At 52.4% G+C, this 57,671-nt stretch carries 46 protein-coding genes (1 of these 46 only partly in view); 15 read left to right on the forward strand and 31 right to left on the reverse strand.

Annotated elements, in window-relative coordinates; genetic code table 11:
* The 7 genes from H8K47_RS07235 to H8K47_RS07265 form a co-directional block, all read left to right on the forward strand.
* A protein-coding gene (locus H8K47_RS07235) for an NAD kinase (protein WP_186880739.1) crosses the window boundary here: on the forward strand, positions 1-364 show its final stretch. Its footprint begins 530 nt before the window's first position; 364 of the gene's 894 nt are visible here — the last part of the coding sequence; the start codon falls outside the window, past its left edge; its stop codon occupies positions 362-364.
* A 201-nt stretch (positions 365-565) separates the two neighbouring features.
* A complete protein-coding gene (gene recN / locus H8K47_RS07240; protein ID WP_186880740.1) occupies positions 566-2,212 on the forward strand; it encodes a DNA repair protein RecN in 1,647 nt (548 codons plus the stop codon).
* 103 nt (positions 2,213-2,315) lie between these two features.
* Complete coding sequence (hemH, locus tag H8K47_RS07245) at positions 2,316-3,422, forward strand: ferrochelatase (protein ID WP_186880741.1); 1,107 nt, start codon at positions 2,316-2,318, stop codon at positions 3,420-3,422.
* The gene (locus H8K47_RS07250) at positions 3,419-4,282 is read left to right on the forward strand and encodes a symmetrical bis(5'-nucleosyl)-tetraphosphatase (protein WP_186880742.1); all 864 of its coding nucleotides are present in this window, start codon (positions 3,419-3,421) and stop codon (positions 4,280-4,282) included. The genes hemH and H8K47_RS07250 overlap by 4 nt, the downstream gene beginning before the upstream one ends.
* Before the next feature lie 50 nt (positions 4,283-4,332).
* Positions 4,333-4,944 carry an acyl carrier protein phosphodiesterase gene (locus H8K47_RS07255; RefSeq protein WP_186880743.1) on the forward strand — a complete coding sequence of 204 codons (612 nt, stop codon included), beginning with the start codon at positions 4,333-4,335 and terminating at the stop codon, positions 4,942-4,944.
* Positions 4,945-5,239: 295 nt separating this feature from the next.
* Positions 5,240-7,972, forward strand: coding sequence for a DUF1631 family protein (locus tag H8K47_RS07260; RefSeq protein ID WP_186880744.1), 2,733 nt, complete (start codon positions 5,240-5,242; stop codon positions 7,970-7,972).
* The gene (locus H8K47_RS07265) at positions 7,969-8,679 is read left to right on the forward strand and encodes a hypothetical protein (RefSeq protein ID WP_186880745.1); all 711 of its coding nucleotides are present in this window, start codon (positions 7,969-7,971) and stop codon (positions 8,677-8,679) included. The genes H8K47_RS07260 and H8K47_RS07265 overlap by 4 nt, the downstream gene beginning before the upstream one ends.
* Before the next feature lie 25 nt (positions 8,680-8,704).
* Here the strand turns inward: H8K47_RS07265 and H8K47_RS07270 are convergent, their stop codons facing one another.
* From H8K47_RS07270 to H8K47_RS07295, 6 genes are all read right to left on the reverse strand, one after another.
* Positions 8,705-9,445 carry a lysophospholipid acyltransferase family protein gene (locus H8K47_RS07270; RefSeq protein WP_186880746.1) on the reverse strand — a complete coding sequence of 247 codons (741 nt, stop codon included), beginning with the start codon at positions 9,443-9,445 and terminating at the stop codon, positions 8,705-8,707.
* Positions 9,446-9,723: 278 nt separating this feature from the next.
* On the reverse strand, positions 9,724-11,013 hold the full coding sequence (locus H8K47_RS07275) for a dihydroorotase (RefSeq protein ID WP_186880747.1): 1,290 nt from the start codon (positions 11,011-11,013) through the stop codon (positions 9,724-9,726).
* 10 nt (positions 11,014-11,023) lie between these two features.
* Entirely contained in the window at positions 11,024-11,998 is a 975-nt protein-coding gene (locus H8K47_RS07280; protein WP_162020382.1) for an aspartate carbamoyltransferase catalytic subunit, read from the reverse strand.
* Positions 11,991-12,509, reverse strand: a complete 519-nt coding sequence (gene pyrR, locus H8K47_RS07285) for a bifunctional pyr operon transcriptional regulator/uracil phosphoribosyltransferase PyrR (protein WP_186880748.1) — start codon at positions 12,507-12,509, stop codon at positions 11,991-11,993. The genes H8K47_RS07280 and pyrR overlap by 8 nt, the downstream gene beginning before the upstream one ends.
* Positions 12,506-12,901, reverse strand: coding sequence for a Holliday junction resolvase RuvX (gene ruvX, locus H8K47_RS07290; protein ID WP_186880749.1), 396 nt, complete (start codon positions 12,899-12,901; stop codon positions 12,506-12,508). The genes pyrR and ruvX overlap by 4 nt, the downstream gene beginning before the upstream one ends.
* Positions 12,901-13,596 (reverse strand): YqgE/AlgH family protein, encoded by a 696-nt coding sequence (locus H8K47_RS07295; protein WP_408057844.1) that lies wholly within the window; start codon positions 13,594-13,596, stop codon positions 12,901-12,903. The genes ruvX and H8K47_RS07295 overlap by 1 nt, the downstream gene beginning before the upstream one ends.
* A gap of 113 nt (positions 13,597-13,709) precedes the next feature.
* Here H8K47_RS07295 and H8K47_RS07300 point away from each other — a divergent pair, with 113 nt between their 5' ends.
* Positions 13,710-15,194, forward strand: a complete 1,485-nt coding sequence (locus tag H8K47_RS07300) for a cryptochrome/photolyase family protein (protein ID WP_408057845.1) — start codon at positions 13,710-13,712, stop codon at positions 15,192-15,194.
* Between the two features lie 71 nt (positions 15,195-15,265).
* On the opposite strand, the gene H8K47_RS07305 is transcribed toward H8K47_RS07300, so the two are convergent.
* The 6 genes from H8K47_RS07305 to H8K47_RS07330 all read right to left on the reverse strand — a co-directional run bounded on the left by H8K47_RS07305 (position 15,266) and on the right by H8K47_RS07330 (position 26,185).
* Positions 15,266-21,967 (reverse strand): Hpt domain-containing protein, encoded by a 6,702-nt coding sequence (locus H8K47_RS07305; RefSeq protein ID WP_186880751.1) that lies wholly within the window; start codon positions 21,965-21,967, stop codon positions 15,266-15,268.
* Between the two features lie 86 nt (positions 21,968-22,053).
* Positions 22,054-24,390, reverse strand: coding sequence for a methyl-accepting chemotaxis protein (locus H8K47_RS07310; RefSeq protein ID WP_186880752.1), 2,337 nt, complete (start codon positions 24,388-24,390; stop codon positions 22,054-22,056).
* Between the two features lie 88 nt (positions 24,391-24,478).
* Positions 24,479-25,060: a chemotaxis protein CheW gene (locus H8K47_RS07315; protein WP_230405078.1), complete on the reverse strand. Its 582-nt coding sequence runs from the start codon at positions 25,058-25,060 to the stop codon at positions 24,479-24,481.
* Positions 25,061-25,108: 48 nt separating this feature from the next.
* Positions 25,109-25,474, reverse strand: coding sequence for a response regulator transcription factor (locus H8K47_RS07320; protein ID WP_162020375.1), 366 nt, complete (start codon positions 25,472-25,474; stop codon positions 25,109-25,111).
* Positions 25,475-25,501: 27 nt separating this feature from the next.
* Positions 25,502-25,903 carry a response regulator gene (locus tag H8K47_RS07325; RefSeq protein ID WP_162020374.1) on the reverse strand — a complete coding sequence of 134 codons (402 nt, stop codon included), beginning with the start codon at positions 25,901-25,903 and terminating at the stop codon, positions 25,502-25,504.
* A gap of 129 nt (positions 25,904-26,032) precedes the next feature.
* Positions 26,033-26,185 carry a rubredoxin gene (locus tag H8K47_RS07330; protein ID WP_162020595.1) on the reverse strand — a complete coding sequence of 51 codons (153 nt, stop codon included), beginning with the start codon at positions 26,183-26,185 and terminating at the stop codon, positions 26,033-26,035.
* Positions 26,186-26,349: 164 nt separating this feature from the next.
* On the opposite strand from H8K47_RS07330, the gene thiD reads away from it, so the two are divergent.
* Positions 26,350-27,180: a bifunctional hydroxymethylpyrimidine kinase/phosphomethylpyrimidine kinase gene (gene thiD, locus H8K47_RS07335; RefSeq protein ID WP_186880753.1), complete on the forward strand. Its 831-nt coding sequence runs from the start codon at positions 26,350-26,352 to the stop codon at positions 27,178-27,180.
* Between the two features lie 30 nt (positions 27,181-27,210).
* Positions 27,211-28,491, forward strand: a complete 1,281-nt coding sequence (gene hemL, locus H8K47_RS07340) for a glutamate-1-semialdehyde 2,1-aminomutase (protein ID WP_186880754.1) — start codon at positions 27,211-27,213, stop codon at positions 28,489-28,491.
* A gap of 66 nt (positions 28,492-28,557) precedes the next feature.
* Here hemL and H8K47_RS07345 read toward each other — a convergent pair whose 3' ends face one another.
* Positions 28,558-29,832, reverse strand: a complete 1,275-nt coding sequence (locus H8K47_RS07345; RefSeq protein ID WP_186880755.1) for an amidohydrolase family protein — start codon at positions 29,830-29,832, stop codon at positions 28,558-28,560.
* Between the two features lie 135 nt (positions 29,833-29,967).
* On the opposite strand from H8K47_RS07345, the gene H8K47_RS07350 reads away from it, so the two are divergent.
* The gene (locus tag H8K47_RS07350; protein WP_186880756.1) at positions 29,968-30,975 is read left to right on the forward strand and encodes a LacI family DNA-binding transcriptional regulator; all 1,008 of its coding nucleotides are present in this window, start codon (positions 29,968-29,970) and stop codon (positions 30,973-30,975) included.
* A 6-nt stretch (positions 30,976-30,981) separates the two neighbouring features.
* Here the strand turns inward: H8K47_RS07350 and H8K47_RS07355 are convergent, their stop codons facing one another.
* The 8 genes from H8K47_RS07355 to H8K47_RS07390 all read right to left on the reverse strand — a co-directional run bounded on the left by H8K47_RS07355 (position 30,982) and on the right by H8K47_RS07390 (position 41,899).
* Positions 30,982-31,530, reverse strand: a complete 549-nt coding sequence (locus H8K47_RS07355) for a YggT family protein (protein WP_186880757.1) — start codon at positions 31,528-31,530, stop codon at positions 30,982-30,984.
* A gap of 91 nt (positions 31,531-31,621) precedes the next feature.
* Positions 31,622-32,494 carry a hypothetical protein gene (locus H8K47_RS07360; RefSeq protein WP_186880758.1) on the reverse strand — a complete coding sequence of 291 codons (873 nt, stop codon included), beginning with the start codon at positions 32,492-32,494 and terminating at the stop codon, positions 31,622-31,624.
* A gap of 420 nt (positions 32,495-32,914) precedes the next feature.
* Complete coding sequence (locus H8K47_RS07365) at positions 32,915-34,078, reverse strand: ribonucleotide-diphosphate reductase subunit beta (protein ID WP_186880759.1); 1,164 nt, start codon at positions 34,076-34,078, stop codon at positions 32,915-32,917.
* Between the two features lie 133 nt (positions 34,079-34,211).
* Positions 34,212-37,127 carry a ribonucleoside-diphosphate reductase subunit alpha gene (locus tag H8K47_RS07370; RefSeq protein WP_186880760.1) on the reverse strand — a complete coding sequence of 972 codons (2,916 nt, stop codon included), beginning with the start codon at positions 37,125-37,127 and terminating at the stop codon, positions 34,212-34,214.
* Between the two features lie 467 nt (positions 37,128-37,594).
* Positions 37,595-39,016 carry a sigma-54-dependent transcriptional regulator gene (locus H8K47_RS07375; RefSeq protein ID WP_186880877.1) on the reverse strand — a complete coding sequence of 474 codons (1,422 nt, stop codon included), beginning with the start codon at positions 39,014-39,016 and terminating at the stop codon, positions 37,595-37,597.
* A gap of 23 nt (positions 39,017-39,039) precedes the next feature.
* Positions 39,040-40,815, reverse strand: a complete 1,776-nt coding sequence (locus H8K47_RS07380) for a sensor histidine kinase (RefSeq protein ID WP_186880761.1) — start codon at positions 40,813-40,815, stop codon at positions 39,040-39,042.
* Between the two features lie 8 nt (positions 40,816-40,823).
* A complete protein-coding gene (locus H8K47_RS07385; RefSeq protein ID WP_186880762.1) occupies positions 40,824-41,093 on the reverse strand; it encodes a PP0621 family protein in 270 nt (89 codons plus the stop codon).
* Positions 41,090-41,899, reverse strand: coding sequence for a cytochrome C assembly family protein (locus H8K47_RS07390; RefSeq protein ID WP_186880878.1), 810 nt, complete (start codon positions 41,897-41,899; stop codon positions 41,090-41,092). Before H8K47_RS07390 ends, H8K47_RS07385 begins: the two co-directional genes overlap by 4 nt.
* 273 nt (positions 41,900-42,172) lie before the next feature.
* On the opposite strand from H8K47_RS07390, the gene H8K47_RS07395 reads away from it, so the two are divergent.
* A complete protein-coding gene (locus H8K47_RS07395) occupies positions 42,173-44,335 on the forward strand; it encodes a S46 family peptidase (RefSeq protein WP_186880763.1) in 2,163 nt (720 codons plus the stop codon).
* Positions 44,336-44,455: 120 nt separating this feature from the next.
* Here H8K47_RS07395 and H8K47_RS07400 read toward each other — a convergent pair whose 3' ends face one another.
* From H8K47_RS07400 to H8K47_RS07420, 5 genes are all read right to left on the reverse strand, one after another.
* Positions 44,456-45,793: a sigma-54-dependent transcriptional regulator gene (locus H8K47_RS07400; protein WP_329604152.1), complete on the reverse strand. Its 1,338-nt coding sequence runs from the start codon at positions 45,791-45,793 to the stop codon at positions 44,456-44,458.
* 11 nt (positions 45,794-45,804) lie between these two features.
* Complete coding sequence (locus tag H8K47_RS07405) at positions 45,805-47,622, reverse strand: sensor histidine kinase (protein ID WP_186880764.1); 1,818 nt, start codon at positions 47,620-47,622, stop codon at positions 45,805-45,807.
* A gap of 58 nt (positions 47,623-47,680) precedes the next feature.
* Positions 47,681-48,481, reverse strand: a complete 801-nt coding sequence (locus tag H8K47_RS07410) for an ABC transporter ATP-binding protein (protein WP_186880765.1) — start codon at positions 48,479-48,481, stop codon at positions 47,681-47,683.
* Position 48,482: 1 nt separating this feature from the next.
* Positions 48,483-49,301 (reverse strand): ABC transporter permease, encoded by an 819-nt coding sequence (locus tag H8K47_RS07415; protein WP_186880766.1) that lies wholly within the window; start codon positions 49,299-49,301, stop codon positions 48,483-48,485.
* Positions 49,302-49,372: 71 nt separating this feature from the next.
* Positions 49,373-50,344 carry an ABC transporter substrate-binding protein gene (locus tag H8K47_RS07420; protein ID WP_186880767.1) on the reverse strand — a complete coding sequence of 324 codons (972 nt, stop codon included), beginning with the start codon at positions 50,342-50,344 and terminating at the stop codon, positions 49,373-49,375.
* A gap of 25 nt (positions 50,345-50,369) precedes the next feature.
* Between H8K47_RS07420 and H8K47_RS07425 the strand changes: the two genes are divergently transcribed.
* A complete protein-coding gene (locus H8K47_RS07425) occupies positions 50,370-50,540 on the forward strand; it encodes a hypothetical protein (RefSeq protein ID WP_186880768.1) in 171 nt (56 codons plus the stop codon).
* On the opposite strand, the gene H8K47_RS07430 is transcribed toward H8K47_RS07425, so the two are convergent.
* Positions 50,530-51,678, reverse strand: a complete 1,149-nt coding sequence (locus H8K47_RS07430; protein ID WP_230410166.1) for an ABC transporter substrate-binding protein — start codon at positions 51,676-51,678, stop codon at positions 50,530-50,532. The genes H8K47_RS07425 and H8K47_RS07430 overlap by 11 nt on opposite strands.
* 560 nt (positions 51,679-52,238) lie before the next feature.
* Between H8K47_RS07430 and ffh the strand changes: the two genes are divergently transcribed.
* On the forward strand, positions 52,239-53,606 hold the full coding sequence (ffh, locus tag H8K47_RS07435) for a signal recognition particle protein (RefSeq protein WP_186880770.1): 1,368 nt from the start codon (positions 52,239-52,241) through the stop codon (positions 53,604-53,606).
* Between the two features lie 108 nt (positions 53,607-53,714).
* Here ffh and H8K47_RS18710 read toward each other — a convergent pair whose 3' ends face one another.
* Positions 53,715-53,975, reverse strand: coding sequence for a hypothetical protein (locus H8K47_RS18710; RefSeq protein WP_408057850.1), 261 nt, complete (start codon positions 53,973-53,975; stop codon positions 53,715-53,717).
* A 7-nt stretch (positions 53,976-53,982) separates the two neighbouring features.
* On the opposite strand from H8K47_RS18710, the gene H8K47_RS18715 reads away from it, so the two are divergent.
* Positions 53,983-54,204: an SWIB/MDM2 domain-containing protein gene (locus tag H8K47_RS18715; RefSeq protein ID WP_408057851.1), complete on the forward strand. Its 222-nt coding sequence runs from the start codon at positions 53,983-53,985 to the stop codon at positions 54,202-54,204.
* A gap of 156 nt (positions 54,205-54,360) precedes the next feature.
* Here the strand turns inward: H8K47_RS18715 and H8K47_RS07445 are convergent, their stop codons facing one another.
* From H8K47_RS07445 to H8K47_RS07455, 3 genes are all read right to left on the reverse strand, one after another.
* Positions 54,361-55,038 carry a hypothetical protein gene (locus H8K47_RS07445; RefSeq protein ID WP_186880772.1) on the reverse strand — a complete coding sequence of 226 codons (678 nt, stop codon included), beginning with the start codon at positions 55,036-55,038 and terminating at the stop codon, positions 54,361-54,363.
* A gap of 35 nt (positions 55,039-55,073) precedes the next feature.
* Positions 55,074-55,634 (reverse strand): lytic transglycosylase domain-containing protein, encoded by a 561-nt coding sequence (locus tag H8K47_RS07450; protein WP_230405097.1) that lies wholly within the window; start codon positions 55,632-55,634, stop codon positions 55,074-55,076.
* A gap of 154 nt (positions 55,635-55,788) precedes the next feature.
* Positions 55,789-57,516 (reverse strand): proline--tRNA ligase, encoded by a 1,728-nt coding sequence (locus tag H8K47_RS07455; protein ID WP_186880774.1) that lies wholly within the window; start codon positions 57,514-57,516, stop codon positions 55,789-55,791.
* Positions 57,517-57,671 lie beyond the last annotated feature (155 nt).

The raw sequence follows: 57,671 nt of genomic DNA on the forward strand, positions 1-57,671 counted from the left end.
CGGTCTGATCATCTCTACCCCGACCGGATCGACAGCCTACGCCCTGTCAGCCGGTGGGCCGCTGTTACATCCCAGTCTGCAAGGGATAGTCATGGTGCCGATCGCGCCACATGCGCTATCGAACCGCCCTATCGTACTGCCAGACAGCAGCGAAATCGTGATCGAAATCGCTGCCGGGCGCGATATCAGCGTAAACTTTGATATGCAAACCTTTGCCAGTTTGCAGCATGGCGATAAAATTATCGTCAGACGCTCGGCGCATAACGTGACCTTCCTGCATCCTCAGGACTGGAACTACTATCATACCTTGCGTGAAAAACTGCACTGGAACGAATACCCGACGGTATCCGGTGCACTCAACTGAAGCTGCGGTCTGCTCACGGCATTCATACGGTAACAAGACTCACCTATAATGGCGATCATTACAGCAATGTGCGCACCGATTAAGGCACGTATTCAGTGCTGCGAGCGATCTCAGCGCGACCTGATGCTGCTGTATTTCAAACGCAATTTCAGACCCAATTTCAGATCAACCTACAGTAACCATCATTGATAAGCGAATGCTATGCTGCGTACCTTAGCCATCCGGAATTTCGTGATCGTCGACCATCTGGAACTGGAGTTTTCCCATGGCTTCAGCGTCCTGACCGGTGAGACCGGCGCCGGTAAGTCGATACTGATCGATGCCCTGAGCCTGAGCCTGGGCGGTCGTGGCGATGCCAGCATGGTCAGAGAGGGTGCTGCCAAGGCGGACATCAGTGCAGAATTTTCCACCCATGCCGTCAGTCAGCAATGGCTAGCGCAACATGAGTTTGCAGATGCAAATGGTCAGCTGATTTTACGCCGCACCATCGATAATGCAGGTCGCTCCAAAGCATGGATTAATGGTATCACCGCGACGGCCACACAATTGCGTGAACTCGGCGAACTGCTGATAGACATACATGGTCAGCATGCGCATCAGGCCTTGCTGCGCAATGAAGTACAACGCGATTTGCTCGATAGCCAGGGTGGCCTGCAAGGTTTAGTGGCAGAGGTTGCACGCCTGTTTCAGCACTGGCGCAGCATCGCCCGGCAACGCGAAGAATTTGAAACCAATGCCAGAAACGTCTTGCTCGAACGGGAAAGACTGGAGTGGCAAGTCGGGGAACTTAGCAAACTGCAGCTCAGGGCGGGAGAATGGGAACAAATCAGCCAGGAACACAGCAAACTTGCGCATGCGGTCAGCCTGCTCGACGGCGCGCAACAGGCAGCTGGAGCCATCTCTGATGCCGATCACGCGATACTGTCCCAGCTCACCTCCATTCAACAGCGTTTGCTGAAATTGCTGGCCTATGACAGCGCCTTAAAACCGGTGACGGATGCACTGGACACGGCCTGCATCCATTTACAGGAAACCAGCTATGCGCTGAATGACTATCTGAATCGCACCGAACTGGACCCGGTTCGTCTGCGTGAAGTCGAGCAAAGAGTGGAAGTGATACACAGCACAGCCCGACGCTTCCACGTGGCGCCGGAAAAGCTGCATCTGGAACTGGATACTCTGTCAGAACAATTGCATCAGCTGTCCGATGCCAGTGATCTGGCGACACTGCGCCAGCAAGAAGACAAAGCACAACTAGCCTATCTGGAATTGGCCAAAAAACTCAGTCATGCACGGCGCGATATCGCGACTCAACTCGGACAAGCCGTCACCACCGCGATGCAGGATCTGAGTATGCGCGGCGGCAGTTTTTCGATTGCCTTGCAGCCTTGCGAACCGGCATCTTATGGATTGGAACAAACGGAATTTTTAGTCGCTGGCCACACCGGCGTACAGGCGCGTCCGCTGGCCAAGGTCGCGTCCGGCGGCGAACTGGCGCGGATATCGCTGGCGATTTCTGTGATTACGTCCTGCGCCACCGCAACGCCCACCCTGATTTTTGATGAAGTCGACAGCGGCATCGGTGGTGCTGTGGCCGAAGTGGTCGGTCGCTTGCTGAAACGTCTGGGCCAGGAAAGACAGGTGCTGTGCGTCACCCATTTGCCACAGGTGGCGAGTCAGGCCAATCAACATTTTCAGGTCAGCAAACAGCAGGCCGGTGGTAAAACGATGTCCAGCATCATGGCGCTGGACAGCAAGCAGCGCGTCGAAGAAATTGCGCGTATGCTCGGAGGCCTGGAAATCACGGCCACCACGCGCAAACATGCGCGCGAGCTGCTTGCCTCCTGATATGCGAAGCAGCAAAAACAAGACACAAACTGCAGCCTGGCTGAGTTTCTAAGCTCAGTTCTACTGATGCCATTTAACCGAAAACCTTATTTTATTCACTGCTATGCGCTTTTATCCTGAACCCGACTACTCTCATGGCAAGATCGGTAAAACAGCTGTGGTACTGCTTAACCTCGGCACACCGGATGCGCCGGAACGTTCAGCAGTGCGCCGTTATCTGAAACAGTTTTTATGGGACAGACGCGTAGTGGAAGTACCACGTCCGGTATGGTGGCTGATATTGAATGGCATCATCCTGCCTTTCCGTTCCGGACAATCTGCCAAAAAATATGCCTCCATCTGGACCAAGGATGGCTCACCGCTGAAAGTACATACCGAAAAACAGGCAGTGCTGCTCAAAGGTTATCTGGGTGAGCGTGGCCATGAAGTCCATGTCACTTACGCCATGCGTTACGGCTCGCCGTCTATTCCGTCGGTGCTGAACAAGCTGAAAGCAGAAGGCTATGAACGGATACTGATACTGTCCGGTTATCCGCAATATTCTGCCACCACGACTGCATCCAACTTTGACGCGGTGTTCCAGCACTATCAACAAGTACGCAATGTGCCAGAATTACGTCTGGTCAAAAATTACCATGATCACGACGCGTATATCGAAGCCTTACGCCAGTCTGTGCTTAAACACTGGCAAACCCATGGCCGACCTGAAAAACTGGTGATGAGCTTTCACGGTTTGCCGAAGGCATTTCTGTTACGCGGCGATCCTTATCACTGCGAATGCTATAAAACCGCCAGACTACTGGCAGAGAAACTGGGACTCAGTAAAGACCAGTATCTGGTGACGTTCCAGTCCCGCCTGGGCCGCGCAGAGTGGCTGCAGCCTTATACCTCGAATGCGGTGAAAGAATTAGCGCAACAAGACACAAAACGGATCGACGTGATTTGCCCCGGTTTTATCGCAGACTGCCTGGAAACGCTGGAGGAAATTGCGATGGAAGTCAGGGAAGACTTCTTACATGCGGGTGGCAAGGAATTCAATTACATCCCTTGTTTGAATGAATCACCATCCTGGCTACGTGCGCTGGCAGAAATCGCCGAGCAGCATTTGATCGGCTGGCCAACGATGATGACCGTCAGTCTGCGCGACGAGCAAAAACAGCAGGCCCTGATCAGCCGTTCAGAAGCCAAACGTATCGGAGCTCCTTTGTGAATACGGTCACAGCCACACATTCCGTCAGCGCAGCAACCTACTTTATCGGCGATATTCAGGGCTGTGCGGATCAGTTGCGTGAACTGCTGGAACACACTGAGAAGCAGACCCCAGACGCACGCTATCTGTTTGCTGGCGATCTGGTCAACCGAGGCCCCAAGTCGCTGGATAGCTTGCGCCTGATACGTGAGCTGCAACTGGCGGGCCGGGCCGAATCAGTGCTAGGTAATCACGATCTGCACTTGCTCGCGGTGGCACACGGTATCCGCCAACCCCATCCGTCCGATACCTTGCAGGATATCCTGCACGCAGAAGACCGCGAGATATTGCTCGACTGGCTGCGTCAGCGTCCACTGGCACATCTGGAACAAGGGCATTTGCTGATCCATGCAGGTTTATTCCCAGACTGGAGCATCGCGCAGGCACAGAGTCTGGGTGCTGAGGTCAGTCATATACTGCAATCTGATCACTGGCTGGATTTTCTGGCGGTCATGTATGGCAATCAGCCTGATCACTGGAGTGAAGATTTGCAAGGTGCAGAGCGCTGGCGTTGCATCATCAACGCCATGACACGTATGCGCTACTGCCGTCAGGACGGCAGTATGGATTTTGCCATCAAGGAAGGCAAACGCGCAGCGCCGGATCACTATCAGGCATGGTTTGATTTGCCACGCCAGTCAGCAGATCAATGTGTGGTATTCGGCCATTGGTCTACCCTGGGTTTGATTGTAGAACCCAATCTGATCAGCCTGGACACCGGTTGCGTCTGGGGCGGTCAGCTCACTGCTGTCCGCCTGCACGACCACCATGTGATCCAGATAGAATGCCCTCAGCAACAGAAACCGGGTAAAAACAGCTAAAGCCAGACTTGCCCGGACTCAGATGGCAAGCCTGCCTGGCGAAAGTTTTCATGAATTTTCTGGCACATATTTTTCTGGCTCAACATAGCCAGGCCGCCATGTTAGGTGGAATTTTGGGAGATTTTGTTCCCATCCGGCATAGCTATGTTTTTCCTGATGAAATGAATCTGGAAATCAAAATCCATCGCCTGATTGACAGCTACACTGACGGCCATCCGGCTGTGCTGGCAGCGAAAAGCGTGTTTCCTGCCACCAGCCGGCGCTATGCAGGCATTCTTCTCGATATATATTTCGATTTTCTGCTCTCCGCCCATTGGAGCAATTTCAGCACTTTGCCGCGCAAGGACCTGATCGCCAGCTTCTACCAAGGCATCAATCATTACCAGGCCATACTGCCACCCAAACTGCGTGACATCAGCGATCATATGGTGGCACATGACTGGCTGGGCGGCTATGCACATTGGGATGGCGTCAGCTGGGCGGTGCAAAGAACCGCCAGACGGTTGTCGCGCAATGGGGATGCACTGATCGCTGGTTTACCTGTACTCAGGGAAGCGCATGATTATTTCGACCAACAATTCCTGCTGTTTTTCCCTCAGTTACAACAGTACACAGAAATCAGCCGTGCCGAAATCCAGCGCCACTATCCGGACCGGATATGAGCATTGATTGACTGCACCTTTGACAGAATGACCACCTTGTGAGCCCGCTTAAATAAGCTGGAGGTGTTACTACTGGTAAGGCTAAAGTAGTTTATGTGAAACATGTTTTCATTTCAGTAACACTTGTCAACAATATTGAATTCCTGTCGTAAACAAACACAGCCGTACGCATCGACCTTATACTATACCAATATTTTTTTTACAATATTTCACAGAGCCTATTTTTACTCCTTAGTCCAGGCGGGAGTCCGAATAAGCCGAACGGAAAATTCATGTTCTGACGTGAAGGAAAGTAATGGATCCGAACGAGCTTTTGCCTGCTGCCCGCGAGCAGTTTCAGGCAGCTTTTTTGCAAGCGGTGAAGGACTGCCTGCCCACTTTGCAAGAAAATATTTTTAAATTAGCAGAGGCCGCCCGCTCTTCATCCGAGCAGGCGAATCTGTTACACGCCTACACCATTAGCCGCAAAGCCGATGCCTTATTAGCGCAACTGGAAAGCTGCCTGGACGCGCTGCTGACACGCAGTTTTCAGACTACCTATAACACCTTTCGGCCCAGTTCCTTGCTAAGTATCGAAAGCAGTGGTTTGTCATTGCTAGATTCGAGTGTATTAGAAAATGAGTTGATGCTGAATGAGACTACCGCGAACTTTCGTACTGAAGCTGAGGATCAGATCCGGGATCTGAATATTCGTATTGCACTGATTTTTGGCCAGGAAACCATCAAGGAGAGAGAAAACCCTTTCCGCCCCTATATTCTGACTCGCTGTATCGCCAATGCCCTGAATGAACTAAAGTTACAGCCCGATCTGTCGCGCATCATGCATGAACAACTGGCCTATGTACTACGGCGCTATATTCAGGGCATCTACGAAAAAATCAATCAAATGCTGGCCGCACACGGGATCGCGGCTGAACTGCAATTCAAAATCAGAAAAACAGGAGCCCCCCAACCTGCCCCTGTCTTCCCGGGTACCAATACAATCAACAGTCCAGCAGCACCGTATTCATCTGGGCAAGGGAATGAACAATTTTCTGCTCAATATGCTGCGCAATATGCAGGTATACAAGCTGCACACCACAGCCATACAGAGAGCATGAGCGCCATGCATGGCCAAGCTGAAGATTTCAGGCCACCCGCGATGGATTTACCTGCACCCGGCAGGCTGGAGCAATTGCTGGCCAAGGTCAGAGGCGTAGCCGCCAGCGGAGCACCGCAAACGCAGTCGCTCAATAACAATCTCTACAATTCCGCAACCACGCCTACGGCGATGAATACGACCGCCTCACTCGCGCAGGCTGCAATGGGTCAGATGCCAGCAAAAAGCACAGCCAGCATGAATCCAGGCTGGCTGAGTAAGCAAGGCTCTATCGGCAAAGCGATACGTCAGCTATTTGCACCTGCGCCCCCACATCCAGCACAGGCTGACGCAGTGCAGACTCCAGATGCACTGCGATTCCATTCCGCATCGCATCCGGCAGACGGCGCAGAGCTGTTGCCAGCAGGCTCAGGAATGGCAAATTATCCGGATGGCGAATTCAGCGCTGCTGCGCCCACCAGTTCTGCAGAGGCAACAACATCACAAGCAAGCTGGCAAGAAAATCTGCCACCGGCACCAGTCTCCGGCATCGTGCAGTCTGTCCATTATCTGCAAAAGGCATTTCAGACGCCGGTTGAACACATGTTCAACCAATACGGTGAGATCCGTAATCTGATCCTCGAACAGCGCTCCTCGCTCAATGAAATGACGCAGGACGTCGACGAACAGATGACCATCGATGTGGTTGCCATGCTGTTCGAATTCATCCTGAGCGACCACACCGTACCGGCTGAAATCCGCGCCCAGCTTGGACGTCTGCAATTTTTGGTGCTGAAAGTTGCCCTACGTGACCCTAGCCTGCTAACACAAAAAGGCCATCCTGCCCGCATGCTGATCAACCGGGTGGGCTCCATCTCACTTGGCTTGAAACAGATAGACCCAACTGGCGCAGATATCGCCGATGAAATCTGCCGCATCGTCGAAACCTTGCTGGATGATGATAGCGAAAGCGCGTTGTTATTCACCCGCATGTTAGATGAACTCGATGCCTTCATCGCCAAAAAACTACGCGAAAGCGACGAACATATCGCCATCACTGTCAACACGGTAGAGGACGTACAGCACCGTGCATTGCGTCTGTTACACATCAGCGCACAGTTACACGAGGCCCTGCATGCTTTGAATATGGATGCCTACCTTGAACAATTTCTCGAAACCAGCTGGGTACAGGCGATAGAATTTGCTGAACGTAATGATGAGAAACGCGGCATACGCTATCGCCTCACAGTACCGGATCTGTTGTGGAGTATTTTGCCCAAGCTGGAGCAGGAAGATAAAACCCAGTTATTTGCGTTACTCCCTTTGATTTTGAACACCCTGCGTGAGGGCTTGGGTCATATTGCTTTCGCTCCGGCGGAATTACAGCAGTTAATGGACTGGCTGGTCGATGCCCACACCCGCGCATTGCGGGCTGCGCCTGGCCCCGACAATGAGCGACTCTACACACTGCCCGCACTGCATGAATTATTTTCGGGCTTCACCTGTCAGACGGAGGCCTCGAAGCATATCGATGCGGAACTGGCAGCCAGCGAAACACAAAAAATTCTGGAACAGGCTATACAGGATCTGGATATACAGGTGCAGTTACTGGATAAGGAAGTGGATACTGCATTGCTGGCCAGTCTGCCTGAGGCAGATAGTGTACTGAACAATGACACGATACGTGAGCGGCTGCGCTGTGGCGTTAGCCTGGAGGTGAATCTGGGGATTAAGCCGACTTCTGGCAAACTGAACTGGGTCGATCCCGAGCAAAACCATCTGGTGTTGAGTCTGGCAGGTACGCCAGAACCCTCAGTCGTCAGTGTACGCATGTTCCGGCGTATGATCGCCCATGGCAGAGTACGTTTCCTGGAAGCCGAACCCCTGTTTGAACGTGCGGTACAAGCCTTGCTGACCAATGCCGATATGCTCGACACCCCTGTCGCATGATGAAACTGATGTGGTATGAGAACACGGCGCCGCTGAGTACCCGCAACTGGCAACAACGACTCGGTACAGCGATCGCTGCCGCAGGCATTTGCTATTTGCTGCTGACCGCACTGCAAATCAGCCCCGGCATTCTGCCGCTGAGTCAGAAACACGCAGAGCTGCAGGTATGGGTATGGGTACGCGAAGTAGCGAAAGTGCATCGCGAAACAAGCGTCCAGTCATCGCCCAGGGCAGCAGCAACCAGCAGTCTCGACGAACCGCATCAACCGGGTGGCATTGGTATGCAGCAGCACCGGAATACGCTGCCTGCGCAGAGTGGTGCTGACAGCCATCATCCCGAAGTGGACCCACAGAGTATTCCGGATGCGTCACCAAGCGTTCAGCAGCAAACGCTTTCTGACACGGACATCTATGCGGCACCACGCAGCCAATTATTGAATCCGGATAGTCTGCGCGTTGCCGTGCGTGATGCCAGAACCGATATACAGAAAATGGCACAGGCCTCCGGTCACTCGCTGCAACCCCGGCCACTGAGCAACAGCGAACGTACACAACAACAATTGCAGCAAGCCACACTTCCACCTTGCACGGGGCAGGATGCACTGAAATTTGCACCTGCTAAAGCGGGCGGCATTTCCTTTACAGGCTTAGCGGCATTGCCGTTTGTCGCAAAAGCCGCACTCAGCGGCAAGTGTCGTTTCAATTAAGCGAATTTCAGCGTAAAACCAAAACTCAAACCGTTTCCGCTATATGTAAAGCCTGTTGTGCTGCCGTTCTGGCTTGTAGCGCGATGTCACGACGATGTGCATCGCGGGTAGGTATGGCTGGCAAACGTATCAGCTCAGCACGCATTTTTGGCGCTTTCAGAATTTCACGCATACTGTCAACGAAAGTCATGTCGCCGATAAAATTCGCTGCCGGATGGAACTCTCCTTGCATGTCCACATAACGAATCACGAAAGGCTGTACCGGTACCTGCGCTTCAATAGCGGCTTCAAACAGATTGGCATGAAAAGGTAACACTGTGCCCTGCGCGGCGGTCGTACCCTCGGGGAAAAAAGCGATGCGTTTGCCCGCCTGGATCTGGTGAACCAAGCCCTCGTAAATACGACGCACTTCGCGTTGTTTGCCACGCGCCAGAAAGATCGTCCCGGCTTTTTCACACAGCCAGCCTATCAGCGGCCAGGAGCGTATATCCGACTTTGCGACAAAATGGCAGGGATGCAGAGTATTGATGACAAAGATATCGAGCCAGGACACATGATTAGAAACAATCATGGCTGGCTCAGCATGTAAACCCTGGGAACGGTCATCAAACACCACGTCCACTGTGCAGATAGCCAGCAGCTTTCTGGACCAGCGCCGTATCAGTTTCTCTTGCGTGGCAGGAGAGGAAAACGGAAACAACAATCCACAGGTGAACAAACCTGCGAGCAGGTGAATAAAGACCCGAAAAAAATGCCAAACGATCATACTGGACTCACCAACCCGCCAGGGAGAGGAAAAACTAAATTATTTACGATAAAACAGAATTCACGCCAGCATTAAGATGCAATTGTTGTAAAGCAAGCGATTTTTTCTGTCTGCATGAGAACAGGAAGCTCGGCCTGACCTGGCCAGATCAGCTCGAACACTGAAGCGGCATCACACCAAAGGCTGAGCATCGCTCTACCCGGAAACCCCGGAGCACCTTGCAAACGCTGAAAATGAAACGCCGGAGCCCAGCCGTACTCCGGCGTTATCACTGTGAATTAGCGTGGGCTGTATTCGTAGGCGATGCGACCAGCTACCATCGTCATTCTGACCTGCCCCGGTAATTCGTAACCCAGAAAAGGCGTGTGTTTGCCCTGACTGAGCAAGCTGGAAGCCTGTACTTTCCAGCGAGTATCCGGATCGAACACGCAGATGTCAGCATCAGCACCGACTTGCAGTCTGCCGCCAGCAATGCCCGCCACCTTCGCAGCATCACTGGTGATTTTACGGATCGCAGTCGCGATACGGACTTCATCGCGACTGTCTTCGGCCCATTTCAAGGCCAACGACAACAGTAACTCCAGACCGGTTGCACCCGGTGATGCTTCGGCAAACGGCAGCAGTTTTTCGTCATCGTCGACCGGCGTGTGATCCGAACAAATGGCATCAATCGTGCCATCTTGCAGTGCAGTTTTGATCGCGTCACGGTCACGCTGACTACGTAAAGGTGGATCGATACGTGCATTGGAATCAAAGAAGCCGATATCCGCATCGGTCATATGCACATGGTGCGCGCTCACATCACAGCTCAGAGGCAAACCTTCTTTTTTCGCCTGACGTATCAGTTCCAGCCCGGCTGCAGAAGAAATGCGGCAGACATGGACTTTGGCGCCGGTTGCGCGCATCAGTTCAAACAAGGTATGCAAAGCGATGGTCTCTGCCATGACCGGTACGCCGGATAAGCCCAGGCGCGATGCCAACGGCCCGGCGTGTGCGACGCCACCACGTCCGATATACGCATCCTGCGGCCGTAACCAGACGGTGTAACCAAAGGTGCTCGCATACTGCAAAGCGCGTTGCAGCGTATTCGTATCTGCGATCGGATGTTCTGCTTGGGAAAAACCGATACAGCCGGCTTCAGTCAAGGCCGCCATCTCAGTCAGGGACTCGCCTTTCAGGCCTATGGTCAGTGCCCCCAGCGGATACACATGCGCTTTGTGCTGCGTGTGAGCACGCTGCTTGAGCATTTCTACCAGACCGGACTCATCCAGTACCGGATCGGTATCCGGTGGACAGACCAGACTGGTCACGCCACCGCGCATTGCAGCCTGTAATTCGGATTCCAGTGTGGCCTTGTATTCAAAACCGGGTTCGCGCAAGCGCGCACTCAAATCCACCAGGCCCGGCGCCAGCACCAGACCACTCGCATCCATCGTGCGATCAGCTGCAAAGCCTGCCGGTGCGCTGCCGAGTGCGACAATTTTTCCATCTGCGATAAACACATCCTGCACCGCATCTGTGTTGCTTGCCGGGTCAATCACGCGGCCATTTTTAATCTGTATTTGCATGCTCATCTCCTCAGGCATCGCCACCACTGTTACCAGCAACAATGCTCATTACCGCCATACGGACGGCGATACCGAAAGTCACTTGTGGCAGTATCACAGCCTGGGGACCATCGGCGACGGCTGAGTCAATTTCCACACCACGGTTCATCGGCCCCGGATGCATCACAATGGCATCCGGTTTTGCCAGCGCCAGACGTTCCGGTGTCAGTCCGTAGCTCTTGAAATATTCTTGTGCAGACGGCAGCAAAGCACCGCTCATACGCTCATTTTGCAAGCGCAACATGATGATCACATCCACACCCTTGAGTCCTTCATTCATGTCGTGGAACACGCGCACACCCATTTGTTCCAGACCGCCAGGTAACAAAGTACGCGGGCCAATCACACGCACTTCCGGCACACCCAGTGTGGTCAGGGCATGGATATCGGAACGTGCTACCCGGCTGTGCAATACGTCACCGACGATAGCTACCGTCAGATTATTGAAATCTTTTTTATAGTGACGGATGGTGTACATGTCGAGCAGCCCCTGAGTCGGGTGCGCATGACGACCATCTCCGGCATTCACCACGTGTACATGATGCTGACGCGTGTCATTGAGATGCTTGGCAATCAGAAAAGGCGCGCCTGAAGTCGCATGGCGCACCACAAACATATCAGCATGCATGGCCGCCAAATTGTCTATCGTATCAAGCAGAGATTCGCCCTTGCTGGTACTGGAGGCCGCGATATTGAGGTTAATCACATCGGCAGACAAACGTTTGGAGGCGATTTCAAAGGTAGTGCGGGTGCGGGTGGAGTTCTCAAAGAACAGATTGAACACGCTTTTACCACGCAGCAGCGGGACTTTTTTCACTTCGCGGTCACTGATACTGACGAAAGAAGAAGCCGTATCCAGAATGTGGTAGATGATGGATTTTGGCAAACCTTCGATAGTCAGCAAATGCTGGAGTTCGCCGTGTTTATTGAGCTGAGGATTATGCATGGTCGATAGAGATACTCAAGAGGCCATCGTCTGCGCGGTGCAGATTGACAGAGACAGCTGGTTCAAAGGCGGCAACATGGGCAACGAAATCGGCAGCAACCGGCAATTCACGGCCACCGCGATCAACCAGCGCAGCCAGCATAATGCGGGCCGGACGGCCGTAATCAAATAATTCATTCATCGCAGCACGCGTGGTACGGCCGGTATACAACACATCGTCGACCAGGATAATCTGCGCCGCATCGACTGCAAAGCTGATCTGGGTAGGACGGACTTCGGCATGTAAGCCTTTAGCCGCATAATCATCACGATAGAACGAAACATCAATCATGCCAGCCGGTGTAGTCAAGCCCAGGTCACGTGCGAGACGCTCAGCGATCCAGGCACCGCCAGAATAAATGCCCACCACCGCCAGTCCGGAAGGATCGGGAAAAGCCTGTTGTATCTGCTGCAGTAATTGCGCATACAGCGCCTCTGCATCCAGCATAAGTGTAGGAGTAGATGTACTCATGGTGTCTCATCAAAGTATTGTTGCAGAATCAGGGCGGCGGCATCGTCATCGATGTGCTCACCGCGTTGTGCGTGCAGGACTGCGGAAGTGTAACGTTCATCGACCAACACGACTGGTACGCCATAGCGGCCATTGAGCTGATTCGCAAAACGCTGACAACGCACGCTCATTTCATGCTCACTGCCATCGGGATGTTTGGGCAGACCGACAACACATAACACCGGTTGCCATTGTTGTATCAGCTTGCTCAAGGCGGCGAATTTCGCATCATTGCCGGGCGCGTGAATAATCTGTAATGCTTCAGCCTGACGCAGCAAGGTATTACCGACTGCGACGCCTATCCGCTTCAATCCAAAGTCAAATGCGAGTATGCAACCTTCAGCAATCGTCATCAGGCATGCCCCGCTTCAGCTGTCAGCATCCAGGGATCGATGCCTAATAAACGGATCGCAGCCTGATAGCGCTCCTCCAGCGGAAGATCAAACAGGATGTCCGTCCGGGCTGGCACTGTGAGCCAGCTATTGGCCAGTAATTCTTTTTCCAGTTGTCCGGCACCCCAACCCGCATATCCAACGCTGATCAGTACTTTTTCCGGACCGTCACCTGCCGCTACCGCCTCGAGTACATCGCGTGAGGTAGTGAAGGCCACTTCTGCCGTCACCTTAAGTGATGAGTTGTATTCTCCAGCCGGGGCATGCAGGACAAAACCACGGTCGTCCTGCACCGGCCCACCAAACATCACAGCATGTTTGCCCATAGGATGCGAGTCAGGAATATTTTCCAGCTTGAGATCAATGCGTTCGAATAAACCCGCCACATTCAGGTCGGTGGGGCGGTTGATCACCAGCCCCATTGCACCGCGCGGATTGTGCTCGCACAGATAGACCACCGCACCGGCAAAGACCGGGTCTTGCAAAGAAGGCATCGCAATCAGAAAGTGATTACTCAGATTTAATTCTGTAGTTGTTGCAGTAGCGGCTTCAGAAGAAAGCGGACCACCGGGCTCAGAAACAACCGGAGCAGACGCAGTATTGTCGTCCTGGGATTCGTTTTGGAGGGATTTTGTGTGCTTCACCATAGCCGCCATTTTAGCAGTTTTAGCGTGCTTTTTCGATGTGTGATAATGTGCGCCGGATAGCAGGAACCCTACGTCCGGCGACAGTGGGCGCAGGTTCCGACACCGTTAACCTGCTCTGTACTATGACGATGACTCACAATTTCCAGCGCGTGCTGGTCTGGTTCCGGCGCGACCTGCGTCTGCACGACCATGCAGCGCTATACCACGCCCTGAAACAAAGCCGGGAAGTCTGCTTTGCTTTTATTTTCGACAAGTCGATTTTGCACGCCTTGCCAGCTGATGACAGAAGGCTGCGCTTCATTCATGCCAGCGTGCTCGAGTTACAACAATTGCTGCGGGACCGAGGCGGCGAACTGATCGTCCGCTATGATGAGGCGGAGAGCGCCATTCCGGCACTGGTACGAGAATTGAACATTGATGCAGTCTTCGTCAATCGCGATTATGAGCCAGCCGCCGTCACGCGTGATACGCGCGTGGCAATGCAACTGCAGGCGCAGTCCTGTGCATTCTTAGCCAGCAAGGATCAGGTCATCTTTGAACAGAACGAAGTCCTGTCACAAAGCGGTACGCCATTCTCCGTATTCACCCCATATAAAAATGCGTGGCTGAAAAAGTTGTATGCCGAAGGCAGCGATTTCTATGCGCGCGCCTATCCCTCTTACACTTACTGCCAGCAATTGCAGGCGCCCTTGCGCAGTGAGGTCCCGGGTCTGACTGAGATGGGATTTGCCGCCAGCCTGGACGAAGAATTAAAAATAGCCAGTGGTGTTTCCGGTGCGGAAGCACTCTGCGACGCATTTCTGCCGCGGCTCAACCACTACGACGTCAGGCGTGACTATCCTTCGGTAAAAGGTCCATCCTACCTGAGCGTACATCTGCGCTTTGGTACGATTTCTATACGGCAGCTGGTCAGGCACGCATTGGAAGCAATCCGTACCCAGGCCAGCAAAGGTGCGGAAACCTGGCTGTCTGAGCTGATCTGGCGGGATTTTTACTTCATGATATTGCACCACCATCCTCGGGTAGCACAATGTGCGTTCAAACCCGCTTATGACGCTATCCAGTGGGAACAAGGTGCACAGGCGGATCAACATTTTGCGGCCTGGTGTAGCGGAAATACCGGCTATCCGCTGGTCGACGCCGCAATGCGGCAATTGAATCAATCCGGTTACATGCATAACCGTTTAAGGATGGTCACCGCCTGTTTTCTAATCAAGGATCTGGGCATAGACTGGCGACGCGGGGAAGCCTACTTCGCACAAAAATTATTGGATTTCGATCTGGCAGCCAACAATGGCGGCTGGCAGTGGGCTGCGTCTTCAGGCTGCGATGCCCAGCCTTACTTCCGGATTTTCAATCCCATCACCCAATCCGAAAAATTTGATGCAGAAGGCAAATTCATCACACGCTATCTGCCGCAGCTGGCCAGGCTGGATAAGAAAAGCATACATGCGCCGTGGAAAGCCGGTCCCATGTTGCTGCAACAGGCTGGAATCAAGTTGGGTGAAAATTATCCCTATCCCATCGTTGAACACGATGTAGCGCGCCAGCAAACACTCAGCCGTTACGCGGTGGTGAAAAGTCCGGCGACATTTGCGGAAGATTAATCAATACACAACAAAAAAAGCGGAGACCAGCTCCGCTTTTTTGCTTATTCGCAAACTCAGTCTTCAAACCATCAGACGATAACAGCATGCTCCTGACCGACAAAATGAAGGATCGCTGCCAGTAAGTCGTCTTCACGGTAAGGCTTACCAAAATATTCATTCACACCCAGTTCCTTCGCATAATTGCGGTGTTTATCCGCAGTACGCGAAGTGATCATGATGATAGGAATATGGCTGGTACGGCTGTCACTACGTACGTTACGGGTCAGATCGAAACCATCCATACGCGGCATTTCAATATCCACCAGCATCACATCCGGCGTGACCGATTGCAATTGCTCCAGCGCGTCAATGCCGTCTTTGGCCAGTATGACCTGATAGCCTTCACGGGTCAGCAAACGCTGGGTCACACGGCGCACAGTCAGGGAATCATCCACCACCATCACCATATGCTGGGTGCGCAAGCCCTGTACCGGTTCGCTACGGACAGGCTGTACGGCTTCCTGATGATGCAGGTCAGCCACAGCACCTGGCACAGATTCTGCCCCAGGTTGTGGCAGACGTGTACGCTCAGTTTCAACACGTTGCGCCAATGGCACCGGATTCAGAATCAGCACGATTTCACCGGAACCCAACACCGTTGCACCGGCAATACCTGCCATACGCGCCAGCTGCGGACCGATGTTTTTAACAACCACCTCGCGGTTGCCAAGGATTTCATCGACGTGCAGCGCGACGCGTTCAGTACCGCTCTTCATGATCAGCAAAGGTGTGTACTGCTGCGCCATCGGCACCACATCACGCTGCCCGAGCAGCGAGGACAGGAAGTGCATCGCCACCCGCTGGCCCTGCCACATGACTGCGCCATCGTTATAGGCGTTGGCCAGTGCATTTGCCTTCAGATGCTGTACCTGTTCCACCAATACGGAAGGAACAGCAAACGTACGGCCACCGGCGGACAACAATACAACCTGCGTCACGGCCAGTGTCAGTGGCAAGTGAATCGTGAATTCAGCACCCTGACCGCTGCTGGTCGCGACTTCGACACGACCACCTAAGGATGCGGCTTCGGAACGGACTACGTCCATACCAACGCCGCGTCCTGCCAGCTCAGTCACTTCAGATGCGGTGGTAAAGCCCGGTTCAAAAATCAGGCCTGCCGTCTCAGCCTCACCTGGCTCATCATCCAGACTCAGCAAACCTAGGCTCAGCGCTTTTTCACGGATGGAGTGCAGGTTCAGCCCCTGGCCATCATCCTTAAAGCGGATCATGACCTCGTTACCTTCCTGACGGATTTCGATCAGCAACTCACCGGTTTCATTCTTACCGCTGGCTTTACGTTGCTCACGGCTTTCTATGCCATGCACAATCGCGTTACGCAGCAGATGCTCAAACGGGCCCACCATTTTTTCCAGAACGCCACGGTCCATCTCTACGTTGGAACCACGGATATCCAGATTGACGCGCTTATCGAGTTCTTTCGCAGTCTGCCGGGTCACACGGTACAAACGCTCAGACACACTTGCAAACGGGATCATACGCACGCGCATCAGATCCTGTTGCAATTCACGGGTCAGACGAGCCTGCACATGCAGATTGCCGGAAGCGCCATCAATGGTACGGGTCAGATTGGTCTGCACCGTTGCCACGTCGCTTACGCTCTCCGCCATCATACGGGTCAGTTCCTGCAAGCGCGTGAAACGGTCAAACTCCAGCGGATCGAATTCACGGTCGCCAGAATGCGCCATACGCGAGGTGATCTGGGTTTCCGCCTGAATTTCCACTTCACGTAATTGCGAACGCAAACGGTTCACGTTTTCCGTCAACTCACTGAGCGAGGCACGCAAGGTACCCACTTCATTTTCCAGACGCGAACGCGAGATCGACACTTCACCGGCCTGATTGACCAGGCGGTCAAGCACGTCGGCACGCACACGCACCAGCGGTACCGGACCTGCAGCCGCCGCCGGGGTAGCGGCTGGAACCGCTGGCGTGAAACTGGTTTTCTTCACACCGTCTGTGTTCAATGGCATCAGCGGCGTCAGATTGACCATATCGCGCGGTTTAGGCGCAGGCTCAGCTTCACCAGCGACCATCGCCTCCTGGAACTGATCAAGCTCCTGTGCGGCCGTCAGCGGCACATCGCTTGCGACCGGCTGGGCAAATGCTTCAGGATTTTGCAAGTGATCAAACATCTGCATGCTCAGATCGTGGCGCGCCATCAGATCATCCAGCAAAGGCAAACGGACTGTACTGCCCGCAGCCATCAGACTTTCGATGCGGGTTTCCATATCATGGATATGCTGACCCAGTCCCATCGCACCAGCCATCCTTGCACTGCCTTTGATGGTGTGCATCAGGCGCGCGATCGCCTGGGGTGTCGCACTGTCAGCCGGATTATCCTGCCAGCTGCGCAATAACTGACCGACCATAGGCAGTAAATCCTGTCCTTCTTCGATAAAGACAGGTAGCAAATCCTGATCCAGCTCATCCTTAATCTGGATGCCTGAGGTGTTCTCACTGACAGACGGCGCGTCCATGACCGGGACACTGCTGATGACAGCTTCAGGCTGCGCCAGCGTTTGCTGCTCTGCAGCTTGCGCGGATTCCATGGATTCCAGCGGCACCAACTCTGTCGTAGCATCGGCATGCGCAAGCGACAAATCAGACAAATCCAGACGCTCATTGGTAGAGGTAATGAATTCCTCGTCGGCACCTGCATCAGAGCGCGCAATCACATCCTGCAATAGCGATTCCAGCTGTTTAACCTCATCCAGCGCATACTCCGCCATTTCAGACAAAGCAAATTTTTGCAGCATGCGTTTGGCGGTATCCAACGCGTGATCTAACACATCATACTCATACGCTTGTAGCACCACAGAATGGCGTGCCAAACGCTGCAGCACCAGCTCCAGACTATGCGCCAGCTCTTGTAATGGTTTAAGACCTACTGTGGCAGAACTGCCTGCCAGCGAATGCGTCGCATGAATCGCGTGCGTCGTTACAGGACGGTAAGACTCATGCCGCCACTCAGCAAAATCCTGGCTCAGGAAACGTACGATTTCATCCGTTTCTGCCATATAAATAGAAAACAGCGGCAGGCTGATTTCCAGATCACCGATACGCTTGATATTGTCGTCCAGTGTGAGCGCCGGTTTGCTCAGGTCAGGAAATTCAATGATTTTTGCACCGGTCTGGACGGGTTCTTCAGCTGCAGCCTGAGTGACAGGTTCTGCCAGTTGCTCTTCTTCAGCAGTTTCGCCGACAATTGATGCCTCTGGCTGCTGCGCGGCCTGCTGCATTTCAGCGCGTACTTCAGCATCGATTTCCGCCAGTATCCGTGCAGTCAGTTCCGGTTCCGACGGTAACTCGGACGCCAGAATATCGGCTGTTTCTGTTTCTGTTTCTGTTTCTGTTTCTGTTTCTGTTTCTGTGTCCGCCTCAGGCTGAGCTTCAAGCTCAGGAACAGACACAGTGAGGTCCTCAGCGGAAACCGTCAGTTCATTGCCAGCTGTCTCAGGCAAAGCCAGCGCAGATAAGCTGTCCGGCTGTGCATCGCTGAGCTCAGGCAACTGCTCAGGGCTGAGTTGCGGCATCAGCACATCCGTTGCGAATTCTGCGTCTGCCTGTGTCCCGGCCAACGTATCAGCCAGCGGCTCAGCCTCAGGCGTGAGTATCATATGTGCCAGATCAGCTGGCACCTCATCCGCAATTGCTGCGAGCTCCGCTTGTTCTGACACCGCCGGTGCATCCGGTACTGGGGTCAATTCCGTCAATTCCACCAATTCCGGTAACGCCGCATCCAGACTTGCCTCCGCAGCTAATTTTGCTGCGACATCTGCAGTCAGGTCATCAATGGCCAGGGCAGCTGCCTGCAAAGGTGCGGTCACCGTTTCCGCAAACGGATGGAGCGTACCGGCAGTGAGTTCAAATTCAGACACAACATCAACAGTTACTGGTTCTGCCTCAGCAACGGCGGCTGTTTCCGGCTCCATACCCAGCGCAGCATCCGCAACAGGCACAGGCTCAGTCAAAACAGCGACATCGGGGACAACATCTGCGAGCGCTGGCATATCGTCCTGCAGCTCATGCGCTGCGACTTCCGGCAGTTGCAGCCCGGCATTCGTCTCCATTTCCGTGGCGTCAAACTGCACAGACTCAGCAAGCTGGGGCATTGCGGCTTGCACCAGGCTAAGCGGCTCAGTCTCTGTATGTAATGCGGCGGCGACCGGTGCTGCAGTCTCAGGCACATCTTCATAATCCAGTCCGGATTTCACCCGCTGCGCGGCGTCGATAATCGCGGCACCAGTACGGTGCGACCAGGCTTGCTGCTTGAGTTCTTCCGTCCACAACGCTAATTCATGGGCCGCACGCTCGAGCAAACGATATAAATTTTCATTGCCCGGTTTAGATTCGGATAGCCATAAATTCATGACTTGTTCGATATGCCATGCAGTCTCACCAAACACATTCAGGCCAACCATGCGGCTGCTGCCTTTAAGTGTATGGAAAGAACGACGCAGGCTGGTCAGATAATCCTGATTATCCGTATCTTTACGTGACAAAGGCAAAGTCTGGCTCACAAATGCCAGCACTTCTTCCGCTTCGCCGAGGAAAATTTCCAGCAATTCTGCATCGATCGCTTCTTCCGATTGTGGCAGCGAATTTGCTGCGACAGGGGCAGCCGTTACTACACTCTGCGTCTCGCCCTTCACCAGATGCTGCAAACCGGAATGCGCTTCATCATCAGCATTGTCCAGCATCGCGATCGCCGCACGCGCGCGGTCATTCGCATCAGCATCATCCAGCAAGGTTGCGACTTTGCGCTCCGATTCCAGAGATTGCTTCAGTTGTTCCTGTAAGTCATGATCTTCAGGGTGAGCGGCCAGCGAAGCGGCCAGTCGGGCAGATTCCTGCTGTTGATTGGCCAGCTCCTGCTCCGCTGTCAGCACTGCAGCAGACTCGCCTGCTGTATGCATGCTTGGTTCATCTGCCGAGGCCGGCAACAATTCTTTCTGTACCGGCGCTTCGATTAAATGAGAGCGGAATACACCGCTGTCGGGATCAAAGGTGAATTTTTTCCTGGCAGTTTCCGGCTGCGTCTGCATGGTTTCTATGAAGAAGCTCAATGCGCCTATGTTCTGTGCCACCTGACGATGGCTGGCTTCCAGTTCAGGGCTAAGCTGCGCTGCATCCTGCGGCACCTCAAATTGTCCGATCAGTGTGCGGGTATGCTCCACGGCACGCATCGCATCATCCTGATCCAGGATAGCCAGCGCACCGCCGATCTGATGTAAGGTGCCATCGACCGGTTTCAATAATTCTGTCTGTTCCGGATGACGGAAATATTCATCCAGATTTTTTTCAATCTGACGCAAGCTGGCCTGCATTTCTGCGACCAGGACCGACATAGTCTGACGCTGCTGCGCTTCACGAGAGATCTCGCCCATCCAGGCAGCCTGGGATTGTGGTTCATCACCAGAGACGACCGACAATAAACGGGAAGTGATTTCTTCCGAACGTTCGGCAAAATGCGCCGGTAATCGGGTAATCTGATCCAGTGCGTTTTCGACGAACAGCAGGCTGGTCGCCAGTTCCAACGCGAGCTTGCTGCCATCCTCTGAGTGCGCAACATGGCGCGCGATACCACTGAGTTCACGCAAGAGTTTGGACAGTGCCGGCGAATTCAACTGATTGCCGGTTTCCGCCAGATCTCTCATCTTGGCTGAAAACTTATCCGCCAAACCAGACTCGCCATTCGCTATCCGGCCCCACAGATTTTTGACTGCGGTCAATTGTTCTTTTGCGCTGCTCAGCACACCCGCAGCAATCTGACCATAATTTTTCTGGTCATAGTCAACAGGCACAGTGTTATTTAAGGCATAGGCCTGGCGCACACGCGCCACAAACGGCGTAGGCTGCTCAACCTGAGCGATAAAAAACAAGGCATCCCGTAACAGGCGCTCCGGTATCGTTGTCACACCCTCGACCAAACGGCGTATCTGCAAATTGATACGGCCAAAAATCTGTTTGACGTATTGTTGATTCGGAATGCTGCCGTTGGCCACGGACTCAATAAAAGCACGCATCACGACCCAGAAGGCTTTTGCCTGCGGATTCGACTGCACCTGATCGATTTCTGCAAGCATTTCCTGCATCGCCTGCGCAGCTTCCAGCTGTTTCTGCTGATCTTTAGCCGTCAGCACGGTCAGCAACTGTTTCTCAAAACGCTGACGCAAACCACTGTACTGCGGCGCCGGGCCCGTATGCGTAACGGTCAGTTCAGGAATTTTTTCACGCACTGCCAGGGCTGGAAAAAACAGGTCGGCCGGATGAATACGTTCAGCCCCCTTCAACTGCAATAACCCGCGATAATAGGGGAACAGCCGAACCGGCTGGTGGCTGGCGCCAGACAATAAGTCTTCCAGATAACGCAGCACCGCGTGAAAAGCATCCAGGATGACGTCTATATTTGCCTGACTGAGATCAAGCTGTTTTGCCTGCAGGCGTTCCAGTAATTCTTCTATGGTTTCGGTGACGATGGCAACGCCATCAATATCAACGATTTGTAAAGCACCATGCGCCTGATGCAGATAATTTTTTGCATGCAGTAAAGTCGTGGTGCGGCTCTCCTCATCCTGCACCAGGGCTTCAGTCAGGAATTTGCCTGAATGATTAATCGCTTCACGGATATCCGCCATTACCCAGGACAAAGGTCCGGTGTCAAACTGTTCTTCTGACAGCTCAGGCGAATTGGAAAATTCGTATGTCATGCGTACTCCGCAAACTCAAGCGGCAATGAAGAAATCTTCATTGCCTTGCAAAAAGACAGGGGCAAGACTGCCCCGTAGCTTGAAAATCAGGCCGTCACTTTGAATCGTGACACCGAGTTTTTCAGCTCTTCCGCCAGCAACGCCAGTTGCTTAATGGAGTCAGCTGTCTGCTGGGTACCGGTACGGGTCTGGTCATTCATGCTCAAAATATGCTGAATGTTTTGTGCCACGCCATTCGCAGAAGTTGCCTGCTGTTCCGTCGCCAGCGAGATACCCTGAATCAGTTCCGCCAACCGGTTAGAAACGCTACGGATTTCTGACAGCGCTGTACCGGCCGCATCGGACAGTTTTGCACCCTCAACCACACCCTGGGTAGATTTTTCCATCGCTGCTACCGCATCATGGGTATCGGTCTGAATCGTACGAACCAGCGCACCAATCTGCTTGGTCGCTTCAGCGGAACGTTCCGCCAGTCGCTGCACCTCCTCCGCAACCACCGAGAAGCCGCGTCCTGCTTCACCCGCGGACGCCGCCTGAATCGCCGCGTTCAGCGCCAGTACGTTGGTCTGTTCGGTAATGTCAGAAATCAGTTCTGTGATCTCACCAATCTCCTGAGAAGATTCACCCAGACGTTTAATACGCTTAGATGTTTCCTGAATCTGTTCGCGAATCTCATTCATACCCTTGATCGCGTCTTCCACCGCATGCGCGCCCTGCTCTGCCGCAGCAACCGATTGACGCGCAACCTCAGCCGATTCATTCGCAGAACGCGAAACGTCGGTAATTTCTGCCGCCATCGTCAGAACTGCCTGACCTGCATCGGTAATTTCACGTGATTGCTGTTCAGACGCATCCAACAGATTATTCGAAATATCCTGCGCCAGATCAGACGCAGAGGTAACCTGTTCCGCTGTGTTGGTAACACGACCGACCAGACCACGCAACTCTTCCACCGTATAGTTAACCGAGTCAGCAATCGCACCGGTAATATCTTCAGAAACCGTCGCCTGCACCGTCAAGTCACCGTCCGCCACTTCCTGCAATTCATTCATCAGTCGCAAAATCGCAGCCTGGTTCTGATCGTTAGCAGCTTTCGCTTCTTCTTCCTGCTTCTTCGCCTGCAGCATCTGGGACGCTGCTTCCTGACGACGTTCATTCGCCTCTTTGGCGCGGTTACGGCTATCCTGCAACAGAACCAGCGCGATACCGACCGCAGATGCCAACGCCGCAGCTGCCGACAACATCAGCAACACGAAGCTGATGCTGGTGGAATCCTGTTGTGCGGTATAGGTTTTTTGCAGGTTGGTGAGTTTCGCTTTCAATTCCTCATTTTCATTAAACAGCAATTGTTCAGACTGTTTAGCGGCAATGAAGTTTTGCAGATTGCCCAGAATCACAGACACGCTGTCTTTGTATTCCGCGAACACTTTTTTCAACTCTTCCAGTTTTTCACGGGTATCTGCATCCTTGGTGGCAGTCAGGCGCAATACATCACTACCGGCCAGGAAGCCTTCCACCAGATCATAGAAGGTGTTGGTATCTTTACTCAGCAAGAAAGCCGTTTCAGGATTAACACCCTCAGAGGTCAGGAATTCATTCGCACTACGACCCAGACGCTGGGTCAACATAACCAGCTGGCCAGAAGCGGAAATTTCGCGCGCAGAGCCACCGCCCTGCACCTTGAGTGTCGAAATCTGTTCTGTGAGTTCCAGCAAAACCGGTGACAAGGTATTCAATTTACGCAAGGTTTGACCGAAACCAGTCAGTTCTTTACGGCGGTTCAGAATGGTTTCCGACGCCTTATTCGAGCTTTGCCAGATTTTGATGGTGTCATTCAGTACCGGAGTCAGGGACGAACTTGCACTACGCACGTCACGGCCCTGATAGTTACCACCTTCAAGCAGAATTTTCAGATCAGAATTGATTTCCTTGCGGCTGTCTTCCAGCTGCTTAAACGCTTCCACATTACCTTGAATCGCATTTGGCGCCGCTTTACCGATACGCTGGGAGTGCATCAGCACATCACCCGCGATCTGTACTTGGGTAGATACCAGCGCAGACTGACTCGCATTCAGATACACAAACACCGCGCCCGATAACAGCGAGGCACCCATCGCAATCGACAGGATACGCATCTGCTTTTGCAGCGTCATCTTACCGATGACTGGCAAGCGGATATCTCCACCTTTTTCCAGCGCGTCACCGATGAAGGTCGCGTCCGGATGGGTTTCTGACAGCGGATCTGCGACGACTGCCGGACGCTCATCTGCTGCAGTGCCAGTCTCCGGGGTCAGCATACGCACGTTTGTTGCTTCTTCTATTTCAACCGAATCAGCATTTCCAAGCGACCTTGCCGCAACGTCGGTTCCGTCAACTTCCGGAGTTTCTTTTCCTTTGGACAAGAACGGTAGATTGAATGCCATTACTAAGTCTCCTAAACGATTGAAAAGCTATCAGCAGTACACAATAAACTACTGAACAACTAATGAATAACTAATGTATAACTACTGATTACAAACCGATATGCAAAAAATCCTGGTCCTGCACCAAAGCAGCCAGGCTGAGTTCATGCCAGATCCGGCCTTCGCTGTCGCGAAAGCTTCTCGGCAACCAGGCGCGACCGTCGGCCGCACCAGGTTCATTGACAACGACTTCCATCTCTGCCACGTTACGCAGGCCAAGAACCTGAGACACCAGCAACCCGCCATTAAATGCGAGCACGGAAGCAAAACCGACAATACGGCAAGATGCATCCAGCGGGGTGGGTTCACTCCCCTGAAAGCGCGGCAAATCAACGACACTGGTCAGATTACCGCGAATATTCGACACCCCCTTGTACCAGTCACGCGTTAACGGCACTTCCGTCAGCGTACCTACGCTGACAATTTCGCCAGCCTCGCGCAAATCCAGCAAATAATGCACACCGCCGATCAGCACACCTAACTGACTCAACTGGGTGAAACCACCGCGCTGGGCAGCCTGCATACGGTCAACCAACTGCGCCTGGAATTCGCGCAGGCGGGTACGTCTGACACTATTGTCAGGCTTTGCCACTTCAGACAGAGTGGCAGCATCACTCAACGCTTGGGTCATGAACTTATCCGGAGTATCGAAAGAAACAGAGATCAGTGCGCCAGCGGCTTAGCCGAGCGCAGCAATTTTGGTCAGTAACTCCTGCGGGTCTATCGGTTTGACCAGGTAGTCACGCGCCCCCTGGCGCAAACCCCAGATGCGGTCAGTTTCCTGATTTTTACTGGTGCAAATAATGACCGGTATATCCTGAGTTTCCGGATCCTTGGCAATGGCGCGCGTGATCTGGAAGCCATTCTGGCCCGGCATCACCACGTCCATCAGTATCAGTTGTGGCTTATCTGCTTTAATTTTCAGCAGTGCTTCTTCGCCGTTTTCTGCAGTCGACACGGAAAAGCCGTGCTTGACGAGAACATCAGTCAGAAAATAACGCTCGGTCGGAGAATCATCCACAACCAGAATTTTTTGAATAGCCATATTGCTAATACCTCACTTAAAACTGAATTATTTGTCCTGCGCTTCTGATGTGTAATTCTTTACGGTTTTCAGAAGGCTGTCCTTAGTAAATGGCTTAGTCAGATATTCATCAGACCCTACCATGGCGCCGCGTGCGCGGTCAAACAAGCCATCCTTAGAGGACAGCATAATCACAGGTGTATCACGGAATTTCGCGCTTTTCTTGATCAGTGCACACGTCTGATACCCATCCAGGCGTGGCATCAGGATGTCGCAGAAGATCAGATCAGGATGCGAATCATTGATTTTGGCCAGGGCATCAAATCCATCTTCAGCCAATACAATTTTGTATCCAGCCTGTCCGAGAAAAATTTCGGCGGAACGACGTATGGTACTGCTGTCGTCGATCACCATAATTTTTAAATTTTCATTACCAGCCATCGTTGACATAAACGCATCTCTTCCCGACTAAATCCGACAAATTCGGAGCAAACAAGCACTCTATCAAAAAAAAATTACACCTGTGCTTATTTTCCCTGAATAAACATTTAATACAAGGAAAAAAACCTGGATTTGCGGTTAAATCACAACCATTTCAAAATCATCTTTGCGTGCGCCGCATTCAGGGCAAGTCCAGTTCATCGGTACATCATCCCATTTTGTGCCTGGCGCTATGCCTTCGTCCGGCAAACCCTGCTCCTCATCGTACACCCAGCCACAAATCAGACACATCCATGTTTTGTACTCCGGCGTACCACCAACATTATCACTCACGACTAAAGCCCTTCAATCAAGTAGAATATTAAAATTGCTGCAAATCCTGCATAAACAGACCGCCTAGTCCCCTGATTCAGGAATGACTGCGCTGCCAAGCTGGCTATATTAATCTACGTAACGTGCAAAACCAAATTTCTCCTCTCATCCTCAGCTTCGGCGCCTCCGATCCGGTCTCTGCAACAGGCTTATTTGCTGATATCGGCACTTTTGCTGCCATGGCTTGTCATGGCTTACCGGTCGTGACCTCGGTGCTGACCGGCGACACAGCCCAAATAGACAGCATACATGCGCTGGAAGCCGACCTGATCGACGAGCAAGCCCGCTCCGTACTGGAAGATATGCCGGTGGCGGCCATTAAACTCGGACAGGCGGGCAGTGTCGACAATGTGACTGCAATTGCAGAAATTGCATCCGATTATCCGGATCTGCCATTTGTACTGGATCCGTTTCACTCCGAAGTGAACGAGCAGACAGCCGAAGCAGAAGACCTGACCCTCGCCATCCGTGAACTGCTGATCCCGCAAGCGAGTGTACTGGTAATCTCCGCCGTCGAACTATCCCGCCTGGCTGAAACCTGGAAAGACCAGGGTGAGGCTGATGATCTGAGCGCCGATGTGATGACGCTGATTGATTCTGGCTGCAAATTTGTTTTAGTTACCGGGACCCAGGCAGGCAACAACGAGTTTGCCAACACCCTGTTTAACGAGACTGGCGTCGTGCGGCGCGATGTATGGCAACGCATTCCAGGTTCGCATGCCGGCGCCGGGGCTACTTTATCGGCAGCGATTACGGCACTGCTGGCCTGTGGCATCGATGTTCCGGAGGCGGTACTGGAAGCGCAGGAATTCACCCATGCCGCATTACGCCATGCGCAGCAACTGGGGATGGGCAAGCTCATCCCTGACCGTTTTTTCTGGGCACGCGAGCCGCTGCCCGATTCCGCTGTTTAGCCCTTCATTTTTCATCAGACTGCTCTTACCATGACTAGCAATAACGACATCCTGTTCGCCCGTGCCCAACAAACCACACCGGGCGGCGTGAATTCGCCTGTACGCGCTTTCCGTTCAGTCGGCGGCACACCACGCTTTATCACCCGCGCTGAAGGACCGTATTTCTGGGATGCGGATGACAAGCGCTATATTGATTACATCGGCTCCTGGGGTCCCGCCATCGTCGGCCACACCCATCCGGAAGTGATCAGTGCTGTGCAGCAGGCGATCACCCGGGGCCTGAGCTTTGGTGCACCGACCGAGGGCGAAGTACTGATGGCGGAAGAAATCTGCAAAATCGTGCCTAACGTAGAGCAAGTCAGACTGGTTTCCAGCGGTACAGAAGCCACCATGAGTGCATTACGTCTGGCGCGTGGTGCCACCAAACGCGACAAGATCATCAAATTTGAAGGCTGCTATCACGGTCATGCCGATTCTTTACTGGTCAAAGCGGGTAGCGGTCTGCTGACCTTTGGCAACCCAACGTCCGCGGGTGTGCCGGAAGATTTCAGCAAACATACCCTGGTGCTCGACTACAACAACAGCCAGCAACTGGAAGAAGTGTTTGCTTCCATTGGTGATCAGATCGCCTGCGTGATCGTAGAACCGGTCGCTGGCAATATGAATCTGATCCCGGCCAACAAAGAATTCCTGCAAACGATGCGTAGCCTGTGTACTCAACATGGCAGCATCCTGATTTTTGACGAAGTGATGTGTGGCTTCCGCGTTGGTCTGCAAGGTGCTCAGGCTTTGTACGGCATTGCGGCTGACCTGATCTGTATGGGTAAAGTCATCGGTGGCGGGCTGCCGGTGGCAGCCTTTGGTGGCCGCGCCGATCTGATGGGGCATATGGCACCACTCGGCGGCGTGTATCAGGCGGGTACGCTGTCCGGCAACCCGGTTGCTGTGGCGGCCGGTATGAGTACGCTCAAGCTGATTCAGGCACCCGGCTTCTACGACACACTGACCGCACAGACACGCCAACTGGCGGATGGCCTGCAAGCGGCTGGACAGGCCGCTGGTTTCGACTTCTGCACCGATGCAGTCGGTGGCATGTTCGGTATTTACTTTGCTAAAGAAATCCCACGTAGCTATGCAGCCATGATGGCAACCGACAAAGAAAAATTCAATCGCTTCTTCCATCTGATGCTGGACGAAGGCGTGTATCTGGCACCATCCGCTTTTGAAGCAGGCTTTGTCTCCATCCAGCATGACAGCAGCATCATTGCAGCCACACTGGAAGCAGCACAGCGCGCGTTCGGCCAACTCTGATGCCAGTAAGCAGGCAGAATGGACGCCCATGGGGGATGACCGTTCTGCCTCATATCAGATCAGGCATTATCCCAAACGAAAATTCACAGACTGTGGTCTGCCGTCCAGACTGAGCTGCGCAATCGGTGCGGCAGTCTGGCTGATAACACGGCCACGTCGCACCACATAACGTCTGACCGGACGCAAACGTAGAGCCTCAACCGGGTCACGTGCATCCAGAATCACAAAGTCGGCGTGACAGCCTGGCTCCAACCCATACCCCTGCAAACCCAGTATCTGCGCGGGGTTGTGTGTGACCGCATCAAAGCACTGATGCATGGCGGCCTGCGACGTCATCTGCGCGACGTGTAAGCCCATAGACGCCACCTCCAGCATATCGCCTGCCCCCATGCTATACCAGGGATCCATCACACAATCATGCCCAAACGCGACCGGGATACCAAGCGCCAGCATTTCCGGCACCCTCGTCATACCACGCCGTTTGGGATAATGATCATGACGTCCCTGTAAAGTGATATTGATCAGCGGATTGGCGATGGCCGCCACACCGGCCTCCTTCATCAAGGGCAAGAGCTTACTGACATAATAATTATCCATAGAATGCATGGAAGTCAGATGCGAACCGGTAACCCGTCCTTGCATACCTAAGCGTTGTGCGTGGTAAACCAGGGTCTCGATGTGACGCGACATAGGGTCATCTGACTCATCGCAATGCATATCGACCATCAGCCCGCGCTCAGCTGCGAATTCACATAAAAGACGTATCGATTCTGCGCCATCCTGCATGGTGCGTTCAAAATGTGGGATACCACCCACCACGTCGACACCCAGCGCGATGGCACGCTGCAAATTAGTCCAGGCATCAGCACTGCGCAGCAATCCATCCTGAGGAAATGCGACCAGTTGCAAATCGAGATAAGGCGCCACCTGCTTTTTGACCTCAAGCAAGGCCTCCACCGCCAGCAAACGCGGATCGCAGATATCTACATGCGAACGTATCGCCAGCAAGCCCTTGGCAACCGCCCAGTCGCAATATTGCAGTGCACGCTCAATCAAGGCCTGCTGAGTCAGATGTGGTTTAAGCTCACCCCATAGCGCAATACCCTCCAACAGCGTACCGGATTGATTCACGCGCGGCTGTCCGTAACTGAGTACCGCATCCATATGAAAATGCGCATCGACAAAAGGCGGGCACAGTAAATCACCGCCCGCATCCAGCTCAGGGATGCCTGTCACTGCGATCGCGGGTTCGGTGGCAACGATCTTTCCATCCCTGACCAACATATCGATCTGACGACGGCCATCCGCTAAACTGGCGTTTCTCACGATGAGATCATTCATACTCGGTCCTTATCTGTCAGCAGACTGCCGGTCACAGGAGCGGCAAGTAAATACGTCTGCGCTGTTAATGTATAAAAAGTTTAACCGTAGTTGCGTAGCTGCGTCATAATCACGACCCAGAAAGGCAGGAATTTTATGGCAACAATGAAGCAGGTCGCAGAAAAAGCACGCGTTTCCACCACTACCGTTTCGCATGTCATCAATAACACCCGGGTGGTGAGTGAAGATGCGCGCGAACGTGTTTTGGCGGTAATTCAGGAACTGCGCTATATCCCAAGCGCCGTCGCCCGCAGCCTGAAAAATGATCGCACTCATACACTGGGCATGATGATACCGAATAACTCTAACCCTTATTTCGCGGAAGTGATACAGGGAATAGAAGACGCTTCGTTCAGGCTGGGTTACAACATCATCCTGTGTAATTCCTACGACGATCCCAAAAAACAGGCCGCCTATATTCGCGTGCTGATGGAAAAAAGAATAGATGGGCTAATCCTGGTTTCCTCGGGTTCGGATGAAGATCTGAGTCAGTTACTTGCGGATGAAGGTATTCCTAAAGTGCTGGTCGACCGGGAAGTGACCGGTGTGGCAGCTGACTTTATTGAAGCCGATCATGTGCAAGGTGGCTACGAAGCGACGCGCTATCTGCTGTCACTGGGGCATCGCAAAATCGCCTGTGTGGCCGGCCCCGACACCCTGCTGCCCAGTGGTGGTCGCGTGACAGGCTATATACAGGCACTGGAAGAGGCAGGCATCGCATTTCGCCCTGATTATCTGATTCATGCAGATTTCACCAGCCAGGGTGGATATAACGCATTTCAGCAATTACTGGCGCTGAATGACAGGCCGACAGCTATTTTTGCCAGCAATGATCTGATGGCGATTGGTGGTATTTGTGCCGCGAATTCCGCTGGCGTGAGCATACCGAAAGATTTATCGGTGATCGGTTACGACGATATTGCACTGGCTTCTTTCAGCAACCCGCCGCTAACCACGATCGCTCAGCCTAAACATGCAATCGGGCAGCTGACTGCACAAACCTTGGTCAAGCGTATCGCTGAGCCGGATGCACCGTTGCGCCGGGAAATGCTGAAGTCCTCGCTAATCATCCGGCAATCTACCGCAGCGCCAGTACAAGCCTGAAGCAGCTCAGAGCATCAGCAATGCAGGTAGCGATGCACTGAGCACCCGGTGCACTACCTGCAGCAGCAGCAAAGCGAGCAGCGGCGAAAAATCCAGGCCACCCAACGATGGCAAAATTTTGCGTATCGGGTTTAATAGCGGTTCATTCATCGCGCGGATTAAGGGTGCAAACGGCGCACTGGGATTGACCCAGCTAAAGATTGCCTCCAGTACCAGCAAGGCCATCAGTCCATATAAAACCCATTGCACCACACGGAACAGCGCCATGATCAATATAGCCTGCACCGGAAATTGTGCCAATACCCAAAAATCTACCAGCATCGCGACCAGGGCGACCAGGAAGGTCGCGATCAGACTGGCCCAGTCATAGCCTTTAAAACCGGGTACCAGGCGACGGATAGGATGCACCAGCCAGTCAGTCAGCTGAAATATCGCCTGCGCTAACGGAGCGGGTGGACGAACCCTCAGCACCTGCATCCAAAATCTCAACAACAGGAAACTGGCAAACAAGCCAGTGATCGTATCCACGACAAAGGTCAAAAGTTCATGCAGCACAGGTCGTCCTCAAAATAAAAAACCCACCGGGTGAAAATTCACGCAGTGGGTATTGTGCCTGAAGACTCACAGGCATCCAAGCAGTTCAGAATTACGCCGGACGATTTGCGCTGGTTGGGAATGGCCATGCTGCATTGGCATTCACAACTGCTTTCGCTTCAGCTGTTTTTTTCGTTGCTGTTTTTTTGGCGGCTGGCTTCGCTGCTGCTTTCGTTGCCTTCGCTACTGGCTTAGCGGCTACCTTCGTCGCTTTCGCTGCTGGCTTCGCTGCTGCCTTCGTCGCCTTCGCTACTTTAGCTGCTGGCTTGGCCACTGCTTTTGTTGCGGCCTTAGCTGCTGGTTTAGCTGCTGGTTTAGCTGCTGTTTTTTTCGCTGCTGGCTTAGCGGCTACCTTCGTCGCTTTTGCTACTTTAGCTGCTGGCTTCGCTGCTGCCTTCGTTGCTTTCGCTGCTGGCTTCGCTACTGCCTTGGTCGCCTTCGCTACTTTAGCTGCTGGCTTCGCTGCTGCCTTCGTTGCTTTCGCTGCTGGCTTCGCTACTGCCTTGGTCGCCTTCGCTACTTTAGCTGCTGGTTTAGCGGCTGCCTTCGTTGCCTTCGCTGCTGGTTTCGCGGCTGCTTTAGTCGCCTTTGCTGCTGGCTTTGCTGCTGCCTTCGTCGCCTTCGCTGCTGGCTTAGCGGCTACCTTTGTCGCTTTCGCTGCTGGCTTAGCTACTGCCTTTGTCGCCTTCGCTGCTGGCTTAGCTGCTGCCTTTGTCGCTTTCGCTGCTGGCTTCGCTACGGCTTTAGTCGCTTTCGCTGCTGGTTTAGCGGCTGCCTTCGTTGCTTTCGCTGCTGGCTTCGCTACGGCTTTAGTCGCTTTCGCTGCTGGTTTCGCTGCCGCTTTTTTTGCTGTCGCTTTTTTTGCCGGTGCTTTTTTACCAGCTGGTTCTGGCGAACCTGGCTGATCTTGTGGTGCTGTTGCCATTTTGTTTCTCCTTCAATTGAGATGGAAAAAAATCGGATAAAAGTTAAATCCGCTCTATCCTTTCAAGCGGATTATTCATCGGCGCAAACAGTCTGCTGGTTGCGCTAATGAATTCGGCACCGGCTGAACTGCTGCATCCCCTCTTGATGCAGCACTTCAGCCATATCGGTTTATCTATTCCTGCAGAATACATCAAACCAAAAAAAACGCCCGCGTTCTACGCCGGCGTCGGTATGTTTGACTTCCGAAAAGAACGACCAAAAGCCGCCATACCTGAATTTCTCAGGTAGTGCGGCACTGACAGTACAAATCTTTGTAGTCTGTGACTGTTCATTCGGTTTGGTGAGGCCTCTCGAGTTTTACATCTCGCGTTAGCCTTGAGTACTCCTTGGCAGGAATCCCGTGGTGCTGATTAAGCGTTTATTCCCAACTGAGGGCTCCACCGGTCTGGTACTCAATTACACGCGTCTCAAAAAAGTTGCGCTCTTTTTTCAGGTCTATCATTTCGCTCATCCAAGGGAAAGGATTTTCTTCCTGAGGGAACAAAGTTTCGAGACCAATTTGTTGTGCTCTGCGATTTGCGATGAAGCGCAAATATCCTTTAAACATAGGCGCATTTAATCCAAGCACTCCACGCGGCATTGTATCCTCTGCGTAGCGATATTCCAACTCCACCGCGCGCAAAAACAACGATTTAATTTCATCTCTGAATTCAGGTGTCCACAAATGTGGATTTTCCATCTTAATCGTATTGATCAGATCGATCCCGAAATTGCAGTGCATCGATTCATCACGCAAAATGTATTGATACTGTTCTGCTGCGCCCATCATTTTATTCTGACGACCCAAAGCCAGAATTTGTGTGAAGCCCACATAGAAAAACAGACCTTCCATCAAACATGCAAACACGATCAATGAACGCAGCAAAGTCTGATCTGCTTCTGTGGTGCCGGTTTTGAATTCAGGATTGGTCAGTACGTCGATGAAAGGAATCAGGAACTGATCTTTATCACGGATCGATTCCACTTCATTGTAGGCGTTAAAAATCTCACCTTCATCCAAGCCCAGCGATTCAACGATGTATTGATATGCATGAGTATGAATCGCTTCTTCAAATGCCTGGCGCAGCAGATACTGACGGCATTCCGGCGCAGTAATGTGACGGTAAGTACCGAGCACAATATTATTGGCAGCCAGCGAATCAGCAGTCACAAAAAAACCCAGATTGCGCTTCACCAGACGACGCTCATCTTCAGATAAGCCATTCGGGCTTTTCCACAGTTCGATGTCGCGCTGCATATTAATTTCCTGCGGCATCCAGTGATTTGCGCAACCGGCCAGATATTTGTCCCAGGCCCATTTGTACTTAAATGGTACCAGCTGATTCACATCAGTCTGACCATTGATAATGCGCTTGTCTGCGGCATTCACGCGACGCGCAGTTTCATCAGCGGCTGCCGGTTTGCTGACCAGCGCCGGGCTCAGCGCGATATCCTGCGTTTGCAAACGGGCTTGCAGTTCCGGTGTGGCAGTTGGTTTCGGTGCCGGCGCAGCCGGGGTGGCCTCATCATCCCAAGATAACATTTCACTATTCCTTACATTGTTGGGTACTGAAGCAGCGGAAGCAGTGTCTTATGGCCTGCTCCACATCTGCTGTCATTACACAGAAGTGACAGTCTGCTGACTGTCACAGGTTGATACAATCAAGCTGCATTTATTACTGGCAAGCTTCACATTCTTCAAAGCCAGGATCACCCGGACGCAGATAGCAAGCGGCACCCTCTGCTTCCGGCGCCACTGCCGGGGCTGCTGCCACTGGAGCAGCACTGAATGCACCGGCCCCACCATCTACCGCAACCGCATTCAAGGCACCTGTTTTGGTGGTCGATTTTTCTGTATGGGTAGCACCGATGGTACGCAGGTAGTAAGTCGTTTTCAGACCACGCAGCCAGGCCAGCTTGTACGTTTCGTCGAGCTTCTTACCGGATGCGCCAGCCATATAGATATTCAGGGATTGCGCCTGATCTATCCATTTTTGACGGCGCGATGCAGCTTCCACCAGCCAGGATGGGCTGACTTCAAATGCAGTCGCATACAATTCGCGCAGATCCTGAGGAATCCGGTCTATGCGTGCCAGGCTGCCGTCGAAGTATTTCAGATCGGCGATCATGACTTCATCCCACAGACCACGCAGTTTCAGATCACGCACCAGGTATTCATTGATCTCAGTAAATTCACCCGACAAGTTGGATTTCACGTACAGATTCTGGTAGGTCGGCTCGATACAGGCTGAGACACCAATAATATTCGAGATGGTCGCAGTCGGTGCGATCGCCACGCAGTTCGAGTTACGCATACCGTGTTGCTTGATACGCTCACGTACCACTGTCCAATCCATGGATTCGCTGAAATCCGCTTCCAGATAACCGCCGCGTTCTTCCATCAAGAGCTTGAGCGAGTCTTGTGGCAGGATGCCACGATCCCACAACGAACCTTTATACGAGCTGTAAGTGCCGCGTTCTTCGGCCAGCTCAGTCGATGCCAGGTAAGCGTAGTAGCAGACAGCTTCCATCGAGGTATCAGCAAATTGCACTGCTTCGTTGGATGCATATGGCACACGCATGATGTGCAGGCAATCCTGGAAGCCCATGATACCCATGCCGACCGGACGGTGACGCAGATTGGATTCGCGTGCTTTCTGTACCGCATAGTAGTTAATATCAATCACGTTATCCAGCATACGCATCGCTGTGCGTATGGTTTTTTGCAGTTTGACGTGATCGAGTTTGCCATCCTTCATGTGCGCTGGCAGATTGACCGAGCCCAGATTACATACAGCGATTTCACTTTCATTCGTATTCAAGGTGATTTCGGTACACAGATTCGAGGAGTGCACCACACCGACGTGCTGCTGCGGGCTGCGGATATTGCAAGGATCCTTGAATGTGATCCATGGATGTCCGGTTTCAAATAACATGGACAACATTTTGCGCCACAGGTCGAGTGCCGGGATTTTTTTCGACAGTTCGATCTCGCCGCTGGCGGCTTTAGCTTCGTAAGCAAGGTAAGCACTTTCAAATGCCTTACCGAATTTATCATGCAGATCCGGTACGTCAGATGGGGAGAACAGCGTCCAGTCACCTTTTTCCATTACACGTTTCATGAACAGATCCGGAATCCAGTTAGCCGTGTTCATGTCATGCGTACGGCGGCGGTCATCACCGGTGTTCTTACGCAAGTCGAGGAATTCCTCAATATCCATGTGCCAGGTTTCGAGGTAGGCGCAGACTGCGCCTTTACGCTTACCACCTTGATTGACTGCAACCGCAGTATCGTTGACCACTTTCAGGAAAGGCACCACGCCCTGTGATTTTCCATTCGTGCCTTTAATATGGGCGCCCAATGAGCGTACCGGTGTCCAGTCATTGCCCAGACCACCTGCGTATTTCGCCAGCAAGGCATTTTCTTTGAGCGCATCATAAATACCGGCCAGATCATCCGACACGGTAGTCAGATAGCAGGACGACAATTGCGAACGTTGTGTGCCGGAGTTAAACAGCGTCGGTGTCGAACTCATAAAGTCAAAGCTGGACAGCAAATGGTAGAACTCAATCGCACGTGCGGTACGGTCTTTTTCTTCCAGCGCCAGGCCCATCGCCACACGCATATAGAAAGCCTGAGGCATTTCAATACGGGTACCACGGATGTGCAGGAAATAACGGTCATACAGAGTCTGCAAACCGATATAGCTGAATTGCAGATCACGATCAGCCACCAGTGCTTTAGCCAGCGTAGCCAGGTCAAATTCAGCCAGACGGGTATCGAGCAGATCCGCTTCTATCCCTTTGCGGATAAATTCAGGGAAGTAAGTGATGTATTCAGCAGCCGCATCATTCTGTGCGACTTCTTTGCCAAACACTTCTTTACGTACTGTGTGCAGCAACAGACGGGAAGTCACCTGGCTGTAAGCCGGTTCTTTTTCCATCAGGGCACGTGCGGCCAGAATTGCAGATTTATGCAGTTCTTCAACCGGTACGCCGTCGTACAGATTTTTCAGGGTTTCAGTCAGGATCGCTTCTGCGTCGGCCAGTTTATCCAGACCGATACAGGCAGCCGCGATCATGGCACGTACTTTTTCTACGTCCAGCACGACCTTTTCGCCATCGATCACAACATGGATCTGTGGCAGACTGGCCTGGGACGCACGCTGGGCTTCCTGTGCCAGGCGGCGCTCTTCCTGGTGCTTGGCACGATACAACACATAGGCGCGCGCGACATCGTGCTCACCCGAACGCATCAATGCGAGCTCGACCTGATCCTGGATATCTTCAATATGAAACGTGCCTCCGGTAGGCTGTCTGCGCATCAGCGCAGCAACTACTGTCGCAGTTAATTGCTCAACCAGTTCACGGACACGTGCCGAGGCCGCGCCCTGACCGCCATTCACTGCGAGAAAGGCCTTAGTCATCGCAATGGCAATTTTTGATGGCTCAAAACCAACGACTGCGCCATTACGACGGATCACCATGTATTGACTGAATTGGCCGCTGGACGCAGCAGATCCGCTAACAGGATTGAGCAGACCAGGAATATCGGAATGAGTCAGCGTGGATGTTTCGGTTGAAGAGTGCATTGAGCCTCCGGTTCAGTAATTTCTGGGCGCCGCACTGCATACAGTGTAGGCAGCACGACGAGGGATTAATTGGGTACAGCGCTTTACGACAGACTGCCTGACATAGCTGCATGCTATGTAAATCTCATCTTTGTGTAACAGTTAATGCTAGAGGGGGATGTGAAGCAAGAAAGGTAAAACATAGAATTCATCATGAGATCAAACACTAGATATAGTGCATATTTTCTCAACAGCCCTAATTCTAGTGTCACACTGCGGCAGTAGCAAGCGCTTTCTGATTGAAAAAATATTTATTTTTTTGATGAAAATTCCCCGCAGGGAATTGACTTTCTGAGGCTCACAGAAAATGCCGTCCCGCACTGCAAGTGAGCACTAACAGAAAGCCATTTCAGATCAGATTAACGTGAGAAGGAGGACTTGACGAACAGCATAAGCATGCTTTTACAAAGCACTGCATTCTGCCCGATTTATTGTATTTTTAACTTCTGTATTTGATAGCGTAACTGCCGGAAACTGACTCCCAGCAATTCTGCTGCCTGAGTCCGGTTCTGATAGGTCTGCTGTAAAGCACGGCGTATCATTTCACGCTCCACCTGCTCCAGAAAGTCGGGCAGAGAACAAGGCAAGGCAGGCAAGGCCAATTCCGACAGGAGTTCCGCTGTCGCAGGTGCAGTGCCAGAATCGAGGGCACTGCCGCTGCCTGTCGGCGCCGCTGCAACTGAAACAGACGCGGCATGTGGCTCACTGCGTGTGCCACGCAACATCAGATCGCCGGGTTCTATACAACCATCGTTGGCAAATGCCAGCGCCCGTTCCAAAATATTTTCCAACTCACGGACATTGCCAGGAAAATCATATTGCAACAAAGCCTGCAATGCAGCCGGTGCCAGACTGACTGGCGTTTGTGCCAGCCTGGTCAGCATGCCTTGCGCCAGCTCTGGTATATCTTCCAAACGTTGGCGCAACGGCGGCAAATGCAGTTCTATCACGTTCAGGCGGTAATACAAATCCTGACGGAAGCGCCCTTCTTCGACACAACGAGCCAGATTCTGATGGGTCGCGCTGATAATCCTGACATCGACAGATTCTTCCGTCGTAGAGCCGATTTTACGGATACGACGCTCCTGGATGGCACGCAGCAATTTGACCTGCATCGCAAGTGGCAAATCAGCGACCTCGTCCAGCATCAGGGTGCCGCCATTCGCGGCCTGAAAAAATCCATCCCTGTCATCCACCGCACCGGTGAACGCCCCTTTGCGATAGCCAAAAAACTCGGCTTCCATCAGGTTCTCCGGAATCGCACCACAGTTCACCGCGACAAATGCCTGTGCGGCACGCGCGCTGGTCTTGTGAATTTCACGTGCAGCCAGTTCTTTTCCGCTGCCGGATTCACCGGTAATAATCACCGGTGCCATACTGCGCGCCAGCCTGTCGATCTGGCTGCGCACCATCTGCATCCCTGCTGAACTGCCGATCAGGAAGGAAGGTGCACGCTGACCGGCATCGTGAGCACTGCTGACCGGTGCAACCGCCACTTCATGCATTTCCAGCGCAGAGCGCACCAGCTTACGCAAATGATCAAGCGCAACCGGTTTGGACACGTAATCAAAAGCACCCGCCTTGAGCGCAACAACAGCATTGTCAGCACTGCCGAAAGCAGTAATCACGGCAATCGGTGTATTCTTATCGCTGGCACTCAACTCCTCTACCAACTCCATCCCCGATCCGTCGGGCAAACGCATATCCGTTAATACCAGAGAATAGGTATTTTTTTGCAGATAACTGCGTGCCACGCTGAGATTCTCCGCACTGTCGACATCAAGCCCCATTTTAATCAGGGTAATCTCTAGCAGCTCACGCAAATGAGCTTCATCGTCGACGACTAGGATTTTTGGGCAACTGTTAGTGTGGTTCACGATGACACCGTCAATCCTGAGAAATTAATCACAAAACGACCGCTAGGCTCAGCCGAGTCATCCTGGCTATCATCAACGCGGTATTCATAATCGAGTAAAGAACGGTTATTCAGACACAGTTCACGCGCCATATACAGCCCCAGACCGGTGCCCATACGCGAGGTTGTGTAAAACGGTTCAAACAGATGCGCCCTCACGTCGTAGCTGATCGCCGGGCCATCATCCTGGATATGCAATTCCTGTCTGCCATTCGGGCTGGTCATGGCATGCAGCTGGATACTTCCAGGCTGACCACTGGCATAGCGTACCGCGTTCGACAGTAAGTTGGTCAATACTTCAAACAAATGTCCGGGATCAAAAGTGACTTGAAAATCCACCTCATCGCTGATCAGTATGAGCCCGGGAGCTATGCTGCGGGTCTCACTGAAATCCTGCACACACTCACGTACCACCCGCATCAGCGGATAGGCTTCGACATCGGTTCTTGCTTTACGCGACAACTTGAGTATATCTTCAATCAACTGATTCAGACGGGCGACATTATCATCGACGATACGCAGCAGACGCCTTGCCTGTGGATTTTCAGGCTGCAACTGGCTTAAATCCTCATTGAGTAACGAAGCTGCATACGAAATGGACGACAAGGGATTCCTGACTTCATGCGCAATACTGGCGGTTAAACGTCCCATCGACGCCAGCTTCAGTTGCTGAGCCTGATTTTCTATGTCAGAGACATCCTGCATGAAGACGATGGTATAGCGTCGGTCCAGCGCCTGCTGTGCAGACAAAGGCAAGAGATGGCTATCCTCGACCAGAATAAAACGCAACTTCAGATGCGTGACAAAATGAGGACGTTCCGCACGCAATCCGAAACTGCTGACCTCAAAGCCCGACTTCAAGCCAGCACGCCCCTCATCCAGATAACAGGGTATAGACACAAAAGAAATATCATCCTCAGGATTCCGTCCCGGCCCGCTGATACTGCGCTGACGCATATCAGCCAGAGTCTCGGCCATCGGCCTGAGGGCGACAATATTGGCCAGCTTAATGCCCAGCATTTCTTTAGTCAGGTTACCGCCCAGCATACGCTCTGCGGCCGGATTAATTTCAAACACGCGGCCAGAATGATCCAGCACCAGGATGCCATCCCCCATATCAGCGATCACCAGCCGGTTAATCGCCTGTTGCATTGCTAACTCATTGCCACGCTGGGTAGCGAGTTGCTCCTGGCGGATCAGATTACTGGCCAGACGACTCACGACATAAATCACCGCAAAATACGATGCGCCAAACAAGCCAGCCTGTGACACCAGATTGCCATCATTCAGTTCCAGCGCGCGATATACCCCTTCCACCAACAGAAACAGACTGACAATAGCGCAGAAAAAGAAAGCCCAGATCAGGGGTGCCAGGATGGCCACACCAGCCAGCGGAAACATAAACAGGATGCTCAGTCCGCCCCGTCCACCGCCTGAGCCCAGATAGAGGAGGGAAATGACAAGCAAATCGACCACGATCTGCGCCAGCAACTGAACAACAAAGTGCCGCTGATGAAAAAAACGGATCAGCGTAAAACCAATGCTGGCAAACAGATAGGCAAAACAAATATCTTTGGCTAGCAGATGACTGAAAACCCAAATATCTTTCGTACTGCGCAGATTCAGTAAAAGCAATAAGCAAGCCGCGATGATGATGCGCGAGATATTGAAGGTCTGCAACGAGCGCCAGAACGAAGGCGATGGATTGGATAATCCGGAAAAAGAAGCCGGCATCGTGCTGTTTAATGCGTATGCAAATCAGCGTGCGCCGCGCTGCAGAAGTGCAGTTCACCACGCAGCACTGCTTCAGAAACCGGCACATACAACTGACAATGTGCGCAACTGACCATATCCTCGGCGTCTCTTACCGCATGACCGGGAGCTGCCGATGGCGACGAAGATGGTTCGGCCTCAGGCGGTGTCTGAAATGTGCGGGACTGCATGTCACGTGCTTTTTTCTTTAACGCCAGAATCACCAACACACCCAGCACCAGCCACAAAATAATTCTCATACCAGACTCCGGTGCAATAGCACTTCAAGCACAAAACGACTGCCTACATAGGCCAGTAACAACACCAAAAAACCAGACAGTGTAAAACTGAGCACCGTCTTGCCACGCCAGCCACGCCATTGACGCCCCAGTAACAGGGTGCCGAACAACGCCCAGGAAAACAACGATAAGACGGTCTTATGATCCCATTTGAACGCGATACCCAATACCTGTTCCGAAAAAACGATACCGGAAAACACAGTCAGCGTCAGCAAGACAAAGCCCACCGTAATCAGGCGGAACAAGACTTTTTCCATCGTCAGCAAGGCGGGCAACTGATCCAGTAACTGATTCAGCCATGGGCTGACAGGCTGCGCACGAAGTTTGTGCAAATGCTTATCCTGCAAGCTCATGATCGCAGCATGAAACGCAGCGATGGTCAGCGTGCTGTAGGCCAGCAAAGCAATGGCTACATGCCACGGAAACATCTGGGTTTTTCCGGCCAACGGAATCAGGCTGCCCGGAAACAAGGCGGTCAGACTGACCGCAAGCATAGCTGGCGGCAGCAGGAGTATTTTCAAACCACCCAAGGCAAAGCTGCGATTCTCCAACACATAAGCACTGACTGTCATCCATAAAGCGGCGGACAACATCACTGCAAAGCCAACCCGCAAGGCATCACCCGTGAATACATGACTACACAAAGAGATCGCATGCACCAGCCAGGCAACAGCCGTCAGCGCTGCAGCAGCGCGCACTTGTCGTAATGGCAGCAGGAGCGCAGCCAGATACAGGGCCGCGGACAGAATAGGTAAATAGATTTGCATCATCTAAGTTTACACTATCTGCAATTGCTTTTTTTGATTTCCACCAATAGCACAAGGCGATGCATAGCTTGCCTAAGCAAGCGCATCACAAAAAGAAATTATCAAAAAAGTAAATTCAAAGCTACTCCCATGGAATGCCAAGCAAAATTTCCAGCATTTTCAGACTTTTTTGAACTTTTTCACAGTAATTCACACTAAACTGCGCGCCTTCCGGTATGCCGGATTGCCCCAAGGGACAGAAATTTTATTTCACACTTTCAGATAAATACAAAGATGAAAAAGACACTTCTTACGCTGGCTGTGCTCAGCACTGCCTCAGTCGCTTATGCCGACGAAGGTATGTGGATGCCACAACAATTGCCGCAAGTTGCGAAGCAGCTCAAAGCAGCTGGTCTGCAACTCGATCCGAAAAACCTGACCAAACTGACTGAGTTCCCGATGGGCGCCATCGTCAGCCTGGGCGGCTGTTCGGCTTCTTTCGTCTCACCTCAGGGTTTGGTTGCGACCAACCACCACTGCGTGTATGGCAGCGTCGCTTATAACTCCAAACCAGGCCGTGATTTGCTGGCCAATGGCTTCCTGGCGAATACCTTGGAAGAAGAATTGCCGGCTCAGCCAGGTTCACGTATCTTCGTGACCAAAGAAGTCAATAATGTCACCGACAAAATCATCGACAAAGACACGGCCAAACTGACCGGCAAAAAACGTGTCGATGCGATCGAAAAGAATTCCAAAGCACTGGTTTCCGCCTGTGAAAAAGACGAAGGCCATCGTTGCAACGTCTACCCTTACTACGGTGGACTCGAGTTCTACATGATCAAACAGATGGAAATCCGCGACGTGCGTCTGGTGCATGCACCGGCTGAAGGTGTAGGCAAATTCGGTGGCGATACCGATAACTGGATGTGGCCACGTCACACCGGCGACTACGGCTTCTACCGCGCCTATGTGAGCAAAGATGGTAAGGCCGCTGATTACAGCAAAGATAACGTTCCTTACGTTCCTAAGCACTTCCTGAAACTGGCAAAAGATGGCTTGAAAGAAGGCGATTTCGTGATGGTTCTGGGCTACCCTGGCCGCACTAACCGTCACCGTCTGCCATCCGAAGTGGCGTACACCTTTGACTGGAACTATCCGGCATTCGTGAAATCGTCCGGTGAAACACTGGCGATCATCGCTAAGGAAACCGCAGGTAATGACGATGCGCGCCTCAAGTATGCAAGTCAGGTTGCCGGCATCAATAATTACTACAAAAACCGTCAGGGTATGCTCGACAGCTACGCTGGCAGCGATTTCCTGGCTCGCAAAACCAAAGAACACGAAGAGCTGAAAGCCTGGGTCAACAGCAATCCGGAACGTGCTAAACAGTTTGGCGAAGATCTGGTTCAGGTTGAAAAACTAATCGCAGCACGCGATGCTCAAAGCAAGCAGGAATTCTATCTGGGCAGCTCCTTCCCACGCCTGTTAGGCACAGCACGTACGCTGTACCGTCTGGCCAACGAACGTGTCAAACCGGATGCGGAACGTAAAGCAGGCTTCCAGGAACGTGATCTGCCGCGCTTTAAAGCGGGTGTGGAAAGCCTGGAACGCAGTTATGTGGAAAGCGTAGACAAGGCACTGGTACTGAATAACCTGAAAAAATATGCAGCGCAATCTAAAGCGGAACGCAATGCAGATTTTGATGCAGCGATCGATATCGCCGATAACATGTCAGAAGCAGATCTGAAAGCATTGCTGGATAAGATCTATGCAGGCAGCAAACTGGCTGACAAAGCAGCACGCAGCGCATGGCTGGCGGCAAAACCGGCAGACTTCAAAGCCAGCGATGACAGTTTCATCAAAGCTGCAGTCGCTATGTATGACGGCTTTATGAAACGCGAAGCTGAAGATGAAGAACTGGGCGGTAAAATTCAGCAAGCCTATGCTAACTACATGAAAGCAAAAATCGCTTACATGACCAGCAAAGGCCAGGCTGTATATCCGGATGCAAACAGCACCCTGCGCGTCACGTTCGGTAAAGTTGCTGGCCGCGATCACGGCACCGCCGATGGCTTGGCATGGTCTGCATTCACAACTGTCAACGGTATCCCACCGAAGGCAACTGGCAAAGGTGAGTTCAATGCGCCAGCAGCACAACTGGCAGCAATCAAAGCCAAAGACTTTGGTAAATATGTTGATCCTCACCTGAAAGCGGTACCGCTGGCTTATCTGGCGACGCTCGACATCACCGGTGGTAACTCAGGCTCCGCAGCGCTGAATGCCAAAGGTGAATTTATCGGTCTGGCCTTCGATGGCACGCTGGATTCCATCATCTCTGACTGGGACTTCAACAAAGCCAATACCCGCTCTATTCAAGTCGATCTGCGCTACATGCTGTGGCAAATGAAACACGTGGATAAAGCAGACAAACTGATCAAGGAAATGGGCGCAGAATAATCTCTGCCAGTTCCATGCTGATCCTGAAAGCCCCCGTTGCACACGGGGGCTTTTTTCACTTCATCATACAAGTAGTCGTGCATCGTCTATCGTCAGCAAGCAGCTGAATGCACTACGCCACTACAAAGCGATTTGATATTTTTTCAGTTTGTCGTACAGCGTCTTTTTTGGAATGCCTAAGGCCTCTGCGGCAGCGGCAACCTGACACTGGTGCTTGTGCAACGCCTCGGAAATCAGTGAAATTTCCATCAGCTCCAGCTGACGCGGCAAGCTGTCCGGTGCAGCATCCATTGTCAGGGCCTGCGTATTTTGCTGCTCACTGACAAGCAGATCGACTAAACCCAGCACCAACTGATCGGCAAAATTACGCAATTCCCGGACATTGCCTGGCCACTCTTTTTGCTGCCACGTCTGCATCTGTGCAGAAGTCCAGACCGGCAAAGGACGAGAGAAACGCTGCGCCGATGCTTGTACAAAGTGGGCCAGCAATAAAGGAATGTCTTCGCGTCTTTCCTGCAAACGCGGCAAGGCAAGCTGGACTATCGCGAGTCGGAAATACAAATCTTCCCGGAATTGATTCTGTGCGGCCAGCGCCAGCAAATCGGTCTTAGTGGCCGCAATGATGCGGCAATCGAGGTCGATCAATGCATTACCACCCAGCCGCTCCAGCTTACGCTCCTGCAATACACGCAGCAGCTTGACTTGCAAAGCCAGCGGCATGCTTTCTATCTCATCCAGAAATACTGTGCCGCCATTCGCATACTCAAGCTTACCGATGCGACGCTTTTGCGCACCGGTAAAGGCACCGGCTTCGTGCCCGAAGATTTCACTCTCGAATACCGACTCTGGCAAGGCACCGCAATTAATAGCGACAAACTCTCCTGTCCTGCCACTGGCCAGATGCAGCTGACGCGCCACCACCTCCTTGCCGGTACCGGTGGCACCATGTATCAAGACATCCGCCTGGGTCGGCCCGATATGCCGGATAAACTGTCGCAATTTCTCCATGCCTGCGCTTTGCCCTATCAGTTCCGGCGTCGCCGGATGGCGTGCCAGGGTCTGACGCAACTGACGGTTTTCCAGCACCAGACGGCGCTTTTCCTGTGCCCGGCTGCAGGTTTCTATCAGGCGCTCGGCGGAAAATGGCTTCTCTATAAAATCATAGGCACCACTGCGCATGGCCGATACCGCCATGCGTACGTCGCCATGCCCGGTGATCAGTATCACGGGTAAATCTTTATCCAATGCGCCGATTTTTTCCAGTCCATCCAGCCCGGACATTCCAGGCAGCCGCACGTCACTCACGACTATGCCTTCAAAACCAGCATATATATCAGGCAATGCCTGCTCCAGCGCGGCATAGGCGCTGACTTCAAAGCCACCCAGTTCCAGACTTTGAGTGGTCGCCAGCCTGACCGCCTGCTCATCCTCTATCAATATCACACGTGCTAATGTCACTTTATGTCCTTTCAAGCCTGTGCGGTTGGCACGTTCAGCAGCGGCAGGCGCACGGTAAAGCAAGCGCCACCTGCAATGCGGTTTTCGGCCTGCAACGTACCATTCATCGCCTGCACGATGGATGAAGAAATCGCCAGTCCTAAACCCAGTCCCTGACCACTGGGCTTGGTCGTGAAGAAGGGTTCAAATAAATGTGCGATCACCGCATCCGGCAAACCAGCGCCACTGTCTGAAATTTGTATCACCACTTGTTCACCTTGCTGACTGACACGGATTTCTATCCACAAGCTCGGCTGCTGTTCAACTGCATCCATCGCATTCCTGAGCAGATTCACGATGACTTGCTCCAGACGTATATTGCCCCCAAGGACGCGTAAAGCTTGCGTCAGCTGCAATTCCAGCTGTATGCCCAGTCTGTGCAAATCACTTTGCAATAATGCGATGGCGGCATGAACCGACTGGATGACGTCAACCGCCCTGAGCTGATCACTGCTCTTGCGGGCAAAGCCTTTCAGCTGAGCGATGATGATACCCATACGCTCACTGGCACTGCTGATATGATGCAGATTGGCGCTGACCTGATCGAGTTTGCCACGTTGCAGGTAGACCTCCGCGTTGTCGGCAAAGGCCCGGATCGCCGTCAGCGGCTGATTCAGTTCATGGGTAATCCCGGCTGCCATCTGACCCAGCATGGCCAGCTTACCGGTCTGTACCATCTCATTTTGGGTAGAACGTAAAACCTGTTCGGCTTGTTGTAATTTGCAGAATTGCGCTTCCCAATCGGCGTTCGCCTGAGTCAGGTCACGGGTACGCTGGGCGATACGCTGCTCCAGCTCAGCAGCAGCCTGTTGCATAGCCTTCTGAGCCGCAACCCGCTCCTGCAAACGTTGCTGACGCTGATCCCAGGCCGCAGCGATAGTCGCCAGCACCAGTAGCAACAGCAGCGCAACTGCCGCACTCTCCAGCCCCGCCATATTCACTTTGGCTTCATCGGGAAACAACATCAATTGCCAGCCCAGACGTCCAATCGGGCGTGTCAGATATTCGCCGTAACCATTCTGTTCTTTTTTCGATAAGGCAGAAATCGCGTGAATAGTTTTTCCCGAATACTGCAGCGTCGCCTGAATATCCCGCTGCACTTCAGCGTCCAGCGGGCGCAGGCTGCGGTACTGCCAGACTTCGCGGTTACTCAGAAACACGACGCCATGACGATCGCTGAGCGCGATCGGATCTTCGCTGCTACGCCAGGCTTTTTCAAATTCGTGCAGGCTAATTTTGACCGCCAGCACACCCACAGGCTCACTGCTGCCGCGCTGACCCGGTGAGGCAAACACGGGTTGAGAAATAAAATAGCCAGGAATATTCGTGGTGTTACCGATCGCGTAAAAATGACCTGCGCCACTGCGTCTTTGCATCACGTCCTGAAAATAGGGGCGAAAGCTGAAATTCTGCCCGATATAACTTTGCGGCTGATCCCAGTTACTGGCCGCAATGGTATTGCCTTGCGCATCCATCAGATAAATGGCGGCAATCTTGGCCTGCTGCTGTATCGCCTGTAAATCCAGATTCAGTGCGTGTACGCCGGCCTGATTGGCAGGATCGGCCAAGACTTGTGCGACCTGCGGCAGATACGACAAGGTGTAGGGTAAAGTTTCATGCCGTTCCAGCACGGCTTCCAGATCAAGCGCGATCATTTGCAACTGACGCTCACCGCTCTGGCGCAGATCTTTTCTGGCCTGATAGCTGGAAAACAGATAGGTTGCAAAGACACTCACCACGGCCAGCGTGGCAAGTAATAGCATAGCAATCTGGCGTTTATAGGAATTCATGCTCTGTAGTGCAGGGGCAAAGTCAGCATTATTTCCGACTTTGCCCTGCCCGGCCAGATTAATCCACCACAGCCATTTTTAGTTCATCATTGTGATGACGCTGCTGCTCTTCCATCACCAACTGCCCCAGCTCGCGCTTGAGTTGATTGAACTCCGCTGAAGAAGGATCACGCAGACGCGGCATCTCGATCAGCAAGTCTTTTTTCACGGTTCCCGGACGATAAGTCATGACGATAATCCGGTCCGCCAGATAAATCGCTTCTTCTATACTGTGCGTCACGAAGATGATGGTCTTTTTCAGTTCTGCCCAGATACGCAATAACTCATCCTGCAGATTGCGTCTGGTCAGCGCATCAAGCGCACCAAAAGGTTCATCCATCAGCATAATAGGAGAATCCAGCGCCAGCACACGTGCAATCGCCACCCGCTGGCGCATCCCGCCGGACAGATCCTTAGGGAAACGCTGACGGAAATCCGACAATCCCAGCATTGCCAGTAACTTGCTCACACGTGCAGTGATATCGCCTTTCGACATGCCTTTAATTTCCAAACCAAAGGCGATGTTTTGTTCCACCGTCATCCAAGGGAACAACGCATATTCCTGAAACACCATACCGCGATCCGGTCCTGGCTGAGTCACGGCTTTTCCATTGGCGATTAACTCGCCTGAACTAGGCAACGAGAAGCCTGCTATCGCATTGAGCAAAGTCGATTTACCACAGCCGGAAGGCCCCAGCAGGCAGACGAACTGCCCTTCCGGAATCTCCAGTTGGATATCGCGTAAAGCGACGACTTCTTTATCGCCGGTACGGAAAATCTTGTTGACGCCTTTAACTTGAATTTGTGCAGTGTTTGCCATCTCAGTTCTCCAATCCACGGTGCCAGCGCAATAAGTGGTTATTCAGTTTATTCATCGCCAGATCGATTGCCAGGCCTAAAAAGCCTATGCTGAACATGCCGGCAATAATTTTGTCTGACCAAAAGTATTCACGCGCCTCCAATATGCGGAAACCCAGACCATTATTGACTGCGATCATTTCCGATACGATCACGACAATGAAAGCGGTACCGATACCGATACGCACACCGGACAGAATATAGGGCACAGCCGCTGGCAGCATCACACGTAAGAACATTGTGGTCTGGCTGGCGCCCAGATTGCGTGCAGCCCGAATGTAGATGCCATCCACATGCCGCACACCGGCGATGGTATTCATCAGCACCGGGAAAAAAGCACCGATAGAAATCAGGAATACTGCCGGTGGATTACCCAATCCGAACCACAAAATAGAGAGCGGGATATAGGCAATCGGTGGTATCGGGCGCAATACCTGTATCAGCGGATTCATCCAAGCATACACACGCTGACTGGAGCCCATCGCCAATCCTAGTGGCAAGGCCAGTCCGGCACCGATCATAAAACCCACCACGACGCGATACATACTGCCTAAAGTGTCACGGATCAGCTCACCCGAAAAAATCCAGGCCAGGCGGCTCATGCTGGCCGGATCATAGGCTTCCAGCGGACTCGCATACTCTATCCATTTTTTGACAACTGCCAGCGGTGAGGGCAAGACCTGCGGGTTGACCCAGCCATTGCTGGTCACCCATTGCCAGAGTGCGATCAGAACGACAGGCACGATCAACCCTGCGCCAATTTCACGCCATTTGCTATTCATAGACATTCCTTGAAAAAATTTCCCGGCAGGTCAGCCTCGTTTCTGGCCGACCTGCTCAGTATGAAGACGGATTATTTGATACCCAGTGATTTCTTTGCCTGCTCCAGCAAGTCAGTTTTCACCCAGTCTTTGGCCACCGGTGGCTTGGCCATTTTACCTATGCCGTACTTTTGCATCAGATCGGTAGTAATCTGTATGTGTTCGGGTGTTACGTCATAGCTGTAAGGCGAATTACTGATTGCATCCGCGAAGTCATCGTGTGTGATCTGGCCTTTGAACATACTTTCACGTACATATTTTTCGGCAATTTCAGGTTTGTCGATGAAAGTCTTAGTGGCTTCCACAAAGCAGCGCATGAATTTTTCTGCGACCGGACGGCGTTCTTTATAAAACTTCTCCGTCATCACCATGGTACGTACCGGCTCACCTATCGGTGTGTCATAAGGCTTGATGATTTCGTTTCCAAAACCCTTATTGATCGCCTGAGAGGAATAAGGCTCAGACTGCATGATGGCGTCGATATTTTTACCAAGCAGCGCCTGATTCAGATCCGGGAAGCCCAGGTAAATAATTTGTACGTCTTTGCCAGGCTGATCGGAATAACTGAGCCCATTTTGTGCCAGCTCCGCTGCCAACAAAATTTCCTGTATACCACCGCGTGTAACACCGACTTTTTTGCCTTTCAAGTCTTTGACTGTCTTGATACCCAGCTCAGTGCGCCCAACCAGACGTGCACCGCCTTTGGCAAAGCCAGCCACCAGATATAGTGGTGTGCCGCTGGCACGACCAGAAATTGCCGCCTCCGACGACACCGCACCGACATCCAGTTCGCCGGCAATCACGGCCTGCATCGCGTCCAGACCTTTGGCAAATACGCGCTCTTCCACTTTGAGCCCACACTTAGGAGCGATTTCCTTGATATAAGAAACCGCGCCGTAATGCGCAAATTTCAGGTTACCCAAACGTACAACTTCCTGCGCGGCGGCGCTGCCAGCCAGCGCGACCGATAACATACCTGCCAAATACATCGCTTTTTTCAACATACTGATCTCCTTGATGTTTTTCTATATGCGTACCTGTTATTGCAAAGACCGTGCCAATTTCACCATCGTTACTAAGTCATTGATTTTTCAGGAAACGGCTACCATGCTGCTTTATTTTTCGGATGACAAATCGGAATACGCAGATTTTTCCACTATCGTTTGTGCGAAAAATCAGCCTCAGGAACTCAACGAATAAAGCGTTTATCACGACCGATCAGGGTCAGTTCGACAAACTCACTGCCTGTATGATCCTTGTCACTGTACTGTATCAGGATGCCACCCAGGTCATGCTTTTTGATGCCTTCCAGCGCGCGTACCAAGCCGTCACGGGTCAGGCCACGGCCAGCTCGGCGCAAGCCTTCTACCATCAACTTGGCAGAGACATAGCCCTCCATCGCTGCATAAGATTCCGGCAATTTGTACTCTTTGGCGGCCTGTTTAAACTCTTGGCCCAGGGAAGTAGTAATCGAAAATGGCGCTGGCATGATTTGCGACACCATGATACCCGGGGCGTTATTACCCAGACTATCGATGAAGGATTGTGAGGCGTTATTCGATAAAGTCATAATCTGCATGGCATTACCTGACTTACGCAAACCATTAATAATTTCAGCCGTCGTCACGGTAGAACCAATCACAACCAGGGCTTTCGCATTCGCCCCTTGCAAAGCCTGTATTACCTTGGGCACATCCGGTTTGGCTCTGTCGTAGCTCAGAACAGCACTGGGTTTCAAGCCCTGTTTTTGCATGATCTCCTGAAACCCGGCCAGGCCATCTTTACCAAAAGTGTCGTCAACATGAGCCAAAGCTATTTCCTTGAGACCTGTCATGGAAAAGTGCTCAACTGCTTTTTTTACTTCAGTCTGATACATGGCCCGGACATTGAACAGATAGCGGTTCACAGGCTGATGAAAAATCGCTGCCCCGGTACTTGGGGCGACTAAAGGAATTTTGTGCTCAGCCAGCAAGGGCAAGATCGCCTGGGTATGCGGCGTGCCACGGCTTTGGAATAGTGCAAACACGCGTTCTTTGCGTATCAGTTGCTCCGCATTTTTTCCAGCCAAAACCGGGTCGAACTGATCATCCAGCGTAATCAGTTCTATCTTACGGCCATGTACACCGCCACCTGCATTGGTTTTGGCCAAATAGGCATTGGCACCGGCCATCATTTCCTTGACTGGCCCTGCAATCTGGCCTGTGACACCTACCGTTTGCCCCAACAGGATCTGGCTGTCGCTGACGCCATCCTCTGCCAGGGCGCTGTATGGCAGCAATATCGCTGAAGCCGCTAATAAACCCGCAACCTGACGGCGACGGCTGGAAAATACGTTCATGATGTCTCCTTGATCATCTGATGCAGATACAACGCATTTGCGCATCTGCTTTTTGTTTGCTTCCTGGATTAGCACTAAACATGCCGTCCCGTATCAATGCATGCCCTCCCCAGCCTCCGCCTCTCAGTCTGCAGGCGAAACAGTGATACCTTTGGTCAATTTCTTTCCGAAAAATCAGAATTTTGCACAACCAATGTCTGAAATTCCGCACAATTCAGCTTTACCAGACTGACTAAGCCTGAACCTGATGCCGTCTATGCTTGCGAGATGGAAAGTCCAGCGCCATACCGACACAGCTTAGCCGACAAAAATTACCGCATTGCAACTTCGAGTGTTGATGACAGCAATTTGTTCCGTCAGCACTTTACTCTGGCTTGCGCCATCGCAGCTTCTGTATAGGAAAAGCGGCTAAGTAACAATGCCATATTCAGGTTTTCCACGGAACACGGAGCGCGATCAGGTAAAATGCAGGATGATCTGGCGGCTTCAGTGTCAACACTGGTGTTTTGCCCGTACTTTTTACTTAATTGTGTTTATTTCAAAGAACTGAACTCTGCGCTATGCTCGATAATCTCACCCAACGCCTCGCCAAAGTCGTCAAGACTATGCGTGGCGAAGCCCGACTGACAGAATCCAACACCGCCGACATGCTGCGTGAAGTGCGCATGGCATTATTGGAAGCCGACGTGGCGCTGCCTGCAGTGCGCGAACTGATTGCCAGAGTTAAAGAAAAAGCCATGGGTGAAGAAGTGATTTCTTCCCTCACGCCGGGCCAGGCACTGGTGGGTGTGGTACAAAAAGAACTGGCCATTCTGATGGGTGCCGATCTGGGCGAAGATGCGTCTCAACTCAGCTTTGCTTGCCAACCACCTGCGATTATCCTGATGGCAGGTCTGCAAGGTGCGGGTAAAACCACAACCGTCGGTAAGCTGGCCAAATATCTGCGCGAACAAAAGAAGAAAAAAGTATTGACCGTATCTGCCGACGTATATCGTCCGGCGGCGATCGGTCAGTTACAAACCGTGACTGAGCAAGTCGGTGCTGACTTCTTCCCATCCACACCCGACCAAAAACCAGTCGATATCGCACTGGCCGCACTGGATTACGCGAAAAAGCATTATCACGACGTACTGATCGTTGATACCGCGGGTCGTCTGGGTATCGACGAAGCGATGATGAAAGAAATCGCAGAAGTACATGCTGCGGTGCGTCCCATCGAAACACTGTTCGTCGTTGACGCGATGTTGGGGCAGGATGCCGTCAATACGGCCAAGGCCTTTAATGATGCCTTACCACTCACAGGCGTGGTGCTGACCAAGCTCGACGGTGATGCGCGCGGTGGTGCCGCTTTGTCCGTACGCCATATCACTGGCAAGCCGATCAAATTTGTGGGTGTCGCAGAAAAACTGGATGGTCTGGAATCCTTTGATGCAACCCGTATGGCCAACCGTGTGCTGGGCATGGGTGATATTCTGGCCCTGGTCGAATCTGCACAAAAAGGCATGGACGTCGCCGCTGCGCAAAACCTTGCACATAAAATCAAGGATGGCGGCAAGTTCGACATGAACGACTTCAAGATGCAAATATCCCAGATGCGCAATATGGGTGGTCTGTCGAATCTGATGGATAAACTGCCAGCCCAGTTACAACAAGCCGCCAGCGGTGCCAATATGGATCAGGCGGAGAAGTCAGTACGCCGTATGGAAGGTATTATCAATTCCATGACACCAATGGAGCGTGCCAAGCCGGAATTGATCAAGGCCTCCCGCAAACGCCGTATTGCAGCAGGTGCTGGTGTTCAGATCCAGGAAGTAAACCGCATGCTGGCACAGTTCGAACAAATGCAGAGCATGATGAAAAAACTGCGTGGTGGCGGCATGATGAAAATGCTGCGCAGTATGAAGGGAATGATGCCTGGACGCCGTTAATTCGCATTCTGGAATTCAGTCAAAAACAGGCCGGATCAGAGGAGAAATGCCCCTGATCCGGCTTTTTTTTGCCCAGAAATCCAACGAAGCGTAAATTCCTGCATTTTTTCACAAAAAACTAGTAAAAAAGACTTGCATCACTATAAAAACCACACCACTATTAGCGATGCGTGAAGTGACGCAATGCAGGAGCTTTTCAAAACGATCAAAGCTCCATCCAAGAAATTTGTGAAGGAGGCTATTTATGGCAACAGCACCAAAGAAATCACCAGCAGCAAAATCAGCAGCAGCAGCCAAAAAGCCTGCAGCGGCACCTAAAAAAGCAGCAGCAAAACCAGCTGCAGAACGCAAGCCAAACGCCGCGTTCATGAAGCCTATGACGATTTCCCCAACACTGGCAGCAGTTATCGGTGCAGCACCAATTCCACGTACTGAAGTCACGAAAAAAGTTTGGGAATACATCAAAAAGCACAATCTGCAAGACGCAGAAAACAAACGCAACATCAATGCAGACGACAAACTGAAAGCCGTTTTCGGTGGCAAGAAACAAGTCTCCATGTTTGAAATGACTAAACTCATTTCCGGTCATCTGTCCTGATTCTTCAGAGCAGTGCCCAAGTGCGTTGGGAAGCTGAATGGGAGTCATGATCCCATCCCAAACAAAAATGCCCGCATCGCGCGGGCATTTTTGTTTTCAAACGGTCGGGAAACATCCGGTTCTCGTCCAACGATGAGCGCAGCAGCAGCTCTGACTTCAAAGATTCCCACAACTCATAGGAATCGTCGGCATCTCATTTCCCAATAACTCTCCTGGCTTTCGGTGCATGATGCAGTAAGTGCCGAACGGCGTGATAATTTTTGACACCGGGCGACCATCGCCCATGATATGCAGCTCATGCTTCACACCTTCGTGATTCACGGTTCCTGAACGTGCGATCTGATCTGCAAATTTGGCGAAAGCTGATTTTTCTGCCGCCGTTAACACTCGATCACGCGCGTCAAACTCTTTCTTCAGGCCTGAGAACAAGCCGCGCACATCACGCTTGAGTTCAGTGCTGGCTGGTGCTGGTATAGCGGATGTGGCCGAATTAGCTGATTCCACCGCTACAGCATGTTCCGGTTCGGACTGTAGCTGCTCTTTTGTTGGTGTTTGAGTTGCGCTTGAGACCTGGGACGTCGCGCTGACAGTGCGCTGGCGCATACGCTCCGGGTTGCGTTGAGCACTAGTGCTTACGTTTGCATCCCATGCCGGTTCAGGCAGTTGCAGTGTCTGCCGGATCGCCGGCGATAACAGCACGAGATGCATAGTATTCGCATGCTGGGAATTGACCGGCGCTTGAAATGCGGGCCAGTACCACAGTAGCAGCAGATGAAAGGCCGCAACCAACGGCAGTATCAGCCAGGGCCGCGCCGGGTATTGATAGCGATACATAGCGATACTCCCAGACTGCGGGAGTAACGCGGACCTTAACGTGGCGGCACGTATTCCCAGTTTTTCCAGTTAGCTAACACGGCATTCGGATATTCAGGCTTACCCCGACTACCGTTATAGCGCCCCAAAGCGAGATATAAATCGCCCTTTTCCATATCGATATACATACGCAGAATAGAACAGCCATAGCGCAGATTGGTCTGCATCTGAAACAGCTTCTTCGCATCGCCATCGCCGATTACACGTGACCAGAACGGCATCACCTGCATATAACCACGCGCACCGACCACAGAAGTTGCATATTTACGGAATGCCGATTCCACCTGCATTAAGCCCATCACCAGCGCTGGATCCAGACCAGCACGTTTAGACTCGTACCATATCGTTTCGAGCAATTCTATCCGGCTCTGGTAATCAGGAATACGCCGCTTCAGACGTACTGACATCTCACCCAGCCAGTGCAGATATCTGATACGTTCGTCAATATTATTAAAGCTGGGCTTAGGTGGGCGCGGATCAGAGATAGCCTTGGACAAGGCCAGGCGTACGGAATCAGCCATGGCTTCTTCCTTCTGATTACCCGCCCATGCTGGCATCGCACCGAATGTCGCGGACAGGAAAAAACCAGCCGTCAGACGACAGCAGGTTTTCACGAAAAATCGGCTTATTGAGAGAGGAACAGCAATCGACAACATACTGCAAACAGCGTTCAGCGCAAACCATAGCGGGCAGGCTGAGCTGCCCGCTATGTTATGCAGCAAGCTTAGCCTGTACAAAAGCCAGCATCTCTGCCACTGGAACGATAGTCGCTTCTGCGTCGCGACGGCCCACGTATTCCAGCTTGCCATCTTTCAGACCACGGTCACCGATCACGATGCGGTGAGGTACACCGATCAGTTCCCAGTCCGCGAACATCGCACCCGGACGCTCACCACGATCATCCAGAATCACGTCGATACCGGCTTCCAGCATCGCCTGATACAGTTTTTCAGTCTCTGCTTTGACCGCTTCGCTGCGATCCATACCCATAGGACAGATCACGACTTCAAACGGCGCGATCGAAGTTGGCCAGATGATGCCTTTGTCGTCAAAATTCTGTTCTATCGCTGCACCCAAAATGCGGGTCACGCCTATACCGTAGCAACCCATCTGCAACAGTTGTGGTTTGCCGTTTTCATCCAGGAAAGTGGCCTTCATGTCTTCTGAATAGCGAGTGCCAAGCTGGAATACGTGGCCCACTTCGATGCCACGCTGGATTGCCAGTACGCCTTTGCCGTCCGGAGAAGGATCGCCATCAACCACATTACGCAAATCCGCCACCACAGGCTCAGGCAAATCACGGCCCCAGTTTGCGCCGGTGAAGTGGAAATCCGCTTCGTTCGCGCCGCAGACGAAATTTGCCATATTGGCCACAGTACGGTCTGCCACGACCTTGACAGGTTTCAGAGTATTAATCGGACCGAGATAGCCAGGCTTAGTACCAAACCACTCCACGATTTCCGCTTCGGTCGCGAAGCGATACGTCGCTAGACCCGGTACTTTGCTGGTTTTCACTTCATTCAGCTCATGATCGCCACGTAACAGCAGCAGCCAGACTTGCTTGTCTTCTTCTTTGTCTGCATCGACGGTCAGAACGATGGACTTGACGGTGTTTTGCAAAGGAATGGACAACAAGGCAGCCACGTCTTCACATTTTGCCTTACCCGGTGTCGCTGTTTTAGTCAGTGTTGCCTGTGCGGCAGGGCGTGATGTCACCAGCGGCAAAGCCTCAGCCGCTTCCATATTGGCAGCGTAATCGGAAGTTGGGCAGTACACCAGCGCATCTTCACCGGTTTCTGCGATCACATGGAACTCGTGAGAGCCGGATCCACCAATCGCACCGTTATCGGCCGCGACCGCGCGGAACTGCAAGCCAAAGCGCTGGAAAATACGGGTATATGCATCGTACATCACCTGATAAGACTGCTTGAGACCGTCGACATTGCGATCGAAAGAGTAAGCATCTTTCATGGTGAATTCACGACCACGCATCAGACCGAAACGCGGACGACGCTCGTCGCGGAACTTGGTCTGGATGTGATAAAAATTTACCGGCAACTGGCGGTAGGAGCGAATTTCTGTACGCACCACGTCAGTAATGGCCTCTTCCGAAGTTGGCTGGATAATGAAATCACGGCCATGGCGGTCTTTGACACGCATCAGTTCCGGGCCCATTTTGTCCCAGCGGCCAGTTTCCTGCCACAATTCAGCCGGCTGCACGACCGGCATCAGCATCTCTATCGCACCCGCGCGGTTCATCTCTTCACGGATAATATTTTCCACTTTGCGGATAATGCGCAGCCCCATCGGCATGTAGTTATAGATGCCGGAACCCAGACGCTTGATCATGCCGGCGCGCATCATCAGTTTGTGGCTGACGATTTCTGCGTCTGCCGGTGCTTCTTTGAGTGTGGAAATAAAAAATCGGGTAGCTCGCATGACAGTGATTCTTTTTAAATGGAAGGTTATAATCAACTCAATTTTAAAGGATTAGCTGGCTAATGCGCCCACTCTTTGCATATTTGATGAAGGAAACCGCGTTTTGTTCGCCAGACTGGATGCTGCCCGCAGCAAAATGGGCACACTTTTCGACG

Origin of the sequence: Cognatundibacterium rugosum, assembly GCF_014284365.1 — a bacterium.
GTDB classification, from domain to species: domain Bacteria; phylum Pseudomonadota; class Gammaproteobacteria; order Burkholderiales; family Burkholderiaceae_D; genus Undibacterium; species Undibacterium rugosum.

Excerpts from the sequence above, each read along its gene's own strand:
- recN (WP_186880740.1), top strand. The coding sequence starts at position 566 with ATGCTGCGTACCTTAGCCATCCGGAATTTCGTGATCGTCGACCATCTG.
- hemH (WP_186880741.1), top strand. The coding sequence starts at position 2,316 with ATGCGCTTTTATCCTGAACCCGACTACTCTCATGGCAAGATCGGTAAA.
- H8K47_RS07255 (WP_186880743.1), top strand. The coding sequence starts at position 4,333 with ATGAATTTTCTGGCACATATTTTTCTGGCTCAACATAGCCAGGCCGCC.
- H8K47_RS07260 (WP_186880744.1), top strand. The coding sequence starts at position 5,240 with ATGGATCCGAACGAGCTTTTGCCTGCTGCCCGCGAGCAGTTTCAGGCA.
- H8K47_RS07265 (WP_186880745.1), top strand. The coding sequence starts at position 7,969 with ATGATGAAACTGATGTGGTATGAGAACACGGCGCCGCTGAGTACCCGC.
- H8K47_RS07270 (WP_186880746.1), bottom strand. The coding sequence starts at position 9,445 with ATGATCGTTTGGCATTTTTTTCGGGTCTTTATTCACCTGCTCGCAGGT.
- H8K47_RS07275 (WP_186880747.1), bottom strand. The coding sequence starts at position 11,013 with ATGCAAATACAGATTAAAAATGGCCGCGTGATTGACCCGGCAAGCAAC.
- H8K47_RS07280 (WP_162020382.1), bottom strand. The coding sequence starts at position 11,998 with ATGCATAATCCTCAGCTCAATAAACACGGCGAACTCCAGCATTTGCTG.
- pyrR (WP_186880748.1), bottom strand. The coding sequence starts at position 12,509 with ATGAGTACATCTACTCCTACACTTATGCTGGATGCAGAGGCGCTGTAT.
- ruvX (WP_186880749.1), bottom strand. The coding sequence starts at position 12,901 with ATGACGATTGCTGAAGGTTGCATACTCGCATTTGACTTTGGATTGAAG.
- H8K47_RS07295 (WP_408057844.1), bottom strand. The coding sequence starts at position 13,596 with ATGGCGGCTATGGTGAAGCACACAAAATCCCTCCAAAACGAATCCCAG.
- H8K47_RS07300 (WP_408057845.1), top strand. The coding sequence starts at position 13,710 with ATGACGATGACTCACAATTTCCAGCGCGTGCTGGTCTGGTTCCGGCGC.
- H8K47_RS07305 (WP_186880751.1), bottom strand. The coding sequence starts at position 21,967 with ATGACATACGAATTTTCCAATTCGCCTGAGCTGTCAGAAGAACAGTTT.
- H8K47_RS07310 (WP_186880752.1), bottom strand. The coding sequence starts at position 24,390 with ATGGCATTCAATCTACCGTTCTTGTCCAAAGGAAAAGAAACTCCGGAA.
- H8K47_RS07315 (WP_230405078.1), bottom strand. The coding sequence starts at position 25,060 with ATGACCCAAGCGTTGAGTGATGCTGCCACTCTGTCTGAAGTGGCAAAG.
- H8K47_RS07320 (WP_162020375.1), bottom strand. The coding sequence starts at position 25,474 with ATGGCTATTCAAAAAATTCTGGTTGTGGATGATTCTCCGACCGAGCGT.
- H8K47_RS07325 (WP_162020374.1), bottom strand. The coding sequence starts at position 25,903 with ATGTCAACGATGGCTGGTAATGAAAATTTAAAAATTATGGTGATCGAC.
- H8K47_RS07330 (WP_162020595.1), bottom strand. The coding sequence starts at position 26,185 with ATGTGTCTGATTTGTGGCTGGGTGTACGATGAGGAGCAGGGTTTGCCG.
- hemL (WP_186880754.1), top strand. The coding sequence starts at position 27,211 with ATGACTAGCAATAACGACATCCTGTTCGCCCGTGCCCAACAAACCACA.
- H8K47_RS07345 (WP_186880755.1), bottom strand. The coding sequence starts at position 29,832 with ATGAATGATCTCATCGTGAGAAACGCCAGTTTAGCGGATGGCCGTCGT.
- H8K47_RS07350 (WP_186880756.1), top strand. The coding sequence starts at position 29,968 with ATGGCAACAATGAAGCAGGTCGCAGAAAAAGCACGCGTTTCCACCACT.
- H8K47_RS07360 (WP_186880758.1), bottom strand. The coding sequence starts at position 32,494 with ATGGCAACAGCACCACAAGATCAGCCAGGTTCGCCAGAACCAGCTGGT.
- H8K47_RS07365 (WP_186880759.1), bottom strand. The coding sequence starts at position 34,078 with ATGTTATCTTGGGATGATGAGGCCACCCCGGCTGCGCCGGCACCGAAA.
- H8K47_RS07370 (WP_186880760.1), bottom strand. The coding sequence starts at position 37,127 with ATGCACTCTTCAACCGAAACATCCACGCTGACTCATTCCGATATTCCT.
- H8K47_RS07380 (WP_186880761.1), bottom strand. The coding sequence starts at position 40,815 with ATGCCGGCTTCTTTTTCCGGATTATCCAATCCATCGCCTTCGTTCTGG.
- H8K47_RS07385 (WP_186880762.1), bottom strand. The coding sequence starts at position 41,093 with ATGAGAATTATTTTGTGGCTGGTGCTGGGTGTGTTGGTGATTCTGGCG.
- H8K47_RS07390 (WP_186880878.1), bottom strand. The coding sequence starts at position 41,899 with ATGCAAATCTATTTACCTATTCTGTCCGCGGCCCTGTATCTGGCTGCG.
- H8K47_RS07395 (WP_186880763.1), top strand. The coding sequence starts at position 42,173 with ATGAAAAAGACACTTCTTACGCTGGCTGTGCTCAGCACTGCCTCAGTC.
- H8K47_RS07405 (WP_186880764.1), bottom strand. The coding sequence starts at position 47,622 with ATGAATTCCTATAAACGCCAGATTGCTATGCTATTACTTGCCACGCTG.
- H8K47_RS07410 (WP_186880765.1), bottom strand. The coding sequence starts at position 48,481 with ATGGCAAACACTGCACAAATTCAAGTTAAAGGCGTCAACAAGATTTTC.
- H8K47_RS07415 (WP_186880766.1), bottom strand. The coding sequence starts at position 49,301 with ATGAATAGCAAATGGCGTGAAATTGGCGCAGGGTTGATCGTGCCTGTC.
- H8K47_RS07420 (WP_186880767.1), bottom strand. The coding sequence starts at position 50,344 with ATGTTGAAAAAAGCGATGTATTTGGCAGGTATGTTATCGGTCGCGCTG.
- H8K47_RS07425 (WP_186880768.1), top strand. The coding sequence starts at position 50,370 with ATGCGTACCTGTTATTGCAAAGACCGTGCCAATTTCACCATCGTTACT.
- H8K47_RS07430 (WP_230410166.1), bottom strand. The coding sequence starts at position 51,678 with ATGAACGTATTTTCCAGCCGTCGCCGTCAGGTTGCGGGTTTATTAGCG.
- ffh (WP_186880770.1), top strand. The coding sequence starts at position 52,239 with ATGCTCGATAATCTCACCCAACGCCTCGCCAAAGTCGTCAAGACTATG.
- H8K47_RS18710 (WP_408057850.1), bottom strand. The coding sequence starts at position 53,975 with ATGAACGCGGCGTTTGGCTTGCGTTCTGCAGCTGGTTTTGCTGCTGCT.
- H8K47_RS18715 (WP_408057851.1), top strand. The coding sequence starts at position 53,983 with ATGACGATTTCCCCAACACTGGCAGCAGTTATCGGTGCAGCACCAATT.
- H8K47_RS07445 (WP_186880772.1), bottom strand. The coding sequence starts at position 55,038 with ATGTATCGCTATCAATACCCGGCGCGGCCCTGGCTGATACTGCCGTTG.
- H8K47_RS07450 (WP_230405097.1), bottom strand. The coding sequence starts at position 55,634 with ATGCCAGCATGGGCGGGTAATCAGAAGGAAGAAGCCATGGCTGATTCC.
- H8K47_RS07455 (WP_186880774.1), bottom strand. The coding sequence starts at position 57,516 with ATGCGAGCTACCCGATTTTTTATTTCCACACTCAAAGAAGCACCGGCA.